This window comes from Streptomyces cadmiisoli (assembly GCF_003261055.1).
GTDB lineage: Bacteria > Actinomycetota > Actinomycetes > Streptomycetales > Streptomycetaceae > Streptomyces > Streptomyces cadmiisoli.
In genome coordinates, this window is the sequence record NZ_CP030073.1 from 5326984 (window position 1) to 5383933 (window position 56950).

The 56950-nt window shown below is 72.5% G+C and carries 51 protein-coding genes (2 of these 51 running past the window's edge); 28 read left to right on the plus strand and 23 right to left on the minus strand.

Going from position 1 to position 56950, the window contains the following annotated elements:
* From DN051_RS23235 to DN051_RS23245, 3 genes are all read left to right on the plus strand, one after another.
* A protein-coding gene (locus tag DN051_RS23235) for an aromatic amino acid ammonia-lyase (RefSeq protein WP_112439424.1) crosses the window boundary here: on the plus strand, positions 1 to 384 show its final stretch. It extends 1125 nt beyond the left edge of the window; only the last 384 of its 1509 coding nucleotides appear in the window; the start codon falls outside the window, past its left edge; the stop codon is at positions 382 to 384.
* Positions 381 to 1235 (plus strand): MurR/RpiR family transcriptional regulator, encoded by an 855-nt coding sequence (locus tag DN051_RS23240; protein WP_053760311.1) that lies wholly within the window; start codon positions 381 to 383, stop codon positions 1233 to 1235. Before DN051_RS23235 ends, DN051_RS23240 begins: the two co-directional genes overlap by 4 nt.
* Positions 1236 to 1370: 135 nt before the next feature.
* Entirely contained in the window at positions 1371 to 1952 is a 582-nt protein-coding gene (locus DN051_RS23245) for a hypothetical protein (protein ID WP_053760312.1), read from the plus strand.
* A 2-nt stretch (positions 1953 to 1954) separates the two neighbouring features.
* Here the strand turns inward: DN051_RS23245 and DN051_RS23250 are convergent, their stop codons facing one another.
* The 5 genes from DN051_RS23250 to DN051_RS23270 all read right to left on the minus strand — a co-directional run bounded on the left by DN051_RS23250 (position 1955) and on the right by DN051_RS23270 (position 5908).
* On the minus strand, positions 1955 to 2329 hold the full coding sequence (locus DN051_RS23250) for a roadblock/LC7 domain-containing protein (RefSeq protein WP_053760313.1): 375 nt from the start codon (positions 2327 to 2329) through the stop codon (positions 1955 to 1957).
* Between the two features lie 14 nt (positions 2330 to 2343).
* Positions 2344 to 2823: a roadblock/LC7 domain-containing protein gene (locus DN051_RS23255; RefSeq protein WP_112439425.1), complete on the minus strand. Its 480-nt coding sequence runs from the start codon at positions 2821 to 2823 to the stop codon at positions 2344 to 2346.
* A gap of 67 nt (positions 2824 to 2890) precedes the next feature.
* Positions 2891 to 3841 (minus strand): transcriptional regulator, encoded by a 951-nt coding sequence (locus DN051_RS23260; protein ID WP_112439426.1) that lies wholly within the window; start codon positions 3839 to 3841, stop codon positions 2891 to 2893.
* Complete coding sequence (locus DN051_RS23265) at positions 3838 to 4251, minus strand: hypothetical protein (protein WP_053760316.1); 414 nt, start codon at positions 4249 to 4251, stop codon at positions 3838 to 3840. Before DN051_RS23265 ends, DN051_RS23260 begins: the two co-directional genes overlap by 4 nt.
* Positions 4252 to 4420: 169 nt before the next feature.
* A complete protein-coding gene (locus DN051_RS23270; protein ID WP_079001153.1) occupies positions 4421 to 5908 on the minus strand; it encodes a type III PLP-dependent enzyme domain-containing protein in 1488 nt (495 codons plus the stop codon).
* A 129-nt stretch (positions 5909 to 6037) separates the two neighbouring features.
* On the opposite strand from DN051_RS23270, the gene hutU reads away from it, so the two are divergent.
* The 4 genes from hutU (at position 6038) to hutI (ending at position 11552) form a co-directional block, all read left to right on the plus strand.
* Positions 6038 to 7702, plus strand: a complete 1665-nt coding sequence (gene hutU, locus DN051_RS23275) for a urocanate hydratase (RefSeq protein ID WP_079001155.1) — start codon at positions 6038 to 6040, stop codon at positions 7700 to 7702.
* 71 nt (positions 7703 to 7773) lie between these two features.
* Positions 7774 to 8976, plus strand: coding sequence for an allantoate amidohydrolase (locus DN051_RS23280; RefSeq protein ID WP_053760367.1), 1203 nt, complete (start codon positions 7774 to 7776; stop codon positions 8974 to 8976).
* The gene (locus tag DN051_RS23285; RefSeq protein ID WP_112439427.1) at positions 8973 to 10319 is read left to right on the plus strand and encodes a formimidoylglutamate deiminase; all 1347 of its coding nucleotides are present in this window, start codon (positions 8973 to 8975) and stop codon (positions 10317 to 10319) included. Before DN051_RS23280 ends, DN051_RS23285 begins: the two co-directional genes overlap by 4 nt.
* A gap of 60 nt (positions 10320 to 10379) precedes the next feature.
* A complete protein-coding gene (gene hutI, locus DN051_RS23290) occupies positions 10380 to 11552 on the plus strand; it encodes an imidazolonepropionase (RefSeq protein ID WP_053760320.1) in 1173 nt (390 codons plus the stop codon).
* Positions 11553 to 11574: 22 nt separating this feature from the next.
* Here hutI and DN051_RS23295 read toward each other — a convergent pair whose 3' ends face one another.
* Positions 11575 to 13104: an RICIN domain-containing protein gene (locus tag DN051_RS23295; RefSeq protein WP_112439428.1), complete on the minus strand. Its 1530-nt coding sequence runs from the start codon at positions 13102 to 13104 to the stop codon at positions 11575 to 11577.
* A gap of 202 nt (positions 13105 to 13306) precedes the next feature.
* Entirely contained in the window at positions 13307 to 14245 is a 939-nt protein-coding gene (locus DN051_RS23300; protein WP_053760322.1) for an RNA polymerase sigma factor SigF, read from the minus strand.
* Between the two features lie 239 nt (positions 14246 to 14484).
* Here DN051_RS23300 and DN051_RS23305 point away from each other — a divergent pair, with 239 nt between their 5' ends.
* From DN051_RS23305 to DN051_RS45150, 6 genes are all read left to right on the plus strand, one after another.
* Positions 14485 to 14868, plus strand: coding sequence for an STAS domain-containing protein (locus tag DN051_RS23305; RefSeq protein WP_112439429.1), 384 nt, complete (start codon positions 14485 to 14487; stop codon positions 14866 to 14868).
* 263 nt (positions 14869 to 15131) lie between these two features.
* Complete coding sequence (locus tag DN051_RS23310) at positions 15132 to 15722, plus strand: ATP-binding protein (protein WP_053760324.1); 591 nt, start codon at positions 15132 to 15134, stop codon at positions 15720 to 15722.
* 233 nt (positions 15723 to 15955) lie between these two features.
* Entirely contained in the window at positions 15956 to 16642 is a 687-nt protein-coding gene (locus tag DN051_RS23315; RefSeq protein ID WP_053760368.1) for an LPXTG cell wall anchor domain-containing protein, read from the plus strand.
* Positions 16643 to 16673: 31 nt separating this feature from the next.
* Entirely contained in the window at positions 16674 to 17537 is an 864-nt protein-coding gene (locus DN051_RS23320; protein ID WP_053760325.1) for a COG1470 family protein, read from the plus strand.
* Positions 17534 to 18610 carry a hypothetical protein gene (locus DN051_RS23325; RefSeq protein ID WP_112439430.1) on the plus strand — a complete coding sequence of 359 codons (1077 nt, stop codon included), beginning with the start codon at positions 17534 to 17536 and terminating at the stop codon, positions 18608 to 18610. The genes DN051_RS23320 and DN051_RS23325 overlap by 4 nt, the downstream gene beginning before the upstream one ends.
* A 74-nt stretch (positions 18611 to 18684) precedes the next feature.
* Positions 18685 to 19947, plus strand: coding sequence for a hypothetical protein (locus tag DN051_RS45150; RefSeq protein WP_199315000.1), 1263 nt, complete (start codon positions 18685 to 18687; stop codon positions 19945 to 19947).
* Between the two features lie 134 nt (positions 19948 to 20081).
* On the opposite strand, the gene DN051_RS23335 is transcribed toward DN051_RS45150, so the two are convergent.
* Positions 20082 to 21578, minus strand: a complete 1497-nt coding sequence (locus tag DN051_RS23335) for an oligopeptide:H+ symporter (protein WP_112439431.1) — start codon at positions 21576 to 21578, stop codon at positions 20082 to 20084.
* 484 nt (positions 21579 to 22062) lie between these two features.
* Between DN051_RS23335 and DN051_RS23340 the strand changes: the two genes are divergently transcribed.
* Both DN051_RS23340 and DN051_RS23345 read left to right on the plus strand, forming a co-directional pair.
* Positions 22063 to 22740, plus strand: coding sequence for a response regulator transcription factor (locus DN051_RS23340; protein ID WP_053760328.1), 678 nt, complete (start codon positions 22063 to 22065; stop codon positions 22738 to 22740).
* Between the two features lie 54 nt (positions 22741 to 22794).
* Entirely contained in the window at positions 22795 to 24063 is a 1269-nt protein-coding gene (locus DN051_RS23345) for an ATP-binding protein (protein WP_053760329.1), read from the plus strand.
* Between the two features lie 54 nt (positions 24064 to 24117).
* Here the strand turns inward: DN051_RS23345 and DN051_RS23350 are convergent, their stop codons facing one another.
* Positions 24118 to 24654 carry a GtrA family protein gene (locus DN051_RS23350; protein ID WP_053760330.1) on the minus strand — a complete coding sequence of 179 codons (537 nt, stop codon included), beginning with the start codon at positions 24652 to 24654 and terminating at the stop codon, positions 24118 to 24120.
* 173 nt (positions 24655 to 24827) lie between these two features.
* On the opposite strand from DN051_RS23350, the gene DN051_RS23355 reads away from it, so the two are divergent.
* The 4 genes from DN051_RS23355 to DN051_RS23370 all read left to right on the plus strand — a co-directional run bounded on the left by DN051_RS23355 (position 24828) and on the right by DN051_RS23370 (position 28959).
* Positions 24828 to 25967 carry a 5-(carboxyamino)imidazole ribonucleotide synthase gene (locus DN051_RS23355; protein WP_053760331.1) on the plus strand — a complete coding sequence of 380 codons (1140 nt, stop codon included), beginning with the start codon at positions 24828 to 24830 and terminating at the stop codon, positions 25965 to 25967.
* On the plus strand, positions 25964 to 26488 hold the full coding sequence (purE, locus tag DN051_RS23360) for a 5-(carboxyamino)imidazole ribonucleotide mutase (RefSeq protein ID WP_079001157.1): 525 nt from the start codon (positions 25964 to 25966) through the stop codon (positions 26486 to 26488). Before DN051_RS23355 ends, purE begins: the two co-directional genes overlap by 4 nt.
* Positions 26489 to 26498: 10 nt before the next feature.
* On the plus strand, positions 26499 to 27677 hold the full coding sequence (locus DN051_RS23365) for a dipeptidase (RefSeq protein WP_112439432.1): 1179 nt from the start codon (positions 26499 to 26501) through the stop codon (positions 27675 to 27677).
* Positions 27678 to 27837: 160 nt separating this feature from the next.
* Entirely contained in the window at positions 27838 to 28959 is a 1122-nt protein-coding gene (locus DN051_RS23370) for a dipeptidase (RefSeq protein ID WP_053760334.1), read from the plus strand.
* Between the two features lie 46 nt (positions 28960 to 29005).
* Here DN051_RS23370 and DN051_RS23375 read toward each other — a convergent pair whose 3' ends face one another.
* Positions 29006 to 29365, minus strand: coding sequence for a VOC family protein (locus tag DN051_RS23375; RefSeq protein WP_112439433.1), 360 nt, complete (start codon positions 29363 to 29365; stop codon positions 29006 to 29008).
* 105 nt (positions 29366 to 29470) lie between these two features.
* Here DN051_RS23375 and DN051_RS23380 point away from each other — a divergent pair, with 105 nt between their 5' ends.
* Positions 29471 to 29977 (plus strand): CGNR zinc finger domain-containing protein, encoded by a 507-nt coding sequence (locus tag DN051_RS23380; protein ID WP_112439434.1) that lies wholly within the window; start codon positions 29471 to 29473, stop codon positions 29975 to 29977.
* Positions 29978 to 30088: 111 nt separating this feature from the next.
* Here the strand turns inward: DN051_RS23380 and DN051_RS23385 are convergent, their stop codons facing one another.
* Positions 30089 to 31432, minus strand: a complete 1344-nt coding sequence (locus DN051_RS23385) for a UDP-glucose dehydrogenase family protein (RefSeq protein ID WP_053760337.1) — start codon at positions 31430 to 31432, stop codon at positions 30089 to 30091.
* A 241-nt stretch (positions 31433 to 31673) separates the two neighbouring features.
* On the opposite strand from DN051_RS23385, the gene DN051_RS23390 reads away from it, so the two are divergent.
* Together DN051_RS23390 and DN051_RS23395 are read left to right on the plus strand one after the other, a co-directional pair.
* Entirely contained in the window at positions 31674 to 32780 is a 1107-nt protein-coding gene (locus DN051_RS23390; protein WP_079001177.1) for an acyl-CoA dehydrogenase family protein, read from the plus strand.
* A gap of 208 nt (positions 32781 to 32988) precedes the next feature.
* Positions 32989 to 33351 (plus strand): four-helix bundle copper-binding protein, encoded by a 363-nt coding sequence (locus DN051_RS23395; RefSeq protein ID WP_053760339.1) that lies wholly within the window; start codon positions 32989 to 32991, stop codon positions 33349 to 33351.
* 62 nt (positions 33352 to 33413) lie between these two features.
* Here DN051_RS23395 and DN051_RS23400 read toward each other — a convergent pair whose 3' ends face one another.
* Both DN051_RS23400 and DN051_RS23405 read right to left on the minus strand, forming a co-directional pair.
* Positions 33414 to 34052 (minus strand): HAD family hydrolase, encoded by a 639-nt coding sequence (locus DN051_RS23400; RefSeq protein WP_112439435.1) that lies wholly within the window; start codon positions 34050 to 34052, stop codon positions 33414 to 33416.
* On the minus strand, positions 34045 to 35337 hold the full coding sequence (locus DN051_RS23405; protein ID WP_112442394.1) for an LCP family protein: 1293 nt from the start codon (positions 35335 to 35337) through the stop codon (positions 34045 to 34047). The genes DN051_RS23400 and DN051_RS23405 overlap by 8 nt, the downstream gene beginning before the upstream one ends.
* A gap of 119 nt (positions 35338 to 35456) precedes the next feature.
* Between DN051_RS23405 and DN051_RS23410 the strand changes: the two genes are divergently transcribed.
* Positions 35457 to 36023 (plus strand): acyl-CoA thioesterase, encoded by a 567-nt coding sequence (locus DN051_RS23410; protein ID WP_053760341.1) that lies wholly within the window; start codon positions 35457 to 35459, stop codon positions 36021 to 36023.
* A gap of 27 nt (positions 36024 to 36050) precedes the next feature.
* On the opposite strand, the gene DN051_RS23415 is transcribed toward DN051_RS23410, so the two are convergent.
* Complete coding sequence (locus DN051_RS23415) at positions 36051 to 37514, minus strand: LCP family protein (protein ID WP_199314644.1); 1464 nt, start codon at positions 37512 to 37514, stop codon at positions 36051 to 36053.
* A 137-nt stretch (positions 37515 to 37651) separates the two neighbouring features.
* Here DN051_RS23415 and DN051_RS23420 point away from each other — a divergent pair, with 137 nt between their 5' ends.
* Complete coding sequence (locus DN051_RS23420) at positions 37652 to 38680, plus strand: glycosyltransferase family 2 protein (RefSeq protein WP_053760343.1); 1029 nt, start codon at positions 37652 to 37654, stop codon at positions 38678 to 38680.
* 114 nt (positions 38681 to 38794) lie between these two features.
* Here DN051_RS23420 and DN051_RS23425 read toward each other — a convergent pair whose 3' ends face one another.
* The 5 genes from DN051_RS23425 to DN051_RS23445 form a co-directional block, all read right to left on the minus strand.
* Positions 38795 to 39217, minus strand: coding sequence for a hypothetical protein (locus DN051_RS23425; protein WP_053760344.1), 423 nt, complete (start codon positions 39215 to 39217; stop codon positions 38795 to 38797).
* A 163-nt stretch (positions 39218 to 39380) separates the two neighbouring features.
* Complete coding sequence (locus DN051_RS23430; RefSeq protein WP_112439437.1) at positions 39381 to 41036, minus strand: LCP family protein; 1656 nt, start codon at positions 41034 to 41036, stop codon at positions 39381 to 39383.
* Between the two features lie 110 nt (positions 41037 to 41146).
* Positions 41147 to 42880 (minus strand): LCP family protein, encoded by a 1734-nt coding sequence (locus tag DN051_RS23435; protein ID WP_112439438.1) that lies wholly within the window; start codon positions 42878 to 42880, stop codon positions 41147 to 41149.
* Positions 42881 to 43128: 248 nt separating this feature from the next.
* Positions 43129 to 44388, minus strand: a complete 1260-nt coding sequence (locus DN051_RS23440) for an LCP family protein (protein ID WP_425471669.1) — start codon at positions 44386 to 44388, stop codon at positions 43129 to 43131.
* Between the two features lie 399 nt (positions 44389 to 44787).
* On the minus strand, positions 44788 to 45543 hold the full coding sequence (locus DN051_RS23445) for a TIGR03089 family protein (protein WP_053760347.1): 756 nt from the start codon (positions 45541 to 45543) through the stop codon (positions 44788 to 44790).
* A gap of 129 nt (positions 45544 to 45672) precedes the next feature.
* On the opposite strand from DN051_RS23445, the gene DN051_RS23450 reads away from it, so the two are divergent.
* Complete coding sequence (locus DN051_RS23450) at positions 45673 to 47046, plus strand: peptidoglycan recognition protein family protein (protein WP_234388868.1); 1374 nt, start codon at positions 45673 to 45675, stop codon at positions 47044 to 47046.
* A gap of 201 nt (positions 47047 to 47247) precedes the next feature.
* Complete coding sequence (gene manB, locus DN051_RS23455; protein ID WP_053760349.1) at positions 47248 to 48330, plus strand: mannose-1-phosphate guanylyltransferase; 1083 nt, start codon at positions 47248 to 47250, stop codon at positions 48328 to 48330.
* A gap of 304 nt (positions 48331 to 48634) precedes the next feature.
* Here the strand turns inward: manB and DN051_RS23460 are convergent, their stop codons facing one another.
* From DN051_RS23460 to DN051_RS23475, 4 genes are all read right to left on the minus strand, one after another.
* Positions 48635 to 49639 carry a DNA-3-methyladenine glycosylase family protein gene (locus DN051_RS23460; protein WP_112439440.1) on the minus strand — a complete coding sequence of 335 codons (1005 nt, stop codon included), beginning with the start codon at positions 49637 to 49639 and terminating at the stop codon, positions 48635 to 48637.
* 209 nt (positions 49640 to 49848) lie between these two features.
* Positions 49849 to 51159, minus strand: coding sequence for a coenzyme F420-0:L-glutamate ligase (locus tag DN051_RS23465; protein ID WP_112439441.1), 1311 nt, complete (start codon positions 51157 to 51159; stop codon positions 49849 to 49851).
* Positions 51156 to 52115: a 2-phospho-L-lactate transferase gene (gene cofD / locus DN051_RS23470; RefSeq protein WP_112439442.1), complete on the minus strand. Its 960-nt coding sequence runs from the start codon at positions 52113 to 52115 to the stop codon at positions 51156 to 51158. Before cofD ends, DN051_RS23465 begins: the two co-directional genes overlap by 4 nt.
* 42 nt (positions 52116 to 52157) lie before the next feature.
* Positions 52158 to 52652 carry a cysteine dioxygenase gene (locus DN051_RS23475; protein WP_053760352.1) on the minus strand — a complete coding sequence of 165 codons (495 nt, stop codon included), beginning with the start codon at positions 52650 to 52652 and terminating at the stop codon, positions 52158 to 52160.
* 706 nt (positions 52653 to 53358) lie between these two features.
* Here DN051_RS23475 and DN051_RS23480 point away from each other — a divergent pair.
* Complete coding sequence (locus DN051_RS23480) at positions 53359 to 53622, plus strand: WhiB family transcriptional regulator (RefSeq protein ID WP_003975777.1); 264 nt, start codon at positions 53359 to 53361, stop codon at positions 53620 to 53622.
* A 181-nt stretch (positions 53623 to 53803) separates the two neighbouring features.
* Positions 53804 to 56950, plus strand: the 5' portion of a protein-coding gene (locus tag DN051_RS23485) for a glycosyltransferase (protein ID WP_112439443.1). The gene runs 621 nt beyond the window's last position; the window shows 3147 of its 3768 coding nt (coding positions 1-3147); the start codon lies at positions 53804 to 53806; its stop codon lies off the right edge, out of view.

Sequence of the window (56950 nt, forward strand, 5' to 3'; positions counted from 1 at the left end):
TCCGGCGTGATGATCCTGGAGTACGCCGCCGGCGCCGCCCTCGGCGATCTGCGGGCCTTCTCGGCGCCCGCGTCGCTCGGCCACGCTGTACTCTCCCGGGGCGTCGAGGAACAGGCCAGTTTCGCCTCGCTCGCCGCACGTCAGACACTGCGCGCGTGCGGCGCGTACCGTCTCGTCGTCGGCTGTGAACTCGTCGCCGCCGTCCGGGCGTTGCGCCAGCGCGACCTCCGCCCCGAACCGGAGCTGCCGGCGGGCCGGGCGCTGGAGCTGGCCGAGTCGGTGCTGGACGCGGACCCGGCCGACCGGCCGCTCACCCGGGACGTGACGGTGGCGGCCGAACTGCTCGACCGTTTCACGGACATCTGGAGGGGGAGCACGTCATGAGCGGGACCGAGAGCCGTACCGACAGCCCTGCCGCACGGCTTCAGGCGCTGTTCGAGGGGCACCGGCTGACACCGACCCAGCGGCGCATCGCGCACAGCATGGTGCGGCGGGCCGCCGACGTGCCGTTCCTGTCCAGCGTCGAGCTGGCCGAACTCGCCGGGGTCAGCCAGCCGTCCGTCACCCGCTTCGCGGTCGCCCTCGGCTTCGACGGCTACCCCGCCCTGCGCCGGCATCTGCGCGAGGTCGCGCCCGCCGAGCAGAGCGCGGACTCCGCGTCGTTCAACGAGTACCAGCAGGCCGTCGAGGCCGAGATCGAGAACCTCCGGCACCTCGCCGACCTGCTCGCCGACCCGCGGCCGGTGCGGCAGGCGGGCCGGCTGCTGGCCGCCTCCCGCCCGCTGCCGGTGCTGGGGCTGCGGGCCGCGGCCTCCCAGGCGTACGGCTTCGCCTACTTCGCCGCCAAGGTCCATCCGGACGTACGGCTGCTGCACGAGGGCGGCACGATGATCCAGGACCGGATCGACGGCACCGTGCGTGCCGGTGCCTCGGCGCTGCTGTGCTTCGCGCTGCCCCGGCATCCGCGCGAGGTCGTGGACACCCTCGCCTACGCCAAGGAGGCGGGCCTGACCGTCGTCACCGTCGCCGACTCCGCCTTCGCGCCGGTCGCCAAGGTGTCCGACCTGCTGCTGCCCGCCGCGGTCGGCACCGGTCTCGCCTTCGACACCGCGTGCGCCCCGATGCTCCTGGGCCGGGTGCTGCTGGAGGCGATGTGCGACGACCTGCCGGACGCGCAGGCCCGGCTGGAGGAGTTCGACGCGCGGGCCGCGGCCCGCGGACTGTTCGTCGAATAGCCGCGGGGCGGGGGCGGACGGGCGCCCGGCGGGACCGCACGGGGCGGTCCCGCCGGGCGGGTTCTCAGACTCGTCTCAGTTTCACTCGCTAGCCTCCCGGCCCGACGGAAGTACCGGGCGGCGAGGAGGCGGAACGTGGCACGCGGAGGTCAGGGACTGGTCCGGGTGGCCTGTGTCGTACGCGCGGGGGCCGCGCCGCTGTGGTGGCTCGGCGTGCCGGCGGCCGGCATCGGTGTGCTGGTCCCCGGGGTGACGGGCCGCCGGATCGGCGTGCTCGCCGGGGCGGCGCTGTTCCTCCTCGCCGCCGTCGTGGTGGCCCTGCGCCACCGCGGGCGCTACACCGCCCTGGCCCGCGGCGCCGCCCGGGCCGGCAAGCACGATGTGCTCCAGGACCGCGCCGTGACCGTGCGCAACTGGCGGCGCGGGCACCGCTGGTGGCTGCTGCTCGCCTTCCTCGCCGCGCTCGGCAGCTCCTTCGCCGTGCCCGCGGCGGGCGGCATGCTGCTCGCCGGCGCCGGCGGGGGACTGTGGCTGAAGGCCGCCTGGCTCGGGCGGCGCGAGCGGGCCGACCGGACCCTGCTGTGGGTGCGCGTCGACCGGCTCGTCCGCGGTGGCCGCCCGGCCGGCAGGGCGGTCAGGGCCTACCGCGGCACCGGCATCTCGGCGGGCGACGCCGCGCCGGGCGGTTCCCGCCGCCGCGCCGCCGAGCTGGTCTGAGCTCAGACCTCCAGTTCCTCCTCGATCCGCCGCAGCTGGTGCCGGGCCATGGCGAGGTTGGACCGCTTGGCGTCCAGCACCAGGTACAGGAAGAGTCCGTTGCCGCTGCGCCCGCTGAGCAGCCGGATCAGGTGGTACTGGTCCGACAGGGTGATCAGGATGTCCTCGATCTGGGCCTTGAGCCCGAGGTGCTCCATCGTGCGCATCTTGGCGCGGACCACATCGGTGTTGCCTGCGGCGGCGACATTGAGGTCGAAGCTCTTGCTGCCGCCCATCGTGCCCAGCGCCATACCGGTGGTGTAGTCGACGAGGGCGACTCCGGTCGCGCCCTCGATGGAGGCGAGGGCTTCTTTCAGCGCGGTCTCGGTGTTGGCCATGGCTGGGGTTCCTCTCAACTTTCGGTAGTGGTGGGTGTGTTGGTGCGTGGTGTTCTGGTGGTCCGGGCCGCCCCGCGACGGGTGGCGGCGGGTTTGGCCGGTGGCTTCTTGACCTCGACCGGGGCCGCGTCGTCGACCAGCTCCCCGATGCGGGCGCCGGTCCTGCGGCCCTCCAGGTGCAGCCGGCCGACGTTGACGCGGTCCTCGGCGAGCAGCGTCAGCACGGCGGTGCGGCCCGCCGCGTAGGTCGCGACGTAGCCGTGCACCCCGCGGACGAGCAGTTCCCGCAGGTCGCCCTGGCCGGTGGCGTCCGCGACCCGCACGGCGACGCCGAGTGCGGCGGCGGTGAGCGCGGCCAGGCCCTCCGGTTCCACGCCCGGGGTGTCGTGCGCGATGACCAGGCCGTCCACGCTGGCGGCGAGGGCGCCGGTCAGCTGCGGGACGCGGGTTCTCAGCCTGTGGAGTTCCTCGAGTATCGGGGGTTCCACCGCCATCAGGTCTCTCCTCTCGGCGGGCGGTCGAGGCGGGTGCTGCTGCGGCCGCTGCCGCGGTTGCTGCCGCTCAAAGGGCCTCCAGCGCATCCCTGACCCTCTTCAGCAGCGCGATGTCCGGGTCGGCGGTCCGGGGGACGAGAGGGCTGCCGATACCGGTGCCGGGTGCGGTGGGGTGGACGGTGCCCGGTGGGGCGATGCGGTCGCCCGGGGTGCTCCGCGTGCCCGGCGCGGGTGGCGCCGGATCGGTGCGGGGGGCGGTCGCGGGGCCGCCGGCGCCGGTGGGGGCGGGGGCCACCGCGAGGACCGGGCGGGGGGCGACGAGCCCCGCCGCCGTCAGCCGGCGGACGTCGACCAGGGTGTGGAACGCGGGCCGGCCCAGCTCCCGGGCTATGTCGGTGGCGGTGCGCAGGCCGTCCACCCGGGCCAGGACGGCGTGCTGACGGGGCGCGACCGCCGGGGCCGTGGCCGTGTCGACCCGCTCCAGGGGCGCGCTGTCGCTCGCCGGGTCGGGCCAGATGCGCTGCAGCAGGGTGCGCCGGCGCAGCGTCTCGTGCTCGACCGCGGCGACCGGGACCGGGTGCACGGTGCCGAGCCAGTGGGTGGAGCCGTAGTGGAAGCGGCCCGGGGTGCGGCTCGGGGCGAGGGCGAAGAACGCCGCGTCGTACAGCGCGCTGAGGTGGCACAACTCCAGTGCGCCCGGGGCGAGCAGGCCTCCGTCGATGGGCGGCCGGTCGGCGTCGCCGCGCCCGTCGGCCCGGTCGACCGCGTCCTGCCAGGCCCGCGCGTCCAGGGTGCCGTGGGCGGTCAGGAGCACATCGAGTCCGGGGGCGAGCGGGCTCTCGGCGTGCACCACCCGCCCGTCGGTGAGGTAGAGCGTGCCGCACTCCCGGACCAGGACTCCGGTGGCCCGCTCGCCGGCCAGGCGGGTCAGCATCGGGGAGACGCCGCCCGGCCGGGTGCAGTCCGCCTTGTCCCGCACCGGCAGCCGGGGCGGCGGGGTCGTGCCGACCACGGTCATCCCAGCACCAGCCGTCCGGCCATCTCGCCCAGCCGGATGCGGGCCAGCGCCAGATTGCCGTCCGAGCGGGCCAGCCACAGGTGCAGGAACACGCTGCTGTCGAAGGACGTCCGTACGAAGCGCAGTACGTGGTAGCTGTCCCGGTTGCTGAGGATCAGGTCCTCGACCGGCGGGTCCGCCGCCTCGGTGTCGTCCGCCGCGTCGTCCCGCGCGTCCGCGGGCGCGAACGCCCGCTGCTCGGCGGCCAGTCGGGCCAGTTCCGCGGCTTCGGCGGCGGCCGTCTCGTGGTCGCCGCCCGGTGCCTCACCGACGGTGCCCAGCGCCAGCCCGCTCGTCCAGTCGACCAGTGCGGCCCCCCGGGCACCGGGCAGCCGCATGGCCTCCAGCAAGCACTCGTCGATTCCGGGCACCCCAGACTCCCCTCCCGCCGGTTCGGTTGAGTGACCCAGAGGCTACGCAACGTGTGTGCGGCGGGTGAGGGATCTGGCATTTTCCAGTGGAACATGCGTCGGAGTGACTAAGGTGGGTCAACTTGCCCTCTTTTCAGGACAGTTGATCAACCATGCCGACCGACGAGTGTCAACGGCGGTCCGGCGTGCGCAGGGTGGTGAGCGAAGACGCGTGCGCCCCTCCCGACTCCGCCACGATCTCGTCCAGGGTCTGCGCCGTGCGCACGGTCGCGAAGGCCACGCCCCCGGAGCCGTCCGGGGTGTAGCCGTGCACGGCGGGCCGGGCCAGCGAGTTGTACGCGTAGTGGTGCGCGAAGTAGTACGCGCCGGTGTCCAGCGCCGCCGCGTAGTCCCCCTGCTCCAGCAGCGGCAGCGCGCGGCCCTCGGCGAGCAGGTCCCCCGCGAAGCAGGCCGGCCCCGCCACGTCCTGCACGACCGCCGGACCCTCCTTCGGCCGCCCCTTGGTGTCGTAGGCGGCGATCCTGAGCGGCCACGCGTCGGGCACGTACACCGTCCGGGTCGCCACCTGCACACCCGCGTGCGTCACGGCGATCGGCCGGCCGCCCGCGCTCTTGGCGTACTCGACCCGCGCCACCACCGTCCCGTGCTTGGCCAGCAGCGACCGGCCGAACTCGGTGACCAGCCCGTACCGCCCGCCGAACAGCCCTGGCACCGCCTCGCTCAGCAGCCGCGCGTACCGCGCGTACGTCGGTGCCGTCTCCTCCGAGGCGAAGTTCACCGGCAGCCCGCCGCCGATGTCGATCGTGTCGATCTGCGGACGCCCGATCCGCCGGTTGATCTCCTCCGCCAGCGCGTACGTCTCCGCCAGGCCCTCGGCCATCCGCGCCAGCGGGATGCCCTGCGAGCCGGTGTGCGCGTGCAGCCGGTTCAGCCAGGGGCGGTCGGCGTACGCCCGCACCACCCACTCGCGGGCCCCCTCGTCGCGCAGCGCGACCCCGAACTTCGAGGTGGCCGTGGCGGTGGACAGCGCCTCGATGGAGCCGCCGCCGACCTGCGGATTGACCCGGAGGCCGATCGGCGAACGGCTCGGGGCGGACCGCATGAGGGCGTCGAGGCGGTCCAGTTCCTGCGGGTTGTCCGCGTTGACGGCGATGCCCAGCGCCAGCGCCTCGCGCAGCTCCGCCGGGGTCTTCGCGGGCGAGTCCAGCACCGTCCGCTCCGGCGGCACCCCGGCCGCCCGCGCCAGCGCGAGCTCGCCGGGGCTCGCGACCTCCGCGCCGATGCCCTCGTCGCGCAGCAGCCGCAGCACCGGTACCAGCGGGGACGCCTTCACCGCGAAGGCGTGCAGCACCGGTGTGCCGGGCGCCACCACCGCGTCGAACGCGGCGCGCAGCTCCGCCGCCGATTCCCGGATGCCGGTGATGTCGAGCAGGCCGAGGATCGGGGCGTCGGGCCCCAGCAGCCCCTGCTCCACCGCTGCCCGTACCGCTTCGTCGCGCCGGGCGGCCCGCTCCGCGCCCGACGCCCCCGTCTGCCCCTGGTGGCCGTTGTCCACGGCGTCCCCCGTCCGGTCGATGTTCGATGTACCAGTGTCAGATATGCCAGATATGCCGACATCCGAGCGTTCGATGCCCGAGATGTCGTTGTCCGAGCTCATGCATCTAGCCAAACATCCGTGCCGTCCCACGTGCCGAGCGCCCCATGTATTGACTAGGTCTATTCAGATGGCCAGGATGTGAATAACCGCAGCAACAATCCGCCGGCAGCAACCGCCAGGAGGCCGACCATGTCAGGACCCCGCCCCGTACGAGCGCCGCGCGGTACGGAACCGAGCGCCCTGGGATGGCAGCAGGAAGCCGCCCTGCGGATGCTCCAGAACAACCTCGACCCGGAGGTCGCCGAGCACCCCGACAAGCTCGTCGTCTACGGCGGGACCGGCAAGGCCGCGCGCGACTGGCGCTCCTTCGACGCGATGGTGCGCACGCTGAGGACCCTCAAGCAGGACGAGACGATGCTCGTCCAGTCCGGCCGCCCGGTCGGCGTCATGCAGACCCACGAGTGGGCCCCCCGGGTGCTGATCGCCAACTCCAACCTGGTCGGCGACTGGGCCAACTGGGAGGAGTTCCGCCGGCTGGAGCAGCTCGGTCTGACCATGTACGGCCAGATGACCGCCGGCTCCTGGATCTACATCGGCACCCAGGGCATCCTCCAGGGCACCTACGAGACCTTCTCCGCCGTCGCCGCGAAGAAGTTCGGCGGCACGCTCGCCGGGACGATCACCCTGACCGCCGGCCTCGGCGGCATGGGCGGCGCCCAGCCGCTCGCCGTCACCATGAACGACGGCGTGGCCATCTGCGTCGACTGCGACCCGCGGGCCATCGAGCGCCGCATCGAGCACCGCTACCTCGACGTCCGCGCCGACAACCTCGACCACGCCCTCCAGCTGGCGGTGGAGGCGCGCGACCGGCGCAGGCCGCTGTCCATCGGCGTCCTCGGCAACGCCGCCGAGCTGGTGCCGCAGCTGCTCGCCATGGGCGCGCCCATCGACATCGTCACCGACCAGACCTCGGCCCACGACCCGCTGTCGTACCTGCCGGTCGGCGTCGACTTCGACGACATGGCCTCGTACGCCGCCAAGGACCCGGCGGGCTTCACCACCCGCGCCCGCGAGTCCATGGCCCGGCACGTCGAGGCGATGGTCGGCTTCATGGACGCCGGCGCCGAGGTCTTCGACTACGGCAACTCCATCCGGGGCGAGGCCCAGCTCGCCGGATACGACCGGGCGTTCGCCTTCCCCGGCTTCGTCCCCGCCTACATCCGGCCGCTGTTCTGCGAGGGCAAGGGCCCCTTCCGCTGGGCCGCGCTGTCCGGTGAGGCCTCCGACATCGCCAAGACCGACGCGGCCGTCCTGGACCTCTTCCCGGAGAACGAGTCCCTGGCCCGCTGGATCCGGATGGCCCAGGAGCGGGTCCACTTCCAGGGACTGCCCGCCCGTATCTGCTGGCTCGGCTACGGCGAACGCGACCGGGCCGGCGAGCGGTTCAACGACATGGTCGCGAGCGGGGAACTGGCCGCACCGATCGTCATCGGGCGCGACCACCTCGACTGCGGCTCCGTCGCCTCCCCGTACCGGGAGACCGAGGCCATGCTCGACGGGTCCGACGCCATCGCCGACTGGCCGCTGCTCAACGCGATGGTGAACGTGGCGTCCGGGGCGTCCTGGGTGTCCATCCACCACGGCGGCGGCGTCGGCATGGGGCGGTCGATCCACGCCGGGCAGGTGACGGTGGCGGACGGCACGCCGCTCGCGGGCGAGAAGATCCGCCGCGTGCTGACGAACGACCCGGGGACGGGCGTCATCCGGCACGTCGACGCCGGGTACGACATCGCGGAGTCCGTGGCGGACGAGCGGGGCGTGCGGGTGCCGATGCGTGAGGGTGACGGCGCGTGACCCAGGGGCAGGGCGGGTCGCGGCCCGTGCCGGACGACGTCGCCGTGGGGGCCGCGCCGAGCTTCCAGCAGATGTGGCGCGAGCTGCTGCCCGTCGGCCGGCACCCCGGCACCGGCGGCTACCGGCGCTTCGCCTGGACCGCGGCCGACGCCGAGTGCCGGGCGTGGTTCAGGTCCCAGGCCGAGACCCGCGGGCTGCGCTACGAGCTGGACCGCAACGGCAACCAGTGGGCCTGGCTCGGGGACCCCGCCGCCGGGGACGCCGTCGTCACCGGGTCGCACCTGGACTCCGTCCCGGACGGCGGGGCCTTCGACGGGCCCCTGGGCGTCGTGTCGTCCTTCGCCGCGCTGGACGAACTGCGGGGCAGGGGAGCGCGGCTGACCAGGCCGCTGGCCGTGGTCAACTTCGGTGACGAGGAGGGCGCCCGCTTCGGGCTCGCCTGCGTCGGGTCGCGGCTCGCCGCCGGACAGCTCACCGTCGAGCAGGCGCACCGGCTGACCGACGGCGACGGGATCACCCTGCCGCGCGCCATGGAGGCCGCCGGCCACGACCCCGACGCCATCGGGCCCGACCCCGAGCGGCTCGCGCGGATCGGCGCGTTCGTCGAGCTGCACGTGGAACAGGGCCGGGCCCTGGACCTGTCCGGTGACCGGGTCGGCGTCGCCAGCGCCATCTGGCCGCACGGCCGGTGGCGGTTCGACTTCCGCGGCGAGGCCAACCACGCCGGCACCACACGGCTGGTGGACCGGCGCGACCCCATGCTGCCCTACGCCGAGACCGTGCTGGCGGCCCGCCGCGAGGCGCGGCTCGCCGGCGCCGTCGCCACCTTCGGCAAGATCGCCGTGGAGCCGAACGGCGTCAACGCGATCCCGTCCCTGGTGCGCGGCTGGCTGGACTCCCGCGCCGCCGACCAGGACACCCTCGACACCGTGGTCACCGGCGTAGAGAAGGCGGCCCGCGAGCACGCCGCGGCGCACGGCGTCGACCTCGACGTCGTCCGCGAGTCGTTCACCCCGGTCGTCGAGTTCGACCACGCCCTGCGCGACGAGCTCGCCCGCGTCCTGGGCCGGGACACCGGCCTGAAGGTCCCCGTCCTGGGCACCGGCGCCGGACACGACGCGGGGATCCTGTCCGGGAGCGTCCCGACCGCCATGCTGTTCGTGCGCAACCCCACCGGTGTCTCGCACTCCCCGGCCGAGTCCGCCGCCGAGGACGACTGCGTGGCCGGGGTGGCCGCACTCGCCGACGTACTGGAAGGACTGGCCTGCCGGTGACGCATCCGCACACGCGCACGTACTGGCTGGAGCACGCCTGGCTCGGCACCCATGTCGAGCCGGGCGTCGCCCTCGACGTGGCCGACGGCCGGATCGCCGCCGTCCGCACGGACGTCACCGCCCCGCCGCCCGGCGCCGAGGTCCTGCGCGGCCTCACCGTCCCCGGCCTCGCCGACGCGCACAGCCATGCCTTCCACCGCGCCCTGCGCGGCACGGTCCAGGTCGGTTCCGGCACCTTCTGGACCTGGCGCGAGGTGATGTACGCGACCGCGGACCGGCTCACCCCGGACTCCTACCACGAGCTGGCCCGCGCGGTGTACGCCGAGATGGCACTGGCCGGCGTCACCGCCGTCGGCGAGTTCCACTACGTCCACCACGCCCCCGGCGGCACCCCCTACGCCGACCCCAACGCCATGGGCGAGGCGCTGCTGGCGGCGGCCGCCGACGCCGGCATCCGCATCACCCTCCTCGACACCTGCTACCTGTCCGCGGGCTTCGGACGCCCCCCGAACACCCACCAGCGCCGCTTCTCCGACGGCAGCGCGGACGCCTGGGCGCAGCGCTGCTCCGCCCTGCGGGAACGGGACCACGCCCGGATCGGAGCGGCGATCCACTCCGTACGGGCCGTGCCCGCAGACCAGCTGGAGACGGTGGCCCGGTGGGCGCAGGAGCGGCGGGCCCCGCTGCATGTGCACCTGTCCGAGCAGACCGCCGAGAACGACGCCTGCCTGGCCGCCCACGGACGCACCCCGACCCGCCTCCTCGCCGACCACGGAGTGCTCGGCCCGCGCACCACCGGCGTCCACAACACGCACCTGACGGACGAGGACATCGCCCTGATCGGCGGCACCGGCACCGGCACCTGCATGTGCCCCACGACGGAGCGGGACCTCGCGGACGGCATCGGCCCGGCCGCCGCGCTGCAGCGGGCCGGCTCCCCGCTCAGCCTCGGCTCCGACAGCCACGCCGTCATCGACCTGCTCGAAGAGGCACGCGCGATGGAGCTCGACGAGCGGCTGCGCACCCGCACCCGCGGCCACTGGACGGCCGCCGCCCTGCTGCGCGCCGCGACCGCGGACGGGCACGCGGCGCTCGGCTGGGCGGACGCGGGCACGCTGGAGCACGGCGCGCTCGCCGACTTCACGACCATCGCGCTGGACTCGGTCAGAACGGCGGGGCCACCGCCCAGGCTGGGCACCGAGACGGCCGTGTTCGCCGCGACCGCGGCGGACGTACGGCACACGGTCGTCGGCGGCCGGCACGTCGTACGGGACGGGGCGCACACGCTCGTCCCCGATGTGCCGCGGGCGCTGGCACGGGCCGTCGACGCCCTGCGCGCCTGACGGCCGGCAGCCGACCGCCCCCGACCCCCGCCGCCCCCTCCAGGTCACCACGAGGACGCCATGAGCAGCACCGTCATCACCAACATCGCCACGCTGGTCACCAACGACCCCTCCCTCGCCGGAGAGTCCCCCCTCGGGCTGGTCCGGGACGCGGCCGTCGTCATCGACGGCGACCGCGTCGTGTGGACCGGTGAGTCGAGCAGAGCACCCGCCACCGACGACCGGGTCGACGCCAAAGGCCGCGCGGTCGTCCCGGGCTTCGTGGACTCCCACTCCCATCTGGTCTTCGCGGGCGACCGCACCGAGGAGTTCAACGCCCGCATGTCCGGCCGGGCGTACAGCGCGGGCGGCATCCGGACCACGGTCGCCGCCACCCGGGCCGCCACCGACGCCGAACTGGAGGCCAACCTCACCCGGTACCTCCACGAGGCCCTGCGCCAGGGCACCACCACCTTCGAGACGAAGTCCGGCTACGGGCTGACCGTCGAGGACGAGGCCCGCGCGCTGCGCATCGCCTCCGCGCACACCGACGAGGTGACCTACCTCGGCGCCCACATCGTCGCGCCCGAGCACACCGAGGACCCGGCCGCGTACGTCGCCCTGGTCACCGGCGAGATGCTCGACGCCTGCGCGCCGTACGCCCGGTGGATCGACGTGTTCTGCGAGAAGGGCGCCTTCGACGGCGACCAGGCCCGCGCGATCCTGACCGCCGGCCGGGCCCGCGGCCTGCACCCGCGCGTCCACGCCAACCAGCTGTCCTACGGGCCGGGCGTCCAGCTCGCCGTCGAACTGGACGCGGCCTCGGCCGACCACTGCACCCACCTCACGGACGCCGACGTGGACGCCCTCGCCCAGGGCTCGACGGTCGCCACCCTGCTGCCCGGCGCCGAGTTCTCCACGCGCGCCGAGTGGCCGAACGCCCGCCGGCTGCTGGACGCGGGCGCCACCGTGGCCCTGTCCACCGACTGCAACCCGGGCTCGTCCTTCACCTCGTCCGTGCCGTTCTGCATCGCGCTCGCGGTACGGGACATGGGGATGACGCCCGACGAGGCGCTCTGGTCGGCGACGGCGGGCGGAGCGGCGGCGCTGCGCCGGGACGACGTCGGCCGCCTCGCCCCGGGCGCTCGTGCCGACCTGGTCGTCCTCGACGCCCCCAGCCACGTCCACCTCGCCTACCGGCCGGGCGTCCCGCTGGTGACGCAGGTGTGGCGCAGCGGGGCACGCGTCGTCTGAGCGCCCCGCGGCCGGTGCGGGGTCAGGCGGCTCCGGCTCGCCAGCGCTGGTCCGCCCGCTCCGTCTCCTCCAGCAGCGCCAGTCCGTCGCCTCCCGACGGGGTCACCGCGTGGTCCGGCGAGATCCCGGGCCGGATCACGCCCCGCCCGTCCACCGTGAACCGCAGGTTCCGGCCGTTGCGCCCGTCGACCGAGTCGCACTCCCAGATGCCCACCCCGCGGTCCACCGAGCCCCGGCTGTCCAGGCAGAACTCCGGGTCGGCGTACGACTGCACCACGCCGCGCCCGGCGTCCACCCGCCACCGCTGGGTCGGCGAGCCGGAGCAGGGCGCCGTGCGGACGTCCTCGCCCTTCTCGATGTCGTCGCGGATGTCCAGGCACAGCCCCGAGGCGACATTCACCACCTGGGCGTAGTCGCCGTCCGGCGGATGCGTCGTGGGAGCCGGCGGCGCCGGCGTGGGAGAGGGCTTCGCACTCGGTGAGCGCGACGGGGACGGACTGCGTGTCGGCGAGGGGGACTTCGGGGCGGTGGTCGCCGGGCTCGCCGACACCGTCGCCGTGACCGTCACGGGCGGCGGCGGGACCAGCGGCGTGGTCACCGCGCCGGCCTTGTCCTGGGCGGCGGGGTCGTCCGGCTCGGGCAGGATCAGCAGCAGCGGCAGGACGGCGGCGCCGAGCACCGCGGAGGCCAGCGCGACCCGGCGGTACGGCGGCCGGTTCCGCCGCCGGTCCGGGCGGCCGGAGCCGGGCGCGCCGCCGCGGGCGACGTACGCGGTGCCCGCCCACGGCAGCAGCCCCTCGGCCAGCGCGGTGCGCGGCGCGTCCCGCAGCGCGGTCAGCTCCTCGTAGGCGGTGGAGCAGTGCGTGCAGCGCGCCATGTGGGCGTCCAGGTCCGGGCTGTGGCGCGGGCCGTCCGGCCGTACCGACTCCTCGATGAGCCGGCGGAAGTCCCGGCAGCGCACGTCGTCGGAGGCCGCGAGCCGGGACGTCAGACAGGCCCGTGCGAGCGCCTGGAGCGCCGGCTCCGTCTCGTACGCCACGTCCTCGCGGGTGCGGCCGAGCAGCACGGCGGTGCGCTCGTCGGGCTCCTGCTCCACCACCGCGTACCAGAGCTGCCCCTGGGTGCGGGAGGGAAGGGACCGGTACGCCGCGAGCATCGGCGGGACGGGGCCGAGGCTTCCCGCCGTGTTCAGGACCAGCAGCAGGCCCGCGTCGAGACCGGCGGACCGTTCGTCGCCGGCCCACTCCGCCGCTACCCGGCCGAGGAACAGCAGGAGCTGGTGCCGCCACGGTCCCGCGGGGTCGGATCCGCGGGCCGTCTCGCGGGCCGCGAGCGTGAAGGCCTGCACGGTGAGCTGCCGCGCGGCGGACTCGCTGGTGGCGCACAGCCGGGCGTAGGCGAGGACCGACGGGCGGTGCCTGGCGCGCAGTTCCTGAAGTGCCCCGTACGCGCGGGTGGTGTCGGCCCGCAGCAGTTCGGTCAGCCGCGTGTCGGACATACCGGAGTGCTCCGCGTCCCCGGCAGCGCCGCCGGTCCCGTCGGCCCGAGCCATCCACCCGCCTCCTCGCGACCCCGTGCATGTCAACAGCACTGACCTACCAGCCAGTTTGGGGGGTGACCATAGTGGTGGAAGCGAGGCCGCGGGGAAAGGTGTTACCGCCGATAACAGCGGGGGGTTTCCGAAGGGGCCCGGACCGGGCTCGTCCGGCGCCCCACCGGGCGCCGGACGACGAGCCGTCACCGCGGGAGGGCCGTCACTCCTCGACGGTGAGTCCCTTGCGCAGCCGCACCAGGGTCCGTGACAGCAGCCGCGAGACGTGCATCTGCGAGATGCCGAGTTCGTCGCCGATCTCGGACTGGGTCATGTTGGCGACGAAGCGGAGGGAGAGGATCTTCCGGTCGCGTTGCGGCAGTTCGGCGATGAGGGGCTTCAGCGACTCGACGTACTCGATGCCTTCGAGCCCGTGGTCCTCGTAGCCGATGCGGTCCGCGAGCGCGCCCTCGCTGTCGTCCTCCTCGGGCTGGGCGTCCAGCGAGGAGGCGGTGTACGCGTTCGACGCGGCCATGCCCTCGACGACCTCGTCGTGGGAGATGCCGAGGCGCTCGGCCAGTTCCTGCACCGTGGGCGCGCGGTCCAGCCGCTGGGCCAGCTCGTCGCCGGCCTTGGCCAGGTCGAGCCGGAGCTCCTGGAGCCTGCGCGGCACGCGCACCGACCAAGAGGTGTCGCGGAAGAAGCGCTTGATCTCACCGATGATGGTGGGCATCGCGAAGGTGGGGAACTCGACGCCGCGGCTGAGCTCGAAGCGGTCGATCGCCTTGATCAGGCCGATCGTGCCGACCTGGATGATGTCCTCCATCGGCTCGCTGCGCGAGCGGAACCGGGAGGCGGCGAACTTGACCAGGGCGAGGTTGAGTTCGACGAGCGTGTTGCGGACGTACGAGTACTCGTGCGTGCCTTCCTCGAGGGACTCCAGCCGCTCGAAGAGGGTCTTGGACAGCGCCCGTGCGTCGACCGGGCCGACCTCGTCGTACGGGGGGATCTCCGGAAGTCCGGCGAGCGCGTCGTCCTGAACGGCGGGCGCGTCGGCGTCTTCGCTGCGGGACTCGATGGGATTCAGGTGTTCCGGGGCGGGTGTCGACGCCGCCGTCCGGGCGTGCGATGCATCGAGCCGGGGTGACATGATGTCCTCCATCGTTCTCGGCATATGGCTGCCGAAGCCAGTACGTGCACTGCGGCGTGCGGCGCCTCCGAAGCCGGCCGTGTCGGTTGCGTGTCCCTACTAGCCCTACCCGCTTACCCGAGCCCACCGCAAGTGCGTTCTGTGCACATATGTCCGTTTCTGTGCGGATGTTCGGCTGTCGAAGGGCGTAGGGAAGGCGTAGTGTTCGAGGCCGACAGGCAGCAGCCACGACCTCGGGAGAGAGAGGCGGCATGGACCACGGGACGGTCGGCAGCGCACAGTCGGGCCGGCTTCTGGTGGAGGTGCGGGAAGAGGGTTCCAGCGCCGTCGTGTCCGCGGCGGGTGAGCTCGATCACCACACCGCGGACCTGTTGCGCGAACCGCTCGAGGAATGCCTCGCCAAGGGGTTCAGCCGGCTGGTGGTCGACTGCTCACGACTGGAGTTCTGCGACTCCACGGGGCTGAACGTGCTGCTCGGGGCCCGGCTGAAGGCGGAAGCCGCGGGAGGCGGTGTGCACCTCGCGGGGATGCAGCCCGTGGTCGCCCGCGTGTTCGAGATCACCGGGGCGGAGGCGGTCTTCACCGTGCACGACACGGTCGAAGCGGCCCTGGCCGGTGAGGGTGAGGCCGACTGAGTGCGCCGGTATTGCCGAAAAGGGGGGTGTTCCGTCGTCCGCGTCGGGCAGGAGACATCCTGAACATGTCGGCGGCAACCATGACGGGGGTGACGCGGCGGACCGGCCGGACCGGCCGTCTTCCCATCTGTGCGGAGGGCACGTGCCGTGTGTACCCGTACCGGCCATGTGACCCACACTGAGTACTGAGCGCCGAGTGCGGCGATGTGCTCGGAACCGAACTCTTGAAACGTGAACTGGTGAATCGGTGAGGTGAAGCGCTGATGAGCACCACCCGGCCCTACTCGCCGGGCGACCGCGGGCCGGAGCCCGGCGGCGCTTCCGGGGCGTCCGGGGTGTCCGAGGGGGACGCACCCGGGGACGGGGCGTCCGAAGGCGGCACGACTGTGTCCTCGGCGTCCTCGGCACCCGCGGCCTCCTCGGTGTCCTCGGCGGCCCCGGTGCCGCGGCACACCCGCACGCTGAGCTTCGAGGGTGCCAGCGGTGTCGTCCCGATGGCCCGCGACTTCGCCCGTCAGGCGCTGTACGCGTGGGGCTGGCTGCCGGCTTCCTCCGCGGACCGGCGAGCCGCCGCCGAGGACGTGCTGCTCGTCGTGTCCGAGCTGGTCACCAACGCCTGTCTGCACGCCGAGGGGCCGGACGAGCTGTGGATCTCCTGTGACAACAAGGTGATCCGGATCGAGGTCTCCGACCGCGGTACCGGCCAGCCCGCACCCCGCACCCCGCACCGCGCCGGCCGCCCCGGCGGCCACGGCATGTTCATCGTCCAGCGCCTGTGCCTGGACTGGGGCGTCGTGCGCACCCCCGGTGTCGGCGGAAAGCGCGTCTGGGCCGAGCTGGGCGCGCCCGCGTAGCACCCGGCCGTCGCCGCCCGGGACGCGACACCCGCCCGGCACGGCCCGGGACGCGCGACACCCGCCTGGGGTTACCCGGGGTTCGAACCCTTCCGCGGACATCACCGCACGCACGCCGGATCGTCACAACTCCGGGGTGCACCGCGTCTTCCTTCCTCCGGCCCCCGGGCGTACCTTGACGGCCCATCTGATGTGCCGTCAGGAATCAGGAGGCGATGACGCCGATGTCGACCGTGTCGTACCGGAAACGAACCACAGCGCTCGCGTCCGCCGCGGCCCTGGCCGGCTCGGTGGTGCTGCTCGCCGCCCCGACGGCCCGTGCCGAGGTCGTCGACGTCGACTACCAGTGCAAGACACCGATCGGCGACAAGAGCGCCGTCTCGCCGATCGACATCAAGGGTGAGAAGAGCGGGGCCGGTTACAAGCTCACCATGTCCTGGCAGAAGGGCGTGTCGTCCAGCCCGGTCGAACTCGGCAAGGGCGCGATGAAGCCGAGCGCCACCATCGAACTCGGCGGCGCCGACAGCGGCACGGTGAACGTCACCGGCCCGGCCAACCAGGCCGCGATCCCCGCCGACACCCCGATCAAGATCAACGACCTGTCCGGCACGTACACCCCGAAGAAGTCCGGCAAGGTCACCTTCACGGCGGGCGTGCTCACCATCAAGGCGCTGGGCACCACCACCACCTGCACCCCGAGCAACGACCCCGGACCGGCCCTGACCCTCGACGTCACGGCGGCGGGCGGCGGTTCGACCGGTTCCCGAAGCGGCGGCGGCTCCGGGGCCGAACTCCCGCAGACCGGCCCCGAGGACTCCGCGATCGCCCTCGGCACCCTCGGCGGCACGGTCCTGCTCGCGGGTGCCGCGGGCGCGCTGTGGCTGACCCGCCGGAACCAGACGGCGCGCGTACGCCGCTGACCCCGCCGCAGCCCGACCGCCGGAGCCGCCGATGTCGTACGCCCGCCGGGCCCCGTACCGTTGCGCGTCCGTCCTGCTGTGCGCCGGGACCGTCCTGCTGGGCGGTGCCCCGGCGGCCGCCGCGGCCGACGGCTGGTCCGTCGCGCCCGCCGGCGGCCACCGCCCCGCCTTCTACGCGGAGGGCCCGCCCGGCACCGCGCTCCAGGACGCGGTGTCCGTGACCAACCGCGCCGGGCACCCGGTCACCGTGCGGCTGCGCGGCACCGGCCCGCCGATCGCCTTCGCCGACGCCGAGGTGCGGGTGCCCGCCCGCACCCGGGCGGACATCCCGTTCACCGTGACCGTGCCCGAGGGCGCGCCGCCCGGCGACCACGCGGGCTCCGTCGTCGTACGCGACGGCGACGGTCGCTCCCGGTCCGTCCCGCTGCGGCTGCGCGCCGGCGGGCCGACACTGTCCGCGCTGACGCTCGAACGCGTCGTCGTACGGGGCGACCGCATCACGTACGACCTGGTCAACCGCGGTACCACCACGCTCGTACCGACCCTCGCCGTACGGGCCGACGGCCTGTTCGGCACCGTGCTCGACCGGGGCCCGCGCACCCTGTCCGCCGAACTGCCGCCGGGCCGCCGGGTGCGACTGCACGAACCGTGGCCCGGCCGCCCCGCCCTGGACGCGGTGGACGTCCGGCTGACGGTGACCGCGGCCGGCGGGGTACGTGACACGGCGTCGGCCTCGGCCCGGTTCGTGCCGTGGGGCCCGCTCGCGGGCGCGCTGACCGCCGCCGCGGGCGCGGCGGTCGTACTGCGACGTCGCCGGCGCCGGGTGCGCCGCATGCCGGACACGGCCGGGGAACACCGGTCCGACCAGGTCGAGTTGACGGGAGTGGCGCCATGAGGACCCGGATCGCGGTGCTGTTCGCGGCGCTGGCGCTGCTGCTCGGGCCGCTCGTGGCCGCCCCGGCCGCGTCCGCCGCCGAGGGGCCCGCCGTGAAACTGTCGAAGGCGCAGGCGGGCACCGGCGGCTCGATCACCGTGACCGGCAGCGGATGGCGGGAACGGGCGCTGCTGATGATCCTGATCTGCGGTCGGTCGGTGCCCTCCCGGGGCGTGATCGGCGGCACCAACTCCTGTGCCAACGCCGACGGCCGGGCCGTCACCACCGACGCCGAGGGCCGGTTCCGCAGGACGCTGCCGGTCGCCGAGCCGCCGGTGCCGTGCCCGTGCGTGGTGCACGTCGCCACGGTGACCGGGGCCGAGGCGCAGGCCGACGCCGTCTTCCAGGTCGCCGGGCACAGCGTCGAACCGCTGCCCGCCGAAGCGGCCGGCGGCCGGCTGTCGGTGCTCGACGACACCCGGCTCGACGGCTCCGGCGGCCTGCTCACCTGGTTCGGCGCGCCGCCCACCCGCACCTTCGTCTTCACCGTCGGCAATGTCGGCACCTCGGCCGTCAAGAATCCCGTCTTCCAGATCGGCACGTCGCACGGCGTGTTCGCCCCGCAGTGGCAGGAACAGCAGTGGCGGGGCACCGTCGAACCCGGCAAAAGGGCCCGGATCAGCCTGCCGGTGGAGCTCGCGGCCGGGGCGCACGGCGACTACACCGTCTCGCTGAAGTACGGCGGCAAGGTGCTCGCCGAGCAGCCCTGGGGCGTGGGCCGGCCGTGGGGCGTGACGCTGTTCTGGCTCCTGGTCTGCCTGGTCGTACCGGCCGCCGTGTTCCGCGCCGGGATGGCCGTGGTCGACCGGGTCCGCCCGCCCCGTCCGGGCGGCGCCCGCCACCGCGGCCTGCGGCTGCCCGAACTCGCCCTGCGGCTGCCGGGGCTGACACCCCGCCAGGATCCGCCCGAATCGAACTCGACCCTGCCGTGGTTCACCCCGGACTCCGGTCCGGGCACGGCCTGTCGGCTCTCCGCACCGCACGACGACAGTCCGACGAGTCCTACGACTCCGCTCAGGAAGGGACCCACGTGAGTACGCCAAGGAGAGTCACACCGGCCGGCGGACCCGACGGCCGGCGCAGAACGGCCGCCGCCGGCCTCGCCCTGCTGCTCGGCGGCGCGGGCGCCCTGCTCGGCGTGGCCGCGGGGCCCGCGCAGGCCGCGGAGGTGTCGTACCGGACGGAGTGCGTCCCGCCCGCGATATCCGGTCTGCCGCCCGTGCAGGGCACCACGACGGTGGACATCACCGCGCCCGCCACTGCGAAGGTGGGTGACGATGTCGAGGTGGTCTGGACGTTCGTCGAGGCGGCCTCCAAGAACCCCGACATCGTCGACCTCCCGGAGAACTCGGTCCAGCCCAGCGGGACCCTCAAGGCGGCCGGCGCGCAGGTCGCGGACATCGCCCTGCAAGGGCCCCGGGAGAACCCGCCCATCCCCAAGGGCGCCGCCATGGTGCTCTCCGAGATGAAGGGCACGCTGAAGCTGACGACGCCCGGCGAGGTGACGCTGACCCCCGACGCGTACACCATCAACGCCATGTCCACGGACACCGAGTGCACCCCCGAGGAGGCCGTGCGGCCGGCCGCGACCATCGACGTGGCCGCGGGGGGCGGCGGTACCGGCGGACCCACGCCCGATCCCACGGACACCGCCTCCGATCCGCCGTCCGGCACACCGGCCCCCACCCCGACCGGGAGCGGGGGAGGCGACAACGGCGGCTCCGGTGGCGGGGGCGGCGGGCAGACGGACTTCACCGGCAAGGAGGTCCAGGTGCCCTACGAGTGCAAGACGCCCATCGGTGACAAGGAGGCCACCTCGCCGGTGCAGATCGACGCCCGCAAGGACGGCGGGAGTTTCGATCTCACCGTGCGGTTCGAGGAGTCGGTGATGGACAGCCCCGCCGACATCCCGGCGGACTCGGTCAAGCCGTCGATGGAGGTGGTCCTGGGCGGCGCCGACACCGGCACGGTCCATGTGGAGGGCCCCACCAACGCCGAGCCCATCGCGTCGGGCGACCCGATCGAGATCCCCGACCTGACGGGCACCTACAAGCCGGGCGCGAGCGGTGAGTCCACGCTGTCCCCGGGTGTCCTGACGGTCGAGGCGCTGGGCACGACCACGACCTGCACCCCGGCGAAGTCCGAGGTCTCGCTGACCCTGGACACCACCGAGCAGGCGGGCGGCGCCTCGGGCGGCGGGGGCTCGGCCTCCGGCGGAGCGGCCTCCGGCGGCTCGGACGCGGGCGGCGGGCTGGCCGAGACCGGCGCCGCGGACGACGGCGGCCTGAAGGCCCTCGGCCTCGTCGCCGGGACGGCGGTGCTGCTGGGCGCCGCGGTGTTCACGTTCCTGCCCGGGCGGCGCCCGCACTGAGCGGCCCGCCGGGACCACGCGCCGCCCCGAGGCGGCCCGCCGCGGCGGTGCGCCGTACCGCGCGCGGGTGAACGGCGGAGGGCCACCGCACCCACGTGGGTGCGGTGGCCCTCCGGCTGCCGGGCGGCGGCGTCTCAGCGGACGTCGCCCATCAGCTGCTTGACCTTGTTGCGGTACATCCAGACCGCGACACCGGCGAGCACGGCGAGCGTGGCCTCCAGGGCGACGACACCCGACTTGTTCAGGTCGACGCCGGCGATGGACAGCAGACCGGTGGTCGCGTCACCGGCGGTGACCGCCAGGAACCAGACACCCATCATCTGCGAGGCGTACTTCGCGGGCGCCATCTTCGTGGTCACCGACAGGCCGACCGGGGAGAGCAGCAGCTCACCGACGGTCTGCGTGAAGTAGATCGCCACCAGCCACATCGCGGCCGCCTTGTGACCGCCCTCGGCGATCGACAGCGGGGCCAGGAAGAGGAAGAAGGAGGTGCCGACCAGGACCAGACCCGAGCCGAACTTCACGATCGTGCTCGGCTCCTTGCCGCGCCGGTTCAGCGCCAGCCAGAACCAGGCGAAGACCGGGGCCAGGGCCATGATCAGGACGGGGTTGACCGACTGGTACCAGGAGACCGGGAACTCCCAGCCGAAGACGCTGTTCTCGGCCGAGGAGTCGGCGAAGAGGGACAGGGTCGAGCCCCCCTGGTCGTAGATCATCCAGAAGACGGCCGCGGCGACGAAGAACCAGATGTACGCGGACATCTTCGACTGCTCGGCGCGGTCCAGCTCCCGGTCCCGCTTGATCCGGGTCAGCACCATGACGGGGATGATCACACCGAGCAGGGTCAGCGGGACCAGGATCCAGTTCAGGGTGTAGCTGCCGGAGAAGCCGACGATCGCGTAGAAGACGACGGCGATGCCCGCCCAGACGGCGGACTTGCGCAGCGTCGTGTACTTCTCGGCAGCGGACAGCGGCTTCGGGACCGTGCTGGAGGCCGGGGCGAGGTGACGGCCGCCGAGCAGGAACTGGGCCAGACCCAGCGCCATGCCGAGCGCGGCGAGCGCGAAGCCGAGGTGCCAGTCGACGTTCTCGCCGATGGTGCCGATGACCAGCGGAGCGGCGAAGGCACCCAGGTTGATGCCCATGTAGAACACGGTGAAGCCGCCGTCGCGGCGCGGGTCGTCCGGGCCGTCGTAGAGCTGGCCGACCATGGTGGAGATGTTGGCCTTCAGCAGGCCCGAGCCGATCGCGACCAGGCCGAGGCCCCCGTAGAAGGTGCCGGAGGCGGGCAGCGCCAGCGTGAGGTGGCCCAGCATGATCACCGCGCCGGCCACGGCGACGGTCTTGCGCGGACCCCAGACCCGGTCACCGAACCAGCCGCCCGGCAGGGCGAGCAGGTACACCAGCGACACGTACACGGAGTAGATCGCGGTCGCGGTGGCCGCGTCGAGATGCAGGCCGCCCGGCGCGACGAGGTACAGCGGGAGCAGAGCCCTCATGCCGTAGTAGGAGAACCGCTCCCACATCTCGGTCATGAAGAGAGTGGCCAGTCCGCGGGGGTGGCCGAAGAAGGTCCGCTCGGACCCGGGGCTTCCCGGGGAGACCGAGTCCTTCGTCAGGCTGGACGCCATGGTCGATCCTTGCTCGTCGGGACGCGCTCCAAGAGCGATGCGCGCCCGGTGGGGGGACGGCCGGCACCGGCGGTTCGGCCGTCCACCCCACGCCCACGGGGAGTTTGCTCCGCCACGGAGCGAGAGACGGCGGCCACCGGGATCCACGCCCCACGCGCGGCGCTGCGCGCGAGGCCCGGCCACAGGTCATTCCTTCGGGCCGACCGAAGCCGGCCCGCACACAAAAGAGACCCTCGGCGTCAAAGCGGCGCCAAAGGTCCCTGTGGTACTACAGGCGTCCCATCACCATACGGCAGGACACTGCCGGATTTGAAACGACTTGAGAGACGGATCACAGGTGTCGCGGGAACCCCAGGCGTACCTTCGAAGGTCCTTCCCAGGATCGCACCCCACAGATATAGGTCCGTACCAAGGGTTCACAGGTAAGAATCCCGGCTCCGCCGTCTCACCCCGGCTCGCGGCACCGGCGGACTACCATCGGCACATGACTCGTGTACTGCTCGCCGAGGACGACGCGTCCATCTCGGAGCCGCTGGCACGCGCGCTGCGCCGCGAAGGCTACGAGGTCGAGGTACGTGAGGACGGCCCCACCGCGCTCGACGCGGGACTGCAGGGCGGCGTCGATCTGGTCGTCCTGGACCTCGGCCTGCCGGGCATGGACGGCCTGGAGGTGGCCCGCCGGCTGCGTGCCGAGGGTCACACCGTGCCGATCCTGATCCTGACCGCGCGCGCCGACGAGGTGGACACCGTCGTCGGCCTGGACGCGGGCGCCGACGACTACGTCACCAAGCCCTTCCGGCTCGCCGAGCTGCTCGCCCGGGTCCGGGCCCTGCTGCGGCGCGGCGCGGCCGAGCCCCAGCAGCCGCCCGCCACGCACGGCGTGCGCATCGACGTGGAGTCGCACCGCGCCTGGATGGGTGACGAGGAGCTCCAGCTCACGGCCAAGGAGTTCGATCTGCTGCGGGTCCTGGTGCGGGACGCCGGCCGGGTCGTCACCCGCGACCAGCTGATGCGGGAGGTCTGGGACACCACCTGGTGGTCGTCGACCAAGACGCTCGACATGCACATCTCCTGGCTGCGCAAGAAGCTGGGCGACGACGCCGCGAACCCCCGGTACATCGCGACCGTGCGCGGTGTGGGCTTCCGTTTCGAGAAGAGCTGAGGCACAGCCGCCCTCGCGGGCCGGGCCACCGTTTCCCTACGAGTAAGTAAGAAAATGCGCCGTCGACTGATCCAGTCCACGCTGGCCGTGGTGCTCGTGGTGATCGCTGTCTTCGGGGTCTCCCTCGTCGTGGTCGAGACCCGGACCATCAGCACCAGCGCCCAGGAACGGGTGGAGTCCGAGGCGGTGCGGCTCGCGAGCATCGTGGACAGCCGGATCCTCGGGGCCGAGCAGATCACCTCCGAGATCCTCGCCGACCAGGTCGGCGAGGACCGCTACGCGGTCGTCCGCATCCCCGGCGAGCGGCCGATCGAGGTCGGGCAGAAACCGTCGGGCGAGGTCATCGAGGCCACCCGCACCGGCGAGGAGGGCGAGACGGTCACCGTCCAGGAGCCGCGCTCGGCCGTCACCCAGGAGGTCGGCCGCACCCTGCTGATCATCGGGGCGGTGGCGCTGCTCGCCGTGATCGCGGCGGTGCTGCTCGCCCTGCGCCAGGCAGACCGCCTCGCCTCACCCCTCACCGACCTCGCGGAGACCGCCGAACGGCTCGGCTCCGGCGACCCGCGGCCCCGTCGCAAGCGGTACGGCGTCCCGGAGCTGGACCGTGTCGCCGACGTCCTCGACAACTCCGCCGAGCGCATCGCCCGCATGCTCACCGCGGAGCGCCGGCTGGCCGCGGACGCCTCCCACCAGCTGCGCACCCCGCTCACGGCGCTGTCCATGCGGCTGGAGGAGATCACCCTCACCGACGACCCGGAGACCGTGAAGGACGAGGCGACCATCGCGCTCACCCAGGTGGAACGGCTCACGGACGTCGTCGAACGGCTGCTGACGAACTCCCGCGACCCGCGTACCGGCTCCGCGGTCACCTTCGACCTCGACGAGGTCATCCAGCAGCAGCTCGCCGAGTGGCGGCCCGCCTACCGCAGCTCCGGCCGCGCCATCGTCAGCTCCGGCAAACGGCACCTCCAGGCGGTCGGCACCCCCGGCGCGGTCGCCCAGGTACTGGCCGCGCTGATCGAGAACTCGCTCATGCACGGCGGCGGCACCGTCGCGCTGCGCACCCGGGTCACCGGCAACCAGGCCGTCATCGAGGTGACCGACGAGGGCCCCGGCGTCCCGGCCGACCTGGGCGCGCGGATCTTCGAGCGGACCATCAGCGGACGCAACTCCACGGGCATCGGCCTGGCCGTGGCCCGGGACCTCGCGGAGGCCGACGGCGGCCGTCTGGAGATGCTCCAGGCCCAGCCGGCGGTGTTCGGCCTCTTCCTGTCCCGGACGCCGGTGAAGAAGAAGGGCGACGGGGACGACACGGTCCGCTAGCGCTCGCCGCGGCACCAGGGCGCGGCAGGCCCTCGGGGCGGGCCGGGAGCCGTCCTAGGCGCGGGCGCGCTGGGGAGCGCGGGTTCCTTCGGCCGTCAGGAACGATTCGGCGTCGGCCACCGCCTCGCGGGCCGGAAGCGCCCGGAACACCCAGGTGCGGTACGACCAGAAGCGGAACAGCGTCGCTATGCCGATGCCGAGGAACTTGAAGACGTTGCTCTGCAGCGGGCTGTCCCAGCCGAAGCCGTACGTCGCGGTGTAGAGCACGCCGTTCTCGATCACCAGGCCGACGGCGCTGAACAGCAGGAACAGCGTCAGCTCCCGGGTGCGGCCGCTCTTGTCGCGGTCACGGTAGGTGAAGTAGCGGAAGCCGACGTAGTTGAAGGCGATGGCCACCACCGTGGCGATCACGCTGGCCCGCACCACCTGGAGGTCGGTCACGTGCCGTACCAGGTTGAACACGAGAAGGTTGACGAGGAGCCCCGCGCCACCGACGGCGCCGAACTTGGCGACCTCGCGCACCAGCTGTTCCATCCGCCCGCGCAGCCCGCCGCGCGACGTCGTGGGGGGTGCCGAAGAACCATGTCCCATGGTCGTGCAGGCCCCCGTCCGTCGGTGTGGTCAACCCGGCCATGCTAACCACCCCCCTTCGGTGATCGCTTGTGGATGAGGTCACGTCCGGACGGAGGGGCCGCCGGTGGGCCCGGAACCGGTGCGGAAAGGGCGGAATCCGGCCGACCTGGCGCGGCCGATACCCTGGAGGCGTGACGTTCCCGGTAGTCGGCATGGTCGGCGGGGGCCAGCTCGCTCGTATGACACACGAAGCAGGCATCCCGCTGGGCATCAAGTTCAAGCTCCTCAGTGACACCCCACAGGATTCCGCCGCGCAGGTCGTGAGCGAAGTCGTGATCGGCGATTATCGCGATCTCGACACGCTGCGTGACTTCGCGCGCGGCTGTGACGTGATCACCTTCGACCACGAGCACGTGCCCACCGAGCACCTGCGGGCCCTGGAGGCGGACGGCATCCCCGTGCGCCCCGGCCCGGAGGCGCTCGTGCACGCCCAGGACAAGGGTGTGATGCGCGCACGGCTCGACGCGATCGGCGTGCCCTGCCCGCGGCACCGCATCGTGTCCGATCCGCGGGACGTGGCGGCCTTCGCCGCCGAGGGCGACGGTTTCCCCGTCGTCCTGAAGACCGTCCGCGGCGGCTACGACGGCAAGGGCGTGTGGGTGGTCCGCTCCGCCGAGGAGGCCGAGGCCCCCTTCAGGGCGGGCGTTCCGGTGCTGGCGGAGGAGAAGGTCGACTTCGTGCGCGAACTCGCGGCGAACGTCGTCCGCTCCCCGCACGGCCAGGCGGTCGCCTACCCGGTGGTCGAGTCCCGGCAGGTCGACGGCGTGTGCGACACGGTGATCGCCCCGGCGCCCGAGCTGCCGGAGACGCTGGCGCTGAAGGCCGAGGAGATGGCCCTCAGGATCGCCAAGGAACTGGGTGTCGTCGGCCATCTCGCCGTCGAGCTGTTCCAGACCCGCGACGGCCGCATCCTCGTCAACGAACTGGCGATGCGCCCGCACAACTCGGGCCACTGGACGCAGGACGGCGCCATCACGTCGCAGTTCGCCAACCACGTCCGGGCCGTGCTGGACCTCCCGCTCGGCGACCCCCGCCCGCGCGCCCCGTGGACGGTGATGGTCAACGTCCTCGGCGGCGACTACCCGGACATGTACTCCGCGTATCTGCACTGCATGGCCCGCGACCCCCAGCTGAAGATCCACATGTACGGAAAGGACGTGAAGCCCGGCCGCAAGGTGGGCCACGTCAACACTTACGGCGACGACCTGGACGACGTGCTGGAGCGCGCCCGTCACGCTGCCGGCTACCTGAGAGGCACCATCACCGAATGAGCCCTGTTGTTGGCATCGTCATGGGGTCGGACTCGGACTGGCCCGTCATGGAGGCCGCCGCCAAGGCCCTGGACGAGTTCGAGATCGGCTACGAGGTCGACGTCGTCTCCGCCCACCGCATGCCGCGCGAGATGGTCGCGTACGGCGAGCAGGCGGCCGACCGCGGACTGAAGGTGATCATCGCGGGTGCCGGCGGCGCCGCGCACCTGCCCGGCATGCTCGCCTCGGTCACCCCGCTGCCGGTCATCGGTGTGCCCGTGCCGCTGAAGTACCTCGACGGCATGGACTCCCTGCTGTCGATCGTGCAGATGCCGGCCGGCGTGCCCGTGGCCACCGTCTCGGTCGCCGGGGCGCGCAACGCCGGTCTGCTGGCGGCCCGCATCCTCGCCGCCCACGACGAAGAACTCCTCGGCCGCATGCGGGATTTCCAGCAGGAACTGAACGACCAGGCCACCGAGAAGGGCAAGCGTCTGCGCGCCAAGGTCGACGGCGCGGCGGCCGGTTTCGGCTTCGGCAAGTAGGGGGGAAGCGATGAACAGGCTGGACGAAGCCAGGGAACTGCTGCGCGAGTTCCCCGTGGTCGACGGACACAACGACCTGCCGTGGGCACTGCGCGAGCAGGTCCGCTACGACCTCGAAGCCCGGGACGTCGCCGTCCGCCAGGACGGCCATCTGCACACCGACATCCCGCGGCTGCGCGAGGGCGGGGTGGGCGCCCAGTACTGGTCGGTGTACGTCCGCGCGGACCTGCCCGACCCGGTGTCGGCGACGCTGGAACAGATCGACTGCGTCCGGCAGCTGATCGACCGTCACCCGCGGGACCTGGCGCCCGCGCTGACCGCGGCCGACCTGGTGGCGGCGCGCGCCGAGGGCCGTATCGCGTCGCTGATGGGCGCCGAGGGCGGCCACTCCATCGCCAGCTCCCTCGGCACCCTGCGCGGGTTGTACGCGCTCGGCGTCCGCTATCTGACGCTCACCCACAACGACAACGTGCCGTGGGCGGACTCCGCGACGGACGAGCCCCGGGCCGGCGGACTGTCGGCCTTCGGCCGTGCGGTGGTGCGGGAGATGAACCGCGAGGGCATGCTCGTCGACCTCTCCCATGTCGCGGCCACGACGATGCGGGACGCGCTGGACACCTCGGCCGCCCCGGTGATCTTCTCCCACTCCTCGTCGCGGGCGGTCTGCGACCATCCCCGCAACATCCCGGACGACGTCCTGGAGCGCCTGCCCGCGAACGGCGGCATGGCGATGGTGACGTTCGTGCCGAAGTTCGTCCTCCAGGCGGCCGTCGACTGGACGGTGGCCGCCGACGAGAACATGCGCGCGCACGGCTTCCACCACCTCGACACCACCGCCGAGGCGATGAAGGTGCACCGCGCCTTCGAGGAGAGCAACCCGCGCCCGGTGGCCACGGTGGCGACCGTCGCCGACCACCTGGACCACATGCGCGAGGTGGCCGGCATCGACCACCTCGGCATCGGCGGCGACTACGACGGCACGGCCTTCACACCGGACGGTCTGAGCGACGTCTCCGGCTACCCCCGCCTGATCGCGGAACTCCTCGAGCGCGGCTGGTCGAAGTCCGACCTGGCCAAGCTGACCTGGCAGAACGCGGTGCGGGTGCTGGGCGCGGCCGAGGACGTGGCCCGTGACCTCCGGGTGACGCGCGCCGCGTCGAACGCGACCCTGGAGCAGCTGGACGGCTGAGCGCCGGGGGGCGGGGTGGCCGCACCGGCCACCCCACCCCCGGCCTCGGGCGCCGGTCTCCGACCGGCCTCCCCCGAACGCCGCGTCCACCAGGAAGCCCCGCCGTGGCCCGTGCGACGGTGACCGTACAGCGATCGCCCGCGCACGTACGGAGCCCGCCATGGCAGATCTCCAGGACGACCTGGACACCCCCGCTCGGATAGGCGCGCCGGACGCCCTGTCGCTGGACGCGCCGCTCCCGCCCGAGCTGTACGCGCCCGTCACCGACCCCGACGCCGCCCCTCTGGAGCGGGCCCACGCCCTGCTCGCCGTCCACCCCGTGGCCGACGGCTACAGCGGACTGCCCCGGGCGCTGCGGCATCTGCCCTGGTACGACCTGGAACTGGGCGAGAGCGCCGTCGACACGGATGTGCCGCGGATGCGCCGGGGCCATGTCGGGGTGCTGTTCTGCTCGCTGCACCTGCCCGACGGGCCGACCTCGGACCGGGCACTCGGCGCGACCCTGGAGCAGCTGGACCTGGTGCGGGCCGTGATCAGGAACCATCCCGAGGGGCTGCGGCTGGCCCGCACCGCCGGGCAGGTCATAGACGCCCGCAACTGCGGTCGCACCGCCGTGGTCCTCGGCCCCGCCACCGCCGCCGCGATCGACGACTCGGTCGCCGTCCTGCGGCTGCTGCACACCCTCGGCCTGCGCGTCCTCACCCTCGCCGGCACCTCATGGGCCGGTGAGGACGGGCTGACGCGGTTCGGCGAGGAGGTCGTGCGGGAGATGAACCGGCTCGGTGTACTCGCCGACCTCTCCGGTGCCTCCGAGCTGACGGTCCACCGGGTGCTCGCCGCCTCCAAGGCCCCGGTCCTGTGCACCCGCTCCGGCGCCCGCGCCCTGCGCCCCCACCCGGCGAACCTCCCCGACGACCTGCTGGCCGGGCTCGGCGCGGCCAAGGGCCTGTGCATGGTGCCGCTGACCGCCGAGCAGACCGGTTCGACGGTCCGCGACGTCGCCGACCACCTCGATCATGTGCGGGTCGTCGCCGGGCCGGAGAGCGTCGGCCTGTCCGGCACGTACGACGCCGGCTGCGCGCACCCGAGGGAGTTGGCCGACGCGTCCTGCTACCCGCGTCTGATCGCCGAACTGCTGCGCCGCGGCTGGAGCGAAGTCGATCTGGCACTGCTGACCTGGGGCAACGCCCAAAGAGTCCTGCGCACCGCCGACTTCGCCGCGCGGGCGGCGCGGGAACGCGGTGTGTCGTCCACGGCGCGGATCGCCGATCTGGACGGCTGACCGGTCCCGCGCGGACACGCCCCCGCCACCGCGGGCTCCTTGCGGGTCAGCAGGCGCACAGGCAGAACGGGTGGCCCGCCGGATCCGCGTAGACACGCCAGTTCCGCGAGCGGTCCTCGGCGTCCAGCACCCGCGCGCCGAGCGCGAGCACCGCCGCCTCGGCCGCGTCGAGATCCTCCACCGCCAGATCGAGGTGGAACTGCTGCGAGTCCGCGGCGGAGGGCCACCCCGGTGCCGCGAATCCGGGGGCGGCCTGGAACGCCAGCGGCTGTCCGCCGGGCACCTTCAGGTCCACCCAGTCGCCCTCGCCCTCGACGGTGCCGCCGAGCACCTCGGCGTAGAAACCGGCCAGCGCGCGGGGGTCGGGACAGTCCAGGACGACGGCGCCCAGTGTTGCCAGAGCCATGACTCCTCCTAGTCGCTTCCATGCCGCTGTTCGCCCGTTACCTGTGGATGCGGCCAACAGGTAACCGTTACCCCATGCTCCCGTACTGGAGGTAACGTCGCAACCATGAACGAGAGACTGCCCGCCCCCGGCGGCCTCGCCCTGGTGGAGGCCCTGGTCAACACGGTCGACCTGGAGTCCGGCCGGGACGCTCTCGACACCGCGGAGGGCCGGGCGCCCTTCGGCGTCGCGGAACGGGACCTGGCGGACGTCCGCGAGCTGCGCGAGTCCCTGCGGGCCACCTGTCTCGCCCACGCCGGGCACCCCCCGCACCGCACCGTGACCCCGCTCGGCGAGCTGCTGGCCCGCGTGCCGCTGTATGTGTCCGTGGACGCGCGGGACGGCTCCGCGCGCCTCGTGCCGGCCGGGCCGGGCACCCTGGCGGCGCGGGTCGCGGCGGCCGTCGCGGAGGCGCTGACGGCGGGCACCTGGCAGCGGCTCAAGGCCTGTGAACTGCCCGAGTGCCACTGGGCGTACTACGACCGCAGCCCGGCCGGACGCGGCCGCTGGTGCTCGATGTCGGTGTGCGGGGCGCGCGTGAAGATGCGCCGGTACCGGGGGAAGCGGGCGTGAGGCGGCGGGGCGTGGTGCAGAATGCGTGCAGACGCCGGTTCGGCCGACTGAGCCTCGGCCGAACCGGCGTCACCCGTCCCGCGCGGCGGGTCCGGGTCGCACCCGGCGCGCTCAGGCCCTCGGGCGGCCCATCGCCCGGTACGTCCAGCCGGCCCGCCGCCACACCTGCGGGTCGAGGGCGTTGCGGCCGTCCAGGATGACGCGGGACGTCACGGTCTCGCCCAGCTCCGCCGGGTCCAGCTCGCGGAACTCCCGCCACTCGGTCAGGTGCAGTACGACGTCCGCGCCCTGCACCGCGGCCCGCGCGGTGTCGGCGTAGCCCAGCGTCGGGAAGAGGCGGCGGGCATTGGCCATGCCCTTCGGGTCGTACACCGTCACCTGGCCGCCCTGGAGGTGGATCTGGCCGGCGACGTTCAGGGCGGGCGAGTCGCGGACGTCGTCGGAGTCCGGCTTGAAGGTCGCGCCGAGCACGGCGACGCGCTTGCCCAGGAAGGGCCCGCCGCCCAGTGCCTCGCGGGCCATCTCGACCATCTGGCCGCGGCGGCGCATGTTGATCGAGTCGATCTCGCGCAGGAACGTCAGCGCCTGGTCGGCGCCCAGCTCGCCGGCCCGGGCCATGAACGCCCGGATGTCCTTCGGCAGGCATCCGCCGCCGAAGCCGATGCCGGCCCGCAGGAACTTCTTGCCGATCCGGTCGTCGTAGCCGATCGCCTCGGCGAGCCGGGCGACGTCGCCGCCGGCGGCCTCGCAGACCTCGGCCATGGCATTGATGAACGAGATCTTCGTGGCCAGGAAGGAGTTCGCGGAGGTCTTCACCAGCTCGGCGGTCGGGAAGTCGGTGACGACGAAGGGGGAGCCGTCGTTGACCGGCGTCGCGTACACCTCGCGCAGCAGCTTCTCGGCGCGCTCACCGGCCACACCGACCACGATCCGGTCCGGGTGCAGGGTGTCCTGCACGGCGAAGCCCTCGCGCAGGAACTCCGGGTTCCAGGCCAGTTCGGCGTCCGCGCCGGCCGGGGCGTGCTCGGCCAGGTAGGCGGCCAGGCGGTCCGCGGAGCCGACGGGCACCGTCGACTTGCCGACCACCAGGGCGGGGCCGGTCAGGTGCGGGGCGAGGGAGGCGAAGGCGGCGTCGACGTACGACATGTCGCAGGCGTACTCGCCGTGCTTCTGCGGGGTGTTGACGCACACGAAGTGCACATCGCCGAACGCGGCGACCTCTGCGTAGTCGGTGGTGAACCGCAGCCGGCCGGTCGATCCCGCGATCCCGGCGACGTGCTTGCGCAGCAGCTCCTCCAGGCCGGGCTCGTACATCGGGACCTCGCCGCGGCGGAGCATCTCGATCTTCTCGGGGACCACGTCGAGTCCGAGCACCTCGAAGCCGAGTTCGGCCATGGCCGCGGCGTGCGTGGCGCCGAGATAACCGGTACCGATCACGGTGATCTTGAGGGCCATGGAAGCTCCAGGGGGTTTACGTTGCGGATGCGCAGCCCGAGCATAGTAGGGACGGATTCCGCCTCCTCATCGGGCAGATTCCCGGCTGTCGCCAAGCTCACGTACCCCTGGCGTGGGCGGCCCTCTAAAATTTGGGTTACTTAACGGTAGTTAGCGTCATCATCGCAGCGTCCTTGGAGCGTGAGAGACCTTGGCCGGATCGGCTGATTTCGACCTGTACCGCCCGTCCGAGGAGCACGACATGCTCCGTGACGCCGTCCGTTCGCTGGCCGAGGCGAAGATCGCGCCGTACGCCGCCGTCGTGGACGAGGAGGCCCGCTTCCCGCAGGAGGCGCTGGAGGCGCTGGTCGCCAACGACCTGCACGCGGTGCACGTGCCCGAGGAGTACGGCGGCGCGGGCGCCGACGCCCTGGCCACCGTGATCGTGATCGAGGAGGTGGCCCGCGTGTGCGCGTCCTCCTCCCTGATCCCGGCGGTGAACAAGCTGGGCTCCCTGCCGGTGCTCCTGTCCGGTTCCGAGGACCTGAAGAAGCGGTACATGGCCCCGCTCGCCAAGGGCGACGCGATGTTCTCGTACTGCCTGTCCGAGCCCGACGCGGGATCCGACGCGGCCGGCATGAAGACCAAGGCCGTCCTCGACGGCGACCACTACGTCCTCAACGGCGTGAAGCGCTGGATCACCAACGCCGGAGTCTCCGACTACTACACGGTGATGGCGGTCACCGACCCGGCCAAGCGATCCAAGGGCATCTCGGCGTTCGTCGTGGAGAAGTCCGACGAGGGCGTCTCCTTCGGCGCCCCGGAGAAGAAGCTCGGCATCAAGGGCTCGCCGACCCGTGAGGTCTATCTGGACAACGTCCGCGTCCCCGCCGACCGCATGATCGGCGAGGAGGGCACCGGCTTCGCCACCGCGATGAAGACCCTGGACCACACCCGTATCACCATCGCGGCGCAGGCCCTCGGCATCGCCCAGGGCGCCCTCGACTACGCCAAGGGCTATGTCCGGGAGCGCAAGCAGTTCGGCAAGCCGATCGCCGACTTCCAGGGCATCCAGTTCATGCTCGCCGACATGGCCATGAAGATCGAGGCCGCCCGCCAGCTGACCTACGCGGCCGCCGCCAAGTCCGAGCGCGGCGACGCCGACCTCACCTTCCAGGGCGCGGCCGCCAAGTGCTTCGCCTCCGACGTCGCGATGGAGGTCACCACCGACGCCGTCCAGCTCCTCGGCGGCTACGGCTACACCCGCGACTACCCGGTGGAGCGCATGATGCGCGACGCCAAGATCACGCAGATCTACGAGGGCACCAACCAGGTCCAGCGGATCGTCATGGCGCGCAATCTGCCGTAGCCGAGGCGGTGGCCGGTGCCGTGGGCATTCGGCGTAGTGACGGTGAGCCCCCGGAGCGAATCCGGGGGCTTTCGTCCTGTCGGCGGCTTTGGTCCCGGGCGGTTCGTCACGGATTGTTCCCGTCGGTGCGATGGCGGGTCGCCGTCGGTAGGCGTACGACGGTAGGGCGCGGGGTCCGCCGGACCCCCCTCACCCCCCAGGAGGAGCCATGACCCAGCCCGGAACCATGACCCCGATGAGCAAGGCGATGCAGGACTGCGTCCAGGCGTGCATGTCCTGCCACACCGTGTGCGAGGAGACCATGAGCTCCTGCATGCAGATGGGCGGCCAGGCCCAGATGCAGATCATGCGCGCGCTCATGGACTGCTCCGAGATGACCCGCATGTGCGCCGACATGATGATGCGCCGCTCGCCCATGTCGGCCGAGATGTGCGCGATGTGCGCCAAGGCGTGCGAGATGTGCGCCGAGGCGTGTATGTCGATGCCGGACGACGCGCAGATGATGCGCTGCGCGGAGGCGTGTCGCCGCTGCGCGGAGAGCTGCCGCTCGATGGCCGGCGCCACCATGTGACACCCGGCCCGGTGCCGTCGGGAGCCCCGTGCGCGATACGGGGCTCCTGGCGCGAAGGGCCCTCAGAACAGCGGCGCGAGGGCCCGTTCCAGGTCGTCCGGTGAGCGGAAGTGGACCGCCCGCATGCCCAGCGCCGCGGCGGCCGTCACGTTCTCCGCGGTGTCGTCGACGAACAGGCACCGGTCGAGCGGGACGCCCGCGCGCTCGGCCGCCAGCCGGAAGATGCGCGCATCCGGTTTGGCGAGCCCGACCCGGGCGCTGCTGACGACGTCGTCGGCGAGGTCGGACAGACCGAGGGACGCGAGATCGGCCTCCAGGGCCACCGAGGCGTTGCTCAGCAGGACGACCGGGACGTGCTCACGCGCGCGGCGCAGCAGCGCCACCACCTTCTCGTCGGCGTGGAACGGCGCGTTCGCCAGGGCGTCGCCGAGGTCGAGCGCGACGGCCTCGGGCACCAGCCCGGCGAGCCCCGCGGCGACCGAGCGGACCCACTCACGCGGGGTCGCCCGCCCCAGCATCAGCGGCAGATCGACGTCCGGTGCGAACGCCACCTTCATCGTGGTGCCCTCGGCCAGGCCCGCCGCCGCCTCCAGGGCGGTCACCCTGGAGGCGTCGTAGTACCGGATCACGTTGTCGACGTCGCAGAGCACCACGTCGAAGGGCCGTCCGTCGCCGGAGCCGGCCGCTGCGGCGTCAGTCACCCGAGACCGTGACCTTCTCGTCGTTGTTCAGCTGCTCGACGAGCGTCTTCACCTTGGCCTCGTCCCAGACGAGGTTGCCGCCCGAGGAGCCCGAGATCGGGATGTTCATCGACTTGCCGTCGCCGCCGCTGACACCCTTCATCGCCCAGAACATGTCGGCCAGGTCGAACAGGCCCATGTCCTTGTCGACGACGAGGGAGTCCAGGCCCGCGCCCATGGTCGGGTAGAGCTTGAAGGGGTTCAGCACCGTGCCGGGCGTCGCCACCTGGTTGGCCAGGGCGGACAGGAACTTCTGCTGGTTCTTGGTGCGGTCCAGGTCGGAGCCGGCGAGCGCGTACCGGGTGCGGACGAAGGCGAGGGCCTCCTCGCCGTTCAGGGTCTGCTTGCCCTTCTTGAAGTCCGCGCCGGACTTGGTGTCCTTGATGTCCTGCGGGATGTCCATCTCCACACCGCCGACCGCGTCCACGATGTTCGCGAAACCGGCGAAACCGATCTCGACGTAGTGGTCGATGTGCAGGCCCGTGTTGAACTCGACGGTGCGCACCAGCAGTTCCGGGCCGTCCTCGGCGTAGGCGGCGTTGAGCTTCACGTGCCGGCCCGTGCCCTCGTACCGCTTGCCGGACTCGGAGCCGACGAAGGTCGGGATCTCCACGTCCGAGTCACGCGGCAGGGAGATCAGGGTGGGTCCGTTGTCACCGGTGTGCAGAAGCATCATCGAGTCCGTGCGCTTGCCGTCCGCGGACCCGGTGTGCAGCTTCTTCTTCTCCTCGGCGGACATGCCCTCGCGGCTGTCGGAGCCGACGATGAGGTAGTTGGTGCCCTCGCCCTTCTCGGGACGGTCGATGACCTTCGACAGGTCGACGTCGCGATTGAGCTTGGAGTCCGCCCAGAAGTACGTGCCGACCAGCGTGACGACCAGCACGGTCACCACGGTGATGGAGGTCACCTTGATCCGGCGGCGCCAGTCCGGGGCGGGGCGCGGCGCGTACATCCCCGAGCCGTCGCCGGGCCCGCCGGGGCCGCGGCCGCCGTGGTTGCCGTAGACCTGGCCGGTGTTGTAACCGCTGTCGTAGTCGTTGTGACCGTCGTGTCCGCGGCCGTCGACGTACGACGGCTGCTGCGGAACTCCGTACGGCGGTGCCTGATGGCCCCCGCCGGGCGGTGCCGCCGGGCCGCGCCGCACCTGGCGCATCACACGGGCGTTCTCGGGCTGCGGGCCCGCGCTGCCGCGTCCGTACCCGGTGCCGCGGTTGTCGTCGGACCATCCCTGGGGCCAATCATTCATGCGCCCCAGTGTGCAGGTCGGGGCCATATGGCTTACAAGCTTCGACGGAAAATCACAGCGTGGCTGTTGCCAATCCGACACAAATTCCGCGCCTGCGGGTTCGGCATAAGGTGGAGGCCATGACAGACCAGGCCAGCGCCCCGGAGCAGGAAACACCTAGCACTCCGGACATACCGGGTAAGCCCACCTCCGCTTCCCGAACCACCCTCAGCCACATCATGACCCACAGCGACACCAACCTGTTGGGGACGGTGCACGGTGGTGTGATCATGAAGCTGGTCGACGACGCGGCCGGCGCGGTGGCCGGCCGGCACAGCGGCGGTCCCGCCGTCACCGCCTCCATGGACGAGATGGCGTTCCTCGAACCCGTCCGCGTGGGCGACCTCGTGCACGTCAAGGCGCAGGTCAACTGGACCGGCCGCACCTCGATGGAGGTGGGCGTGCGCGTCCTGGCCGAACGCTGGAACGAGTCGGCCCCGGCCACCCAGGTCGGCTCGGCCTACCTGGTGTTCGCCGCGGTGGACGCCGACGGCAAGCCCCGCCACGTCCCGCCGGTGTTCCCGGAGACGGAGCGCGACAAGCGCCGCTACCAGGAGGCGCAGATCCGGCGCACCCACCGCCTGGCCCGCCGCCGGGCCATCAGGGAACTGCGCGAGAAGCGGGCGGCGCAGGGCTTCGAGGACTGACCGGAACCGCACGCGTACGGCACCCGGTTACGAGCAGCCCACCTCGTCGCCCCGCACCACGCCGGACTCGCCCTGCCGGGTGTCCGGCGGCCGCACCCGGCGCACCTGGCGGAAGTCCGTGCCGACGGTCACCTTCAGCGTCGGCCCCTGCCCCCTGACCTCACGCAGTTCGCTGCCGGGCAGGGCCGCCGCGAGCGACTTCGCGGAGCGGTCCCAGCGGGGGTCGTAGGCGACCACGGTGCGCCGCACCGACGGATCCGCGGCGTTCGTCGGCTGCTGGGTGGTGCGGAAACCGATGGCCGCGAGGGCCGCGTCGGCACGGCGGCCCAGCCCGGCCGTCCTCGTGCCGTTCTCCACCTGCACCCGGATCTGCTGCGGGGCCACCTCCACCTGCACGGCCGTGTTCCTCGGCCGCCCGGTGGACAGCGGCTTGTCGTCGCGCAGCGCCTGGAACAGCCGCCCCGCGCCCACCGGGTCCCACTTCAGCGTCGAACCGATGCCCTTGACGGCGTAGCCCATCTGCCCGATCGGGACGGTGGTGAACTCGGACGAGGAGGGGGAGAAGTTCCGCATCGCCCGCCCGAGGTCCAGCAGCTCGTCCGTGCCGAACTGCTTGTCGGCCCGCACCGAGCCCAGCACCGCCCGCGTCACGTCACGGAACTTGATCGGGTTCAGCAGCACCCCTGAGGAGGTCGCCCGGCCGATCAGCGCGGCCAGGAACTCCTGCTGGCGCTGCATGCGGCCGAGGTCGGACGCCCCGTCGACATACCGGGCGCGCACGTACTGGAGGGCCTCTCCACCGGTCAGTGTGTGCTTCCCGGCCGGGAGGTTCAGCCCGGTGTGGGTGTCCTTCAGCGGCCGGGCGGTGCACACGTGCACCCCGCCGAGCACGTCGACCGTCTTCATGAAGCTGGTGAAGTCGACCTCCAGATAGTGGTCGATCTTCACCCGGGTCATGTGCTCGACCGTGCGCACCGTCAGCTGCGGCCCGCCCTCCGCGTACGCCGCGTTCAGCCTGACCGGGTGCGCCCCGTGCTGCTCGCCGGTGGTCTCGTCGGTGTGCGCGGGCAGCTCGGCGTAGGAGTCGCGCGGCAGGCTCACGACGCTCGCCCGCTCCCGGTCCTCCGAGATGTGCACGATCATGATCGTGTCGGTGCAGTGGCAGGGCGAACCGCCGAGCCGGTACTTGCGCCGCTGGGCCTCGGAGATGCTGTCCCGCCCGTCGGTCCCGACCAGCAGCACGTTCATGCCGTGACCGGCGCGCGGCCGGTTCTTCATGTCCTTGAAGGGGTCCACCCGCGCGATGTCCGCGTCCAGGCTCGTGACCACCGCGTGCCCGATCCCGGCCGAGGCGAGAATCACCACGGACAGTGTGGTCACCGCCCGCATGGCCCAACGGGGCCGCCTCCGCCTCACGGGTGGCCGCGCCGCGCGCCGCTCCTCGGGGCGGCGCGGTTCGCGGGCGGGAGGCCGGGGCGGCGTGACGGGCATGGAGGCACCTCCGCTGGAGCGGGAGCGAAGCCGTACGTGGGATCTTGAGCACCGTAGGCCCATACGATCTGTGGACTGGTGGACCGCCACGGGCGGGGCGCCTCGCTGTCCCCCGTTCGCGGTAACGTGAGGCCCCTATGAACGCCAATCCCGACGTGCAGCTCCCCGCCGTGTCCGTCATCATGCCCGTCCTCAACGAGGAGCGGCATCTGCGCGGCGCAGTTCAAGCGATCCTCGCCCAGGAGTACGCGGGCGAGATGGAGGTGGTGATCGCCCTCGGTCCGTCCGCGGACCGTACGGACGAGATCGCCGCCGAGCTGGTCCGCGAGGACCCCCGTGTGCACACGGTCCCCAACCCGACCGGTCGCACACCCGCCGCCCTCAACGCCGCGATCAAGGCATCCCGGCATCCGATCGTGGTCCGTGTCGACGGCCACGGCATGCTCTCGCCGAACTACATCGCGACCGCCGTACGGCTCCTGAACGAGACCGGCGCGCAGAACGTCGGCGGCATCATGCACGCCGAGGGCGAGAACGACTGGGAGCACGCCGTCGCGGCGGCCATGACGTCGCGGATCGGCGTCGGCAACGCGGTCTTCCACACGGGTGGCGACGCCGGCGCGGCCGAGACGGTCTACCTCGGCGTCTTCCGCCGGGAGGCACTGGAGCAGCAGGGCGGCTACAACGAGGAGTTCATCCGCGCCCAGGACTGGGAGCTGAACTTCCGCATCCGTGAGGCGGGCGGCCTCATCTGGTTCTCGCCCGAGCTGAAGGTGTCCTACCGGCCGCGGCCGAGCATGCGTGCGCTGGCGAAGCAGTACAAGGACTACGGCCGCTGGCGGCACGTCGTCGCCCGCTACCACTCCGGCTCCATCAACCTGCGCTACCTCGCCCCGCCGACGGCGGTGTGCGCGATAGCCGCGGGCCTGGTCGTCGGCGCCGCCGTGACCCCGTGGGCCCTGGTGATCCCCGGCGGCTACCTCGCTGCGATAGTCGCCGGTTCCGTCCCGGCCGGCCGGGGCCTGCCGCTCAAGGCCCGCCTCCAGATCCCCGTCGCCCTCGCGACGATGCACATGTCCTGGGGATTCGGTTTCCTGACCAGCCCCAAGTCCCTGGCCCGCAAGGTGATCGCCTCCCGGCGCGAGGCGGTCGTCAGCGAGGTCTGAGCGCCGGGCCGCCGTCCGAGGCGGTGACGGACCACGACGGCGACGGCAGGGTCTCCCCGCGCTCGGGACGCCACGGCACCTCGAGCCGGCGGGGAGGCCCTGCCGAGCCGTACGTCAGCCGCAGTGGACGCCGTAGTTGATCTGGATGTAGCTGGCGTTGCCGGCCGAGCCCCCGTAGTCGACGCAGGTGTCCACGGCCTTGATGTAGACGGGGCCCGCGTAGTACTTGAAGGTGCCCGCGTCGTACTCGTTGGCCTTCCACACCGCGTCGGTCCGGTGGATGCGCAGCCGGGCGTCCAGGTACATCGCCGTGCCCGGGGTGTCGCTGACGGTGACGACGCAGTTGTAGCCGTTGGAGCTGTTGTACGTGATGTAGGCGGTGCCGTCGCCGACGTCCTTGGAGCCGATCACGCTGTAGCCGGACCCGCAACCGCCGTTGTAGGAGGCCGCCTGGGCGGTGCCGGTCGTGGCGATCATTCCGGCGGCGGTCATCCCGACGACCGCCGCCACGGATCCAAGTCGCTTGAACTGCGGCATGGTTGAGTTCCCCTCAGGTTCGACTGCGGAAATGCCAATGATCATTTCGGCAGGCCGACGGGGTGGGCAACCCTCAACGGTGTGACCCGGGTCACGGCGCTCGACGGGGCGCCGGGCAGGTCGCCGCCCCTTTGAACGGAGGCGTTCGACGCGGCCCGGCACATCACCACCGGTAGGGCGCGTAGACATCCATGCACTCGTCGCTGTCCGAACCGTTGAGGGCGCCCGCGGACTCGGGGACGTCCCCGGCCCGTGGTGTCGACTTCTTCGGATAGGTGTCGCCCGTGCGCCAGTCGCCGCCGACCACCAGGGTCACCCCGGAGACATCGGTCGACCGCTTCACCGAACTCGTCGGGATGCCGAGCGCCTCGGCGATCCGCTGCGCGTCGCCCTTCAGGTCCGCGCTCGGGTAGCGCACCTCGGTCTTCTCGGCGGAGAGGCCGCCGGTGCCGTCCGCCGCCGCCCTCGTGAAGCCCTTGTCCACCAGCAGCGCGGCGAGTGCGCTCGCCCGTGCGTTCACCGGGCCCTCCGTCCCGGACCGGGTGGCGTTCTGCACCAGGACACCGATCTCGGCGTCGTCGGCCGCCGGGTCGCCGGAGGGCTCGGCGCCGTCCGACGGCTTCTTCGAACCGGCCGCCTCACCGTCCTTGCCGCCGTTCTTGTCGAAGGCCACGTCCTCGCGGACCATCGACCAGACCTGCTCGGCGTCCGCCCCCGCGGGCACCAGGTGGTTCGCGTCCTGCGGGTCCACGTCGGTGGGCATCGTCATCATGGTGATGCGGTTCGTCGGCACCGTCTTCAGCTGCACGGCGAGGTCGTAGAGCTTCTTGACCGTACCGATCTCCTCGGAGACCTTCAGCGACTTCGTGGCCGTCTCGGCCAGGTCCATCAGGCGCCCGGTGTCCGTGAAGGCGTTCTGCTCCTTCAGCGTGCGGATCATCGAGTTCATGTACATGTGCTGGGCCTTGGACCGGCCGACGTCGCTGTAGAACGCGTGCCGGGTGCGCAGCCACTGGAGCGCCTGCTTGCCCTTGATCTTCTGCTTGCCCTTCTCCAGCCGCAGGCCGGAGCCGCCGGGCACGCCGGGCAGCGGGCCGTCGTACACGTTCTGCTCCACACAGACCTCGACGCCTCCGACGGCGTCGGCCATGTTCACCACGCCCGCGAAGTCGATCATCATCCAGTGGTCGATGTAGACCCCGGTGAGGTTCTCCCAGGTGGCCAGGGTGCAGCCGGCGCCGCCGCGTTGCAGCGAGGCGTTGATGATCGTCTCCGTCTCCGGGTAGACCTCGCCGGTCTTCGGATCGGTGCACTCGGGGATCTTGACGCGGGTGTCGCGCGGAATGCTCACCACGGACGCGTTCTTGCGGTCCGCGGACAGGTGGACGAGCATCTGCACGTCCGCGAGCGGCTTGTTGCCGACGCTGCTGCGGCTGCCGCCCAGCTTCAGGTTCTCCGCGGAGTTACGGCTGTCGGAGCCGAGCAGCAGGATGTTCAGCGGGGTCTGCCCGGCCGCGTTCGGCTGCGGCTTCGGGGCCTTGGAGTCGCCGCTGGTGCGCCGGCCCTTCTCCAGGTTGTCGTTCAGGTGCTGGTAGTACAGGTAGCCCGCTCCCGCGGTGCCGGTCATGAACACCGCCAGGATCGTCGCCGACCAGCGCAGCACGCGACGTCTCCGAGGTGGTCGTTCGGTACCGCGACCGCCTCGGCCACCGCGCCGCCCGCGGCCCTCCGCCGGATCCGTACCGCCCCCGGTCCGTGCCGTGGCGGACATCGTGTCCTCCACCGCCGGCGCCTCCTCGCGCACACTGCCTCGCGCCATCCGCCTGCCCTCCCGCCCCTGCCCATGAACACGGGTCCGTCCCGCGTCAAGTCAGACGCACGACGGACCCGTTGGGTTACCCCTCAGATATCAACTATTCGAATAATCAACTACTCGGCGCATTTGACCTTGTCCGCCGTGGACTTCTCGACGTCCGGCGCCTTGGCCGGACCGGAGACGGGGTTGCCCGCGCCCTTGAAGTCCTTGCCGAGCGTCAGCGTCATCGTCGGCAGGCCCTGGGCGTTGGTCACGCTCTCGCCGGGCTTCATCGCCGAGCCGGACAGCCCCATGATCTCGGCCAGCCTGCGTGCCTGGTCCGCCTGGTCCGGCGCGTACTCCAGGGTGGTCTTGCTCAGCTCCTGGTCGGCGTTCCCGGCGTTCTCGGACTTGGACACGCCTTCCTCGGTCTGGAGCCAGGTGAGGGTCTCCTGGGCGCTGCCCCCCGGCGCGCCGCCGTTGAAGATCCGCACCCGCACCTCGGAGGCGTCGGCCTTGCTGCCCTTCAGCCGGGCGGCCACCTCCGCCTTCTCCTTGGCCTTCTTCTGCTTGACGTCGGTGAAGGAGACGTCGTTCGCGATGGCCTGGAAGACGGCGGGGGCCCGCGCCTCGTCGACGACGACCGTGGCCTTGACCGTCTCCGCCGGGTTGTCGCGGACCGGCACGGTGGTGAACGCCAGGTTCTTGACGTTGAGCTTGCCCAGTTCGAGGCCGAGGTCCTTCAGCTTGCCGATGCTGTCCAGCTGGGAGTCGACGGTCAGCGCCTCGGTGCCCGCCTCGGCCAGCTTCAGCATCTTCCCCGGGCTGGTGAGCGTGTCGTTGGACTTCAGCTTGCGCATCAGCGCGCTCAGGAACTGCTGCTGCAGGCCGATACGGCTCAGGTCGCCGCCGGTGCCGACGGAGTGCCGGGTACGCACGAAGGCCAGCGCCTGCTCTCCCTCGACGGTGTGGGTGCCGGCCGGAAGGTTCAGCTTGGAGTCCTCGTCGTCGATGTCCTTGGCCAGGCACACCTCGACGCCGCCGACCGCCGTGGTCAGCGTCTTGACCGCGTTGAAGTCGGCGACCATGAAGTTGTCGGGCTTGACCCCGGTCAGCTCGGTCACCGTGCGCATGGTGCAGCTCGGCGTACGACCGCTCTGCCCCAGGCTGACGTTGAACCGGGTGCCGGGCGTGCCCGGGATGACTTCCTTGGTGCCGTCCTCCTGCGTGGTCGGACAGTCCGGGATGTCCACGATGAGGTCGCGCGGGATGCTGAGCGCGGTCGCGTTGGAACGGTCCTTGGAGACGTGCAGCAGGATCGTGGTGTCGGCGTGACCCGGGCTGCCCGCGTCGCCGTAGGACCCGTTGCCCGCGCCGGTGCGCTTGTCGGTGCCGATCAACAGGATGTTGATGGCCTTGTCCTTCTGGAAGCCGCCGGTGCTGGCCCCGTCGTCGTCGACGGAGGAGATGTTGTCGTTGAGGTGCTCCAGGTAGAGGTACCCGGCGCCCGCCGCGGCGACCAGCACGAACGCCATGGCGCCGCCGGTCCACAACACTATCTTCTTCGCCTTCGAGCCCTTTTTCGCGGGCCGCCGGCCGCGCCGTCCCGGCGGTGGCTCGGGAGGCCCGCCGCGGCGCCTGCGCTGCGCGGGCACCTCACGGTTCGGCGCGTCCGGCCGCTCCCTGGCGGGCGCGGGCGTGCGTCCGCGCGGCGTGCCGCCGCGCGGAGACGGTCTGCGCGGTCCGGGAACCGTCGACTGCGGTGCGGAAGCGCTCAGTCGCAGTTCGTATTCGCCGGTGCTCGGATTGAGTACCCACTGGTCTGCGGGATCGATGTTCTCCGCCCGCCCACGGCCTTGCGCGTCCACGGTTGTCTGAATCCTCCGTCGGGGCCACGCGGCGCCCTCCCCCTTAGAGGCGCTCGGGTCTCGTACAAACCTCGTACACAGTGCGCGACCCCAGAAACGAGTTCGTGGCCGGGAGCCGAAGTGCACCGGATCGCTCACACTATCCGGCCAGTTCAGCGCCGAGCGACGACGGTGACAAATTCCACGTCCCTACAACCGGGCAATCCACCCATTTCCCAGAACGAAAGTTCGCCGACTTGGTGAGCGTTTTACCGACAGGTGTCCTCGGCGGCCGTCTTACCGCTGAAGGTGGGGGCCGGGGACGCCCCGGAATCGACATACAGGCTGTAACCGCTCGACTCCGTATCGGTGTCCTCGTACGCGTTTTCGCCGTAATCCCGAGCGAAGTTCCGGGTCACTTCCACGGGCTCGTCGGACCGCAGCCGATCGAAGAGTCGCTTCGCCGCGGTTTCCACGAGCTGGTCGCGATTGGGATTGCCGACGTACGACTCCCGCGGGACCGTCAGGAACTGCACACGTTCGGTGGGGATGTCCCGGACTCCGCGCACGAGGTTGTAGAGCCCGCGCAGGCTCGCCAGCGCCGGGTCGGTGGTGAGGGCGGAGGTGGCCGCGTCCAGCACGGGGTAGAGCTTCACCGGGTTGAGCAGTACGTCACTGCTGCGGACCTTCTTCACCAGCGCCGCCAGGAATTGCTGCTGGCGGTCCATCCGGTCGGTGTCGCTGCCGTCGCCGAGGGACTTGCGGGCGCGGACGTAGCCGAGCGCCTGCTCGCCGTCGAGCGTCACCCGGCCCGCGGGCAGCCGCAGCTTCGCCGCCTTGTCCTGGATCGGCTCCGTCAGGCACATCTGGACCCCGCCGAGCGCGTCGACCAGGGACTTGAAGCCGCTGAAGTCGACGACGAGGTGGTGGTCGACCCGGATGTCGGTCAGCTTCTCGACCGTGCGCACCGTGCAGGCCGAACCGCCCTGCTCGAAGGCGTAGTTGAACATCGCGAACATGGGCTGCGTGCGGCTGCCGTCCGGCCGCCGGCAGCTCGGCACGTCGACCATCAGGTCACGGGGTACGGAGACGGCGGTGGCGCTGTCCCGCCCGGCCGACAGATGCAGCAGGATCGTGGTGTCCGACCGCTCGGTGCCCGGGTCGCGCCCGTAGCGGCCGTTGTCCTTGCCCGCCCGGGAGTCCGAACCGATCAGCAGGATGTTCTGCGCGCCGCGCACCAGCGCCGTGGGCCGCTCCCGCTCCCAGCGCGCCAGCTCGGCGGCGGCGGCCTCGTCGGGGGTGATGTTCCCGTCCAGCTTGGCGTAGACGAACCAGCCGGCGGCCACGGCCCCCACGACGGCGGCGGCCAGCCCCGCCGTCCCGTACCGCGCCCAGCGTCGTCTACGCCTGCGTATGAGCCCGGCCCCGATGGCGGACGCCCCGGTCCCCGGCTCCGGCGCCCCGCCGCCCGCCGCCGACGGCGCGTCGTCGTCCGGACGGTCGGGTGGCGTGCCTGCGGTGTCCGTCACGTCTGGATCCACCCCTCCGGCGTACGAGCGTGTACGAGCGAGTCGCGCATGTCGTGCTGCTTCGACCATCGCCCTACCGGGGCGTTCGCGCGGGCGGGGGTGGGCCGAACGGGTGACATCGGGACCGCTCGTACGTTCGCCCGTACGGGCGTGCGCCATCCGGGGCGCAAGCGCCACGGAGCGACGGGCTCGCGGGGGCGGTGGGGCGGTGGGGAGGCGGGTGCGGTGGGTCGTCGCGCCCGGCGGTCGGCGGTGCCGGCGGGTCGTCGTGTCCGGTGGGTCGCGTGCCGGCGGGTCGTCGTGTCCGGTGGGTAGCGGGCCGGCCGGCCGTCGTGCCCATGGGACCCGAGCCGAGGGGCCCGTGCCCGGCAGGCCCGGCGGCCCGCCGGGCCGGTGGGGTCAGCGGGCCGTCGCCGTGACGCGCTCGCTCTCGATGCGCTTGGCCAGGGACTCCTCGCCCAGTTCCGCCAGGTTCCGGCACAGCACCACGGAACCGCCGGTCGCCAGCGGCGCGAACAGCCCGGCGCTGAGGCCCTCCCACGTGTCGTACGGCAGCGCGGACAGGATGCGCGAACCGGGCCCCGTCAGATCCAGCCCCGGCGCGTCGGACAGCGCCCGCTCCACCACCTCGGCCGCGGTGTGCTCGGCCCCGGCGACGATCAGGGCGGGAGCCTCCGGGTCGACCGGCACGTACGGCGCGAACCGGTCGCCGTGGCTCGGCACGTCCACCGCGTAGTCGGCGTAGCCCTCCGGCGGTGCGGGGAAGCGGCGGCCGAGCGGCGCCAGCGACAGCGCGTACCGCTCACCCCGGCAGGCCAGCCCGTCCTCGAACCGGCCGGGCCCGGCCACCACGTGGTCGGCCCGGGACGGATCGCCGTCCATGTCGGCGACGGCACCCACCGACGAACACGCCAGCAGCCACACCACCGTCTGCCAGTGCGCGGGCAGCAGCAGCGCGACCCGGTCGCCCGGTTCCGCGGACATGCCGTCCTGGAGGAGGTTGGCGGTCTTGGCCACCCAATTGGCGAGGGTGGCCACGGACAATTCGACGCGCTCACCGGTGGCGTCGTCGTAGAAGGTCACCAAGGGGCGGGCGGGGTCCGCGGCGAGCGCGGAACGCAGCAGGTCGGCAGGGGTGCGATCGGTGGCGTTCACCCGCGCAAGCGTACGCGGGCGCCGGGCCGCGCATCGAGCGGCGGGGCCACCGGATCGGCCGAACGCGGCCCGACAGTACGTCAATTCCGCGATGGACAGGTTTATGTAGCTATGTCAAAGATCGGGAGCATGCGTAATCTCCTCGCTTCCTCGCTCGGCGTCACCTGCGCCGCCGCCCTGGCCCTCCCGATGACCCTCCCCGCGACCGAGGCGGCTGCGATACCCGCCAAGGCCGTGTCGGGCACCCCGCCCGCGCGCGCCGACGGAACCGGCATCCCCGGCAGCACCCAGTCGCTGCCCCTCGCCCCGATCACCGACGAACGCGACCTGGGCTCCGCCGCCGCGGGCCTGTCCCCGCGCAGCGTCCGGCCGTTCTCCCTGGTCGGCGTCATCTGGGACGACCCGACCGTCGAACTCAACGGCCGTGTCCAGGTCCGCACCCGCTCCGTCGGCACCGGCACCTGGTCCGACTGGCAGGACCTGGAAACGCACAACACCGACCACGCCCCCGACGCGGACACGGACGAACGCACCTCCGGTCGCGTGCGCGGCGCCACCGCCCCGCTGTGGGTGGGCGACTCCGACGGGGTGGAGGTCCTCGTGCGGGCGGTCGAACCCACCCGCGCCGGCGCGGCCCCGCTCCCCGCGGGCCTCCGCCTCGAACTCGTCGACCCCGGCGCGGAGACCGCCGTCGAGCCGCCCGCCCGGCACACCCCCGACGACCCGCCGCTGACCGAACTGCTCAGCCCCGAGGTCGCCGAGGCCTCCGCCCCGAACAGCGAGCTCGCCCCGCTCGGCGCCGCCCTGATCCCCGCGCTGGACCAGGCGCAGAGCCAGAAGGAACTGCTCACCCTCCAGGCCGCGGTGCTGACCGACGAGCAGAAGCTCAAGCCGTACATCGGCCCCCGCCCGGCCATCGTCACCCGCCGCGGCTGGGGCGCGGACGAGACGCTGCGGGAGAAGGAGTTCTCCTACACGAAGTCGGTCAAGGCCGCGTTCGTGCACCACACCGCGACCGGCAACAACTACACCTGCGCGCAGGCGCCGTCCGTCATCCGCGGTATCTACCGCTACCACGTCAAGAGCATGGGCTGGCGGGACATCGGCTACAACTTCCTCGTCGACAAGTGCGGAAACATCTACGAGGGACGCGCCGGCGGTGTGGCCAAACCGGTCATGGGCGCCCACACCCTCGGGTTCAACTCGGACAGCATGGGCATCGCGGCCATCGGCACGTTCAACTCCGCCGGCCCCACCAGCACCACGGTGACGGCCGTCAGTCAGCTGTCGGCCTGGAAACTCGGCCTCTTCGCGGGCAATCCCGGCGGCAAGACATACCTCAAGTCCGCCGGTGGCAACCTCTACGCAAAAGGTAAGAACGTACGACTGAACGTGATCTCCGGTCACAGGGACGGTTTCTCCACGGACTGCCCAGGAGCGCTCCTGTACGGCAAGCTCGGCTCGATCCGCACTCAGGCGGCGCGCTTCCAGGGGCGTCCCTGAGAACGGGACACGTTCAGCGGCACCTTCGGACGGGGGGACGTTCGGTGAGGGCGTTCATGAAGGTTTCCGACGGGGGTATCCACCGCCGCCGGGGGAAGAAACGCGTCACCGCACGGCCGTCGGGAGGCACCGGACCGGTCTGCATACACTGGCCGGCCGAAGGACAGTTCGGCCGGTCCCGGCAGGAAGCAGAGACGACAGGTGACAGAAGCGATCCTCCTGGTCGGCGGCAAGGGCACCCGGCTGCGCCCGCTCACGGTGCACACGCCCAAGCCCATGGTCAGGGCGGCGGGGGTGCCGTTCCTCACGCATCAGCTGGCGAGAGCGAGAGCGGCGGGCGTGGAGCACATCGTGCTCGCCACGTCCTATCTGGCCCAGGTCTTCGAGCCGTACTTCGGTGACGGCTCGGAGCTGGGGCTGCACATCGAATACGTCACCGAGGACGAGCCGCTCGGCACCGGCGGCGCGATCCGCAACGTGGCCTCACGGCTGCACTCGGGGCCCGACGACCCTGTTCTGATCTTCAACGGGGACATCCTGACGGGCCTGGACATCCGTGCCCTGGTGCGGACCCACGAGACGACGGGCGCGGATGTCTCCCTGCACCTGACGAAGGTGACCGACCCGCGGGCGTACGGCCTGGTGCCCACGGACGAGACGGGACGCGTCACCGCGTTCCTGGAGAAGCCGCAGACGCCGGAGGAGATCGTCACCGACCAGATCAACGCGGGGGCGTACGTCTTCCGCCGCTCGGTGATCGACACGATCCCGGCCGGGCGGCCGGTCTCGGTGGAGCGGGAGACGTTCCCCGGCCTGCTCGCGGCCGGCGCGCATCTGCAAGGGCTGGTGGACTCCACCTACTGGCTCGACCTGGGCACCCCGGCGGCCTTCGTACGCGGCTCCGCCGACCTGGTGCTGGGCCGCGCCCCGTCCCCGGCCGTGCCCGGCCGGTGCGGAGACCGCCTGGTCCTGCCGACGGCGAGGGTCGCTCCCGACGCCAAGCTGGCCGGCGGCACGGTGGTGGGGGAGGGCGCGTTCGTCGCCGAGGGCGTCACGGTGTTCGGCAGCACCATCCTGCCGGGCGCCGTCATCGAACCCGGCGCGGTCATCACGGACTCCCTGATCGGCACCCGCGCCCGCGTCGGTGAACGCTCCGTCCTCACCGGCACCGTCATAGGCGACGGCGCGATCGTCGGCCCGGACAACGAACTCAGCTCCGGCGCCCGAGTATGGTGCGACGCCCAGATCCCGGCGGGAGCACTCCGCTTCTCCTCGGACCGGTAACCGAGCCCGCAGCCGCACCGGGGCCCGCCCGATACGACCACCCGCGGCGCCCCGGTCCTTCGGGCCGCGGCTCCGCCGGGTGTCGGCGCCGCGGCCCGCCCACCCGCGGGCATTCGTGCCGCCTGGGGCGGCGCGGGTGGTCGCGGGCGGCACCCCGCGAACGCCGGGCCGCGCGAGAGCCCCCCGCACAACAACTGTCGGCCACTGTTCGGCACAGGGTTCGCGCCCCGACGCCCGGCCGGCACCACACCCGCACCGCGGCTCTCGCCCCCGCCTGCCGCACGGCCCCCGCACGGCCCCCGCCCTACAACCGCCCGATGTCCCCTCGCGGCATCCGCGGAGCCCGCCGCGGCGGCACCCTCCCGCTCAGCAGAATGAGCCGGGCGGCCCGATGCCGCTGCCCGGCATAAGGCTCGAGCAACTCCAGCATCACCGCGTCGTCCGCGTCCCGATCCCCGGCCAACGCGAATCCCACGATCCCCGGCAGATGCAGATCCCCCACGGTCACCGCGTCCGCCGCCCCATGACTGCGCTGCACGGTCTCCGCCGACGTCCACGGCCCGATCCCCGGCACGACCTCCAACCGCGCCTGAGCGGCCGCGGCGTCCATCCGTACCGCCTCCTCCAGCCGCGCGGCCACCTGCACGGCCCGCAGAATCGTGGAGGCCCGCTTGTTGTCGACCCCGGCGCGATGCCATTCCCACGACGGGATCAGCGCCCACGTCCGCGGTGCCGGCATCACGCTCATCCGCTCCGGTGCGGGCCCCGGCGCCGGTTCCCCGAACTTCCGCACCAGCAGCCGCCACGCCCGGTACGCCTCGTCGGTCGTGACCTTCTGCTCCAGGACCGAAGGGATCAGCGATTCCAGTACCAGCCCGGTCCGGGTGAGCCGCAGCCCCGGCCGCCGGTGCCGAGCCAGCGCCACGATCCGGTGCCGCGGCACGAAGACGGACGGATCGTCCGCCGACCCGAGCATCTCCGGCAGCCGGTCCAGGAGCCACTCCGCCCCCGGCCCCCAGGCCTCCCCGCGCACCTCGCCGCCCCGCGCCGACACCCGCAGCGTCCCCGGCCCGACGGGCGTACGGCTGGCCCGCCACACCGATCCGTCCGGCGTCGCCCGGAAGGTCGGGTCGCCGGGCCCGCGCCGCAGCGGCCCGAGAACCAGCCCCAGATCCAGCGGCCCGTCCGGCACATGGGTCCGTACCCGCCCGGCGACCGGAGCCGCCTGCCGCGGCACTCCCGCGGGCACGGCGACATGCCCACCGCGCACGGTCGTCCGCGTGGGCTTGGGAGCGAAGCGTCCTGCCACGTATGAGATCCCGGTGGAGAGGTACGGCTGGAGCCGAAGGACGGCGGAAAAAGAACGAACGGAGACGGGAGACGAGAGGACGGGGGACAAGAGGAGACGAGAGGGCGGGGGGACAAGAGCGGACAACAGACCCTACGAGAGTAGGCGCACCGACCACATGGTCACCGCACTTCACCCCACCCCGCGGTCACCACGCCCCGCCGCCCCGCTCACCGCACCTCGATGAACGCCCCCGCGTCCCGCTCCGGCCGGGGCCGCGGTGCCTCGGCCGGATGCCCGACCGCGACCGCGCCCATCGGATCCCAGTCCTGCGGCAGCCCCAGCACCTCCCGTACGACGTCGCGGCAGAACATCGTCGACGACACCCAGGCCGAGCCGAGCCGCTCCCCTGCCAGTGCCACCAGGAAGTTCTGGACACCGGCGCCGGTGGCGACCACGAACATCTCCCGCTCGGCCCCGTCCCGCCGGGTGTCCCCGTAGGTGTGCGAGCCGTCCATTACCAGGCACGGCACCACGAGGTAGGGCGCGTTGCGCAGCACGTCGCCGCGCCGTACCCGCTTGGCGATCGACTCCTCGCTCTTGCCGTCCCGGCGCAGGTCGTCGATCCACGCGTCCCGCATCGCGTCGAGCAGTCCGGTGCGTGCCTCGTGCGACTCCAGGAGGACGAAGCGCCACGGCGTCGTGTGATGCGGCGCCGGCGCGGTCACGGCCGCGGCCACCGCCCGTCGTACGGCCCCGGGGTCGACCGGCTCGTCCGTGAAGGACCGGACCGTGCGCCGCTGGGTCACCGCCTCCCGTACCGCCTCCGACGTACCGAGCCGGAACATGTCGTCGTGCGCGCTTCGCACCAAGAGCCGTGCCCCTTCCTCGTCGTCCTCGGCCAGCAGCTGCGGCAGGCCGCGCACCACGGCGACGGGCAGCCCCGCCGCCTTGCCCTTGACGAGGTCGCCGGCGGCGGCGAGTTCGTCGGCCGTGGCGACGACGGTGGAGCTGAGCGGGTTGCCGTGCGCGTCGGTGCCGCCGCGCAGGTCGTCGAGCACCCGTACCCCGGCCGCGCCGATCGCCACGTCGGTGAGCCCGGAGCGCCAGGGCCGCCCGAACGTGTCGGTGACGACCACTGCGACGTCGACGCCGAGCTCGTCCCGCAGCCCGCCGCGGATGGCGCGCGCCGACGCGTCGGGGTCCTCGGGCAGCAGCAGCACCGTCCCGGCGGCGGTGTTGGACGCGTCCACACCGGCGGCGGCCATGACGAGGCCCTGCCGGTTCTCGACGATGCGCAGCGCGCCGCGCCGGGCCACCACGCGTACGGTCTCGGCGTCGATCGCGGCCTCCCGGTCGGCCGCCTCGACGACCCTGCCCTCCGCCTTCGACACGATCTTCGAGGTGACGAGCAGCACGTCGCCGTCGACGAGCCCCGGCTCGGCGGCGGCGATCAGCTTGGCGAGGTCGTCGCCGGGCGCCACCTCGGGGATCCCCGGCACGGCCCAGACGCGGTAGCCCTCCGCGGACCCTGCGCTCACGCGGCGCGCACCTCCTCCGCGAGCGCCAGCGCCTCGCGCGCCATCCGCGCGGTCGCGTCCTCGTCCGTCATCAGCAGCGGTACGGCCCGGCAGCGGATGCCGGCCGACTTGACCCGCTCCACCGTGTGCTCGTCCACGGTGTCGACGAGCCAGCCGTCCAGCAGTCCCGAGCCGTAGTGCTCGGCGACGGCCGCGGCCGTCGCCTCCACGCCGACGGCCGCGAGCACCTTGTCGGCCATGCCCCGCACCGGCGCGTCCCCGACGATGGGGGACAGGCCGACCACCGGCACCCCGGCGTCGGCGATCGCCTCCCGGACACCGGGCACGGCGAGGATCGTGCCGACCGACACGACCGGATTGGACGGCGGGAAGAGGATCACGTCGGCCGCCGCGATCGCCTCCAGGACGCCGGGCGCGGGCCTGGCCTGCTCGGCGCCGACCGGTACGACGGCCTCGGCCGGCACGGAGGCCCGCAGCCGCACCCAGTACTCCTGGAAGTGGATCGCCTTGCGCTCGCCGTCGAGTTCGACGGCGACATGGGTCTCGACCCGGTCGTCGGTCATGGGGATGAGCCGTACGCCGGGCTTCCAGCGGTCGCACAGCGCCTCGGTGACCGCGCTGAGCGGATACCCGGCGGCGATCATCTGCGTCCGCACGATGTGTGTGGCGAAGTCCCGGTCCCCGAGCCCGAACCACTCGGGCCCGACGCCGTACGCCGCGAGCTCCTCCTTGAGGTGGAAGGTCTCGTCGGCCCGTCCCCAGCCCTGCTCCTCGTTGATGCCGCCGCCGAGCGTGTACATCACCGTGTCGAGGTCCGGGCAGACCTTCAGCCCGAAGAGGTGGATGTCGTCCCCGGTGTTGCCGATGACGGTGATGTCCGCGTCCGGAACGGCCTTCTTCAGGCCGCGCAGGAACCGGGCACCGCCGATGCCGCCTGCCAGAACCACAATGCGCATTGCCCCAGTGTGTCAGCCGGTGCCCACAGCACCGCCACACCCCTACGGCACCGGCACGACCGCCGCGCACCGAGGGCTGTCGTGCATCGGCATCTCCGTCAGGCCCGGGTGGTAGACGTGCAGGCTGACGGCCGGTTCGAGGGCGTCGTTCACGACGTCGTGCACATAGCCCGGCGCGAACACGCGCTGGCTGCCCGCGCCCAGCACGCGCGAGCCGCGCTCCGTCCGCTCGGTCAGCGCGCCCTCCAGCACGGTCAGCACACCGCTGGAGCGGCCGTGGTCGTGCGGTCCGCTGCCCTGGCCGGGCACCCAGGACAGCAGCCAGACCTCGTAGCCCGGCCCGGTGCGCAGCCGGTGGTACCAGCGGCTCGTCGCGTCGTAGCGGACCAGGTGCTCCCACTGGGAGCGGTCGGCGGCCACGGAGCGGGCCAGGCCGACGAACTCGGCGACGGTGGCCGGGTGCTCGCGCGGAGCCTGGAGAAGGTGCGGAACCTCGAGGATGTCGCCGGCGATCTGGAGGTCGCTGTCGCTGTTCATGGAGTGGGGTTTTCCTCGGCGGAAGTGAGGGGGCTGGGGGCGTCCGCCCGGGTCGCGGGCGAATGGACGTGCCCTGGTGGGGCCTCGCGGGGAAAAGCGGTCGAGTCGCGGTGGACTCGACGACAGCCGGAGCGGTTCGGCTCAACAGCTGGAACAGCAACAACAGCTACAGCGGAACCGGGCAGCACCGAGCGACCCGGCGGAGCGGGTCGGGGCGGGTGCCGAGTTCGCGAGCATGCCCACAAGGACATCGGTTCACACCTGCACTGTCAACTCGGCGCCCGGAATGTGGGACCCGGTTCACCTCATCCGGTTCATCTGTCAGGTGAAAGGTTTGTTCACGCCGTCACCGGGACACATGGCGCACAACCGGGCACGCAGGCCCCGTTGCGATCCCGTGATCCGACTGTGATCCGGTTCGCATCGTCGTGCGTGTCGGAACGAGACCGAACCGGTGCGCGTCCTTCTTGTTGCAGGGTCCGTGCGGGGCGGGAGGCCTCCTGGACCTCCTCTGCGTGTCAAGGTTTATGCCGATTTGAACACTTTCCGCACGGCCTTGGTTCCGCAGAGTGAATAAGGGACCCAATAGCAGATCTCGGCTTGACTCGCCCGGAGCAGCACACTTGTAATTTCACTCGTGTCGTTCAGCCGGAATCGGTAACGGCCGCATCACGGGGACGCGAAAGACTGACGAGGGGCGCAGCACATGACCGAGCTGGTGCAGCAACTGCTGGTCGACGACGCGGACGAGGAACTCGGCTGGCAGGAGCGCGCGCTGTGCGCCCAGACCGACCCCGAGTCCTTCTTTCCCGAGAAGGGCGGCTCGACCCGCGAGGCCAAGAAGGTCTGTCTCGCCTGCGAAGTCCGCTCCGAGTGCCTCGAATACGCTCTCGCGAACGACGAGCGCTTCGGTATCTGGGGCGGTCTGTCCGAGCGTGAGCGCCGGCGTCTGAAGAAGGCGGCCGTCTGACCGAGCGGCATGCGTCTACTGCGTACATACAGGGCGAACGGCCCGTCGCGAGTGGGTTGTCCACAGGCGGCGGGCCGTCGTCATGGTCAGCCGATAGTGTGGGCGCTCGTCCGAGACACCCCGCTGCCCCCACGGGGCACAGGTGTCCACCGCAGTCCACCGAACCGGGGCCCGTACCTCGATGTCCGTGCACAGCCACACGGCAGCCCATCACCACCTCGCTGCCACGGCGGGAATCGACCCGTCCCGCCCACCGGAGTTCCCGCGTCACGTGGTGACGGCGGTGCTCGTCGCCCACGACGGCGCCCGCTGGCTGCCCGACGCGCTCGCCGGGCTGCTCGGCCAGGAGCGGCCCGTCCAGTACGTCGTGGCGGCCGACACCGGCAGCGCCGACGACTCCGCGCATCTGGTCACCGACGCGCTCGGGCCCGACCGTGTGCTCCACCTCGCCCGCCGCACCGGCTTCGGCCAGGCCGTCGAGGAGGCCAACCGCAACGCACCCGTCCTCACGCCCGAGGACCTGCCCTACCTGAAGCGGCCGAGCGGCTGGGACCCGGTCACGCGCTCCTGGCGCGACGACGCGTACGACCAGCCCGAGCTTCCGCACGGGGAGCCCGTGCAGTGGCTGTGGCTGCTGCACGACGACAGCGCCCCCGAACCCGACGCGCTCGCACAGCTCCTGCGCGTCGTGGAGAACGAACTCGAACTCGGCCGCGACGACGTCGCCGTCGTCGGCCCCAAGCTGCGCGGCTGGTACGACCGACGGCAGCTCCTCGAGGTCGGCGTCACCATCGCCAACTCCGGCCGCCGCTGGACCGGCCTGGACCGCCGCGAGCAGGACCAGGGCCAGCACGACCACGTGCGGACCGTGCTGTCCGTGTCCACCGCCGGCATGCTGGTGCGGCGCGACGTCTTCGAACAACTCGGCGGCTTCGACCGCAGGCTGCCCCTGATGCGCGACGACGTCGACCTGTGCTGGCGCGCGCACGCCGCCGGTCACCGGGTCCTCGTCGCCCCGGAGGCGGTCGTACGACACGCGGAGGCGGCCTCCCGCGAGCGCCGCGCCGTCGACTGCGTCGGCCGCACGTCGGCCTCCCCGCACAAGGTCGACAAGGCCGGCGCGGTCTACACCCTGCTGGTCAACACCCGGACGGCCACGCTGCCCTGGGTCCTGACCCGGCTCGTCCTCGGCACGCTGCTGCGCACCGTCGCCTACCTCGTGGGCAAGGTGCCCGGCCAGGCCGTCGACGAGATCCGCGGCCTGCTCGGGGTGCTGCTGCGGCCCGAGCGGATCATCGCGGGCCGGCGGCAGCGCGGTGCCCCGGTTCTCGACGCGGGCGAACTGCGCCCGCTGTTCCCGCCGCCCGGCGCGACGGTGCGGGCCACCGTGGAACAGGTCGCGGGCAATGTCGTCAGCCGCTCCGACGCGGAGAGCGTCCCCGGTGCCGGACGGCACGGCGGCGGCGTCGAGTCCGGGCCCGGCGGCGACGACGCGGACTTCCTGGAGATCGAGCAGTTCGCACGGCTGAAGCGGATCGCCCGCAACCCGGGCCCGATGCTCTTCCTGGTGCTGCTGCTGGTCTCGCTCGCCGCCTGCCGCGAACTCCTCGGCGGCGGTGCACTCGCGGGCGGCGCCCTGCTGCCCGCACCGGCGGACTCCGGCGAGCTGTGGTCGCGTTACCTCGACTCCTGGCACCCCGTCGGCGCCGGCGGCGACGCCGCCGCCCCGCCGTACCTCGCCCTGCTGGCGATGCTGGGCTCCACCCTGCTCGGCTCCACCGGACTCGCGCTCACCCTGCTGCTCGTCGGCTCCGTGCCACTGGCCGGCTTCACCGCGTACTTCGCCGCGCGTCCGCTCGTCGAGTCCCGGCTGCTGCGCGCCTGGGCGGCCGTCGTCTACGCGTTCCTGCCCGCCACCACCGGCGCCCTCGCCGGCGGCCGGGTCGGCACCGCGGTCCTCGCCGTGCTGCTGCCGCTGATCGCCCGCGCGGGCATCGCGGCGAGCGGCCTGGCTAACTCCTCCGGGCACCGCGGCAGTTGGCGCGCCACCTGGGCGTACGCGCTGCTGCTGACGATCACCACCGCGTTCACACCGATCGTGTGGCCGGTGGCGCTGCTCCTCGGCATCGGGGTGCTGGCTGTGCGCCGGGGCGACATCACCGCCTACGGCCTGCGCTTCCTCGCCCAGCTCGGCACGCCGCTGCTGATCCTCGCGCCCTGGTCGCTGACGCTGCTGCCGTTCGGCTTCTTCCGGGAAGCCGGCCTGGAGTACGGCCACTCGGCCGCCTCCGCCCTCGACCTGCTCGGGGCCGGCCCCGGCGGACCCGGCACGGTCAGCGGGCTGATGCTGTTCGGCATCGTGCTGGCGGCGCTGGCCGCCCTGCTGCGCGGCGAGCGCCAGGCGGACATCTGGACGGCCTGGGCGGCCGCCCTGGTCGGCCTGGTCCTCGCGGTCCTGTCGAACGGTTCCGCCTGGGCCGGCCCGGCCACCCTGGTCTACGGCATCGCCCTCCTCGCGGCCGCCGCGATCGGCGCCGACGGCGCTCGCGCGCGGGTCGCCGAGCAGAGCTTCGGCTGGCGCCAGCCGGTCGCCGCGCTGATCGCCTTCGCCTCCGCCGCCGGCCCCCTGCTGATCGCCGCCGGCTGGATGATCCGCGGTGCCGACGGCCCGGTGGAGCGCCGTGACCCGGTGCAGGTGCCCGCGTTCGTCGCCGAGGAGAGCAACACCCGCGACCAGGCCCGCACCCTCGTTCTCGACAGCGACTCCGCCGCCCACGTGGGCTACACGCTGGTGCGCGGCTCCGGCGCCCGCCTCGGCGACGCCGAACTGGCCGCGGCCGACGGACCGAACGCCGCGCTGGACAAGGTCGTCGCCAACCTCGTGGCCGGCTCCGGCGCCGACCAGGCCGACCAGCTCGGCGGCTTCGCCGTGCGCTACGTCCTCGTCCACAAGGGCGCCCCGCGTGAGGTCAGCCGGGTCCTGGACGCCACGCCCGGTCTGAGCCGGCTGAGCCAGCAGGACGGCAGCGCGCTGTGGCGCGTCGACCGCCAGGTGGCCCGCGCCGTCGTCGTCCCGGCGTCCGGCTCGGGCGAGCCGCAGCCCGTCGCCGCCGGCCCGGTCGAGATCCACACGAAGGTCCCGGCCGGTCCCGAGGGCCGGATCCTGCGCCTCGCGGACACCGCGAGCGAGGGCTGGACCGCCACCGTCGACGGCAGGCCGCTCACCCCCACCGAGGTCGACGGCTGGGCCCAGGGCTTCGAACTCCCCGCGGGCGGCGGCACGCTGGACGTCACCTACGACGACCCGATCGGCCACACCGCCTGGCTG

Excerpts from the sequence above, each read along its gene's own strand:
- DN051_RS23475 (WP_053760352.1), bottom strand. The coding sequence starts at position 52,652 with ATGAACAGCGACAGCGACCTCCAGATCGCCGGCGACATCCTCGAGGTT.
- DN051_RS23415 (WP_199314644.1), bottom strand. The coding sequence starts at position 37,514 with ATGCCCGTCACGCCGCCCCGGCCTCCCGCCCGCGAACCGCGCCGCCCC.
- DN051_RS23365 (WP_112439432.1), top strand. The coding sequence starts at position 26,499 with ATGAACAGGCTGGACGAAGCCAGGGAACTGCTGCGCGAGTTCCCCGTG.
- DN051_RS23375 (WP_112439433.1), bottom strand. The coding sequence starts at position 29,365 with ATGGCTCTGGCAACACTGGGCGCCGTCGTCCTGGACTGTCCCGACCCC.
- DN051_RS23280 (WP_053760367.1), top strand. The coding sequence starts at position 7,774 with ATGTGGCGCGAGCTGCTGCCCGTCGGCCGGCACCCCGGCACCGGCGGC.
- DN051_RS23420 (WP_053760343.1), top strand. The coding sequence starts at position 37,652 with ATGAACGCCAATCCCGACGTGCAGCTCCCCGCCGTGTCCGTCATCATG.
- hutU (WP_079001155.1), top strand. The coding sequence starts at position 6,038 with ATGTCAGGACCCCGCCCCGTACGAGCGCCGCGCGGTACGGAACCGAGC.
- DN051_RS23300 (WP_053760322.1), bottom strand. The coding sequence starts at position 14,245 with ATGGAGGACATCATGTCACCCCGGCTCGATGCATCGCACGCCCGGACG.
- DN051_RS23380 (WP_112439434.1), top strand. The coding sequence starts at position 29,471 with ATGAACGAGAGACTGCCCGCCCCCGGCGGCCTCGCCCTGGTGGAGGCC.
- DN051_RS23255 (WP_112439425.1), bottom strand. The coding sequence starts at position 2,823 with ATGGCGGTGGAACCCCCGATACTCGAGGAACTCCACAGGCTGAGAACC.
- DN051_RS23240 (WP_053760311.1), top strand. The coding sequence starts at position 381 with ATGAGCGGGACCGAGAGCCGTACCGACAGCCCTGCCGCACGGCTTCAG.
- DN051_RS23345 (WP_053760329.1), top strand. The coding sequence starts at position 22,795 with ATGCGCCGTCGACTGATCCAGTCCACGCTGGCCGTGGTGCTCGTGGTG.
- purE (WP_079001157.1), top strand. The coding sequence starts at position 25,964 with ATGAGCCCTGTTGTTGGCATCGTCATGGGGTCGGACTCGGACTGGCCC.
- DN051_RS23450 (WP_234388868.1), top strand. The coding sequence starts at position 45,673 with ATGCGTAATCTCCTCGCTTCCTCGCTCGGCGTCACCTGCGCCGCCGCC.
- DN051_RS23425 (WP_053760344.1), bottom strand. The coding sequence starts at position 39,217 with ATGCCGCAGTTCAAGCGACTTGGATCCGTGGCGGCGGTCGTCGGGATG.
- DN051_RS23250 (WP_053760313.1), bottom strand. The coding sequence starts at position 2,329 with ATGGCCAACACCGAGACCGCGCTGAAAGAAGCCCTCGCCTCCATCGAG.
- DN051_RS23270 (WP_079001153.1), bottom strand. The coding sequence starts at position 5,908 with ATGAGCTCGGACAACGACATCTCGGGCATCGAACGCTCGGATGTCGGC.
- DN051_RS23430 (WP_112439437.1), bottom strand. The coding sequence starts at position 41,036 with ATGGCGCGAGGCAGTGTGCGCGAGGAGGCGCCGGCGGTGGAGGACACG.
- DN051_RS23305 (WP_112439429.1), top strand. The coding sequence starts at position 14,485 with ATGGACCACGGGACGGTCGGCAGCGCACAGTCGGGCCGGCTTCTGGTG.
- DN051_RS23320 (WP_053760325.1), top strand. The coding sequence starts at position 16,674 with ATGTCGTACGCCCGCCGGGCCCCGTACCGTTGCGCGTCCGTCCTGCTG.
- DN051_RS23390 (WP_079001177.1), top strand. The coding sequence starts at position 31,674 with ATGCTCCGTGACGCCGTCCGTTCGCTGGCCGAGGCGAAGATCGCGCCG.
- DN051_RS23310 (WP_053760324.1), top strand. The coding sequence starts at position 15,132 with ATGAGCACCACCCGGCCCTACTCGCCGGGCGACCGCGGGCCGGAGCCC.
- DN051_RS23370 (WP_053760334.1), top strand. The coding sequence starts at position 27,838 with ATGGCAGATCTCCAGGACGACCTGGACACCCCCGCTCGGATAGGCGCG.
- DN051_RS23295 (WP_112439428.1), bottom strand. The coding sequence starts at position 13,104 with ATGGCTCGGGCCGACGGGACCGGCGGCGCTGCCGGGGACGCGGAGCAC.
- DN051_RS23480 (WP_003975777.1), top strand. The coding sequence starts at position 53,359 with ATGACCGAGCTGGTGCAGCAACTGCTGGTCGACGACGCGGACGAGGAA.
- DN051_RS23350 (WP_053760330.1), bottom strand. The coding sequence starts at position 24,654 with ATGGGACATGGTTCTTCGGCACCCCCCACGACGTCGCGCGGCGGGCTG.
- DN051_RS23410 (WP_053760341.1), top strand. The coding sequence starts at position 35,457 with ATGACAGACCAGGCCAGCGCCCCGGAGCAGGAAACACCTAGCACTCCG.
- DN051_RS23325 (WP_112439430.1), top strand. The coding sequence starts at position 17,534 with ATGAGGACCCGGATCGCGGTGCTGTTCGCGGCGCTGGCGCTGCTGCTC.
- DN051_RS23385 (WP_053760337.1), bottom strand. The coding sequence starts at position 31,432 with ATGGCCCTCAAGATCACCGTGATCGGTACCGGTTATCTCGGCGCCACG.
- hutI (WP_053760320.1), top strand. The coding sequence starts at position 10,380 with ATGAGCAGCACCGTCATCACCAACATCGCCACGCTGGTCACCAACGAC.
- DN051_RS23340 (WP_053760328.1), top strand. The coding sequence starts at position 22,063 with ATGACTCGTGTACTGCTCGCCGAGGACGACGCGTCCATCTCGGAGCCG.
- DN051_RS23405 (WP_112442394.1), bottom strand. The coding sequence starts at position 35,337 with ATGAATGATTGGCCCCAGGGATGGTCCGACGACAACCGCGGCACCGGG.
- DN051_RS23335 (WP_112439431.1), bottom strand. The coding sequence starts at position 21,578 with ATGGCGTCCAGCCTGACGAAGGACTCGGTCTCCCCGGGAAGCCCCGGG.
- cofD (WP_112439442.1), bottom strand. The coding sequence starts at position 52,115 with ATGCGCATTGTGGTTCTGGCAGGCGGCATCGGCGGTGCCCGGTTCCTG.
- DN051_RS23395 (WP_053760339.1), top strand. The coding sequence starts at position 32,989 with ATGACCCAGCCCGGAACCATGACCCCGATGAGCAAGGCGATGCAGGAC.
- DN051_RS23260 (WP_112439426.1), bottom strand. The coding sequence starts at position 3,841 with ATGACCGTGGTCGGCACGACCCCGCCGCCCCGGCTGCCGGTGCGGGAC.